The 57,671-nt window shown below is 63.5% G+C and carries 54 protein-coding genes (2 of these 54 cut by a window edge); 37 read left to right on the top strand and 17 right to left on the bottom strand.

Annotation, left to right across the window (positions count from 1 at the left end):
- Positions 1–284 carry the 3' end of a rhomboid family intramembrane serine protease gene (locus tag BLS13_RS12240; protein WP_093452464.1) on the top strand. Its footprint begins 343 nt before the window's first position, so 284 of the gene's 627 nt are visible here — the last part of the coding sequence; its start codon lies off the left edge, out of view; it ends in the stop codon at positions 282–284.
- A gap of 14 nt (positions 285–298) precedes the next feature.
- On the opposite strand, the gene BLS13_RS12235 is transcribed toward BLS13_RS12240, so the two are convergent.
- The 5 genes from BLS13_RS12235 to BLS13_RS12215 form a co-directional block, all read right to left on the bottom strand.
- A complete protein-coding gene (locus BLS13_RS12235; protein WP_093452462.1) occupies positions 299–511 on the bottom strand; it encodes a DUF4170 domain-containing protein in 213 nt (70 codons plus the stop codon).
- Between the two features lie 82 nt (positions 512–593).
- Positions 594–1,193, bottom strand: a complete 600-nt coding sequence (locus BLS13_RS12230; RefSeq protein WP_037525944.1) for an MlaC/ttg2D family ABC transporter substrate-binding protein — start codon at positions 1,191–1,193, stop codon at positions 594–596.
- A gap of 101 nt (positions 1,194–1,294) precedes the next feature.
- Positions 1,295–1,714 (bottom strand): hypothetical protein, encoded by a 420-nt coding sequence (locus BLS13_RS12225; protein ID WP_093452460.1) that lies wholly within the window; start codon positions 1,712–1,714, stop codon positions 1,295–1,297.
- A complete protein-coding gene (locus BLS13_RS12220) occupies positions 1,711–2,439 on the bottom strand; it encodes a phage holin family protein (RefSeq protein WP_093452459.1) in 729 nt (242 codons plus the stop codon). Before BLS13_RS12220 ends, BLS13_RS12225 begins: the two co-directional genes overlap by 4 nt.
- 3 nt (positions 2,440–2,442) lie before the next feature.
- Positions 2,443–2,970, bottom strand: a complete 528-nt coding sequence (locus tag BLS13_RS12215; protein WP_176943568.1) for an antitoxin — start codon at positions 2,968–2,970, stop codon at positions 2,443–2,445.
- A 127-nt stretch (positions 2,971–3,097) separates the two neighbouring features.
- Here BLS13_RS12215 and eno point away from each other — a divergent pair, with 127 nt between their 5' ends.
- The 7 genes from eno to BLS13_RS12180 all read left to right on the top strand — a co-directional run bounded on the left by eno (position 3,098) and on the right by BLS13_RS12180 (position 9,301).
- Positions 3,098–4,381: a phosphopyruvate hydratase gene (eno, locus tag BLS13_RS12210; protein WP_093452457.1), complete on the top strand. Its 1,284-nt coding sequence runs from the start codon at positions 3,098–3,100 to the stop codon at positions 4,379–4,381.
- A 213-nt stretch (positions 4,382–4,594) separates the two neighbouring features.
- Positions 4,595–4,903: an FtsB family cell division protein gene (locus BLS13_RS12205; protein WP_093452456.1), complete on the top strand. Its 309-nt coding sequence runs from the start codon at positions 4,595–4,597 to the stop codon at positions 4,901–4,903.
- A 115-nt stretch (positions 4,904–5,018) separates the two neighbouring features.
- Complete coding sequence (gene pdhA / locus BLS13_RS12200) at positions 5,019–6,110, top strand: pyruvate dehydrogenase (acetyl-transferring) E1 component subunit alpha (RefSeq protein WP_093452455.1); 1,092 nt, start codon at positions 5,019–5,021, stop codon at positions 6,108–6,110.
- A gap of 1 nt (position 6,111) precedes the next feature.
- Complete coding sequence (locus tag BLS13_RS12195; protein ID WP_093452453.1) at positions 6,112–7,509, top strand: pyruvate dehydrogenase complex E1 component subunit beta; 1,398 nt, start codon at positions 6,112–6,114, stop codon at positions 7,507–7,509.
- Positions 7,510–7,564: 55 nt separating this feature from the next.
- Positions 7,565–8,092, top strand: a complete 528-nt coding sequence (locus tag BLS13_RS12190) for a response regulator (RefSeq protein ID WP_256325842.1) — start codon at positions 7,565–7,567, stop codon at positions 8,090–8,092.
- Between the two features lie 5 nt (positions 8,093–8,097).
- Entirely contained in the window at positions 8,098–8,781 is a 684-nt protein-coding gene (locus BLS13_RS12185) for a squalene/phytoene synthase family protein (RefSeq protein WP_093452450.1), read from the top strand.
- Between the two features lie 64 nt (positions 8,782–8,845).
- Complete coding sequence (locus BLS13_RS12180; RefSeq protein WP_093452449.1) at positions 8,846–9,301, top strand: EF-hand domain-containing protein; 456 nt, start codon at positions 8,846–8,848, stop codon at positions 9,299–9,301.
- On the opposite strand, the gene BLS13_RS12175 is transcribed toward BLS13_RS12180, so the two are convergent.
- The 7 genes from BLS13_RS12175 to hemN all read right to left on the bottom strand — a co-directional run bounded on the left by BLS13_RS12175 (position 9,298) and on the right by hemN (position 18,848).
- Positions 9,298–10,629, bottom strand: coding sequence for a glycosyltransferase family 4 protein (locus tag BLS13_RS12175; RefSeq protein WP_256325841.1), 1,332 nt, complete (start codon positions 10,627–10,629; stop codon positions 9,298–9,300). The genes BLS13_RS12180 and BLS13_RS12175 overlap by 4 nt on opposite strands.
- Positions 10,630–10,677: 48 nt before the next feature.
- Positions 10,678–11,733 carry a 2-oxoacid:ferredoxin oxidoreductase subunit beta gene (locus BLS13_RS12170; protein ID WP_093452447.1) on the bottom strand — a complete coding sequence of 352 codons (1,056 nt, stop codon included), beginning with the start codon at positions 11,731–11,733 and terminating at the stop codon, positions 10,678–10,680.
- A complete protein-coding gene (locus BLS13_RS12165; RefSeq protein ID WP_093452446.1) occupies positions 11,730–13,568 on the bottom strand; it encodes a 2-oxoacid:acceptor oxidoreductase subunit alpha in 1,839 nt (612 codons plus the stop codon). Before BLS13_RS12165 ends, BLS13_RS12170 begins: the two co-directional genes overlap by 4 nt.
- On the bottom strand, positions 13,565–15,346 hold the full coding sequence (locus BLS13_RS12160) for an FAD-dependent oxidoreductase (RefSeq protein ID WP_093452444.1): 1,782 nt from the start codon (positions 15,344–15,346) through the stop codon (positions 13,565–13,567). The genes BLS13_RS12165 and BLS13_RS12160 overlap by 4 nt, the downstream gene beginning before the upstream one ends.
- Positions 15,347–15,499: 153 nt before the next feature.
- The gene (locus tag BLS13_RS12155) at positions 15,500–17,119 is read right to left on the bottom strand and encodes an MBL fold metallo-hydrolase RNA specificity domain-containing protein (protein WP_093452442.1); all 1,620 of its coding nucleotides are present in this window, start codon (positions 17,117–17,119) and stop codon (positions 15,500–15,502) included.
- Between the two features lie 156 nt (positions 17,120–17,275).
- On the bottom strand, positions 17,276–17,539 hold the full coding sequence (locus tag BLS13_RS12150; RefSeq protein WP_093452440.1) for a hypothetical protein: 264 nt from the start codon (positions 17,537–17,539) through the stop codon (positions 17,276–17,278).
- Entirely contained in the window at positions 17,529–18,848 is a 1,320-nt protein-coding gene (gene hemN, locus BLS13_RS12145) for an oxygen-independent coproporphyrinogen III oxidase (protein ID WP_093452439.1), read from the bottom strand. The genes BLS13_RS12150 and hemN overlap by 11 nt, the downstream gene beginning before the upstream one ends.
- A gap of 132 nt (positions 18,849–18,980) precedes the next feature.
- Between hemN and BLS13_RS12140 the strand changes: the two genes are divergently transcribed.
- Entirely contained in the window at positions 18,981–19,637 is a 657-nt protein-coding gene (locus BLS13_RS12140) for an OmpW/AlkL family protein (RefSeq protein WP_093452437.1), read from the top strand.
- Positions 19,638–19,930: 293 nt separating this feature from the next.
- Here the strand turns inward: BLS13_RS12140 and clpB are convergent, their stop codons facing one another.
- Positions 19,931–22,510: an ATP-dependent chaperone ClpB gene (gene clpB / locus BLS13_RS12135; protein WP_093452436.1), complete on the bottom strand. Its 2,580-nt coding sequence runs from the start codon at positions 22,508–22,510 to the stop codon at positions 19,931–19,933.
- Between the two features lie 220 nt (positions 22,511–22,730).
- Between clpB and BLS13_RS12130 the strand changes: the two genes are divergently transcribed.
- The 26 genes from BLS13_RS12130 (at position 22,731) to BLS13_RS12010 (ending at position 49,202) form a co-directional block, all read left to right on the top strand.
- Entirely contained in the window at positions 22,731–25,571 is a 2,841-nt protein-coding gene (locus BLS13_RS12130) for a M16 family metallopeptidase (RefSeq protein WP_256325840.1), read from the top strand.
- Positions 25,568–25,867 carry a hypothetical protein gene (locus BLS13_RS12125; RefSeq protein WP_093452433.1) on the top strand — a complete coding sequence of 100 codons (300 nt, stop codon included), beginning with the start codon at positions 25,568–25,570 and terminating at the stop codon, positions 25,865–25,867. Before BLS13_RS12130 ends, BLS13_RS12125 begins: the two co-directional genes overlap by 4 nt.
- A 37-nt stretch (positions 25,868–25,904) precedes the next feature.
- Positions 25,905–27,890, top strand: a complete 1,986-nt coding sequence (locus tag BLS13_RS12120) for an OPT family oligopeptide transporter (RefSeq protein ID WP_093452431.1) — start codon at positions 25,905–25,907, stop codon at positions 27,888–27,890.
- A 76-nt stretch (positions 27,891–27,966) separates the two neighbouring features.
- Positions 27,967–28,530 (top strand): elongation factor P, encoded by a 564-nt coding sequence (gene efp / locus BLS13_RS12115; RefSeq protein ID WP_037525788.1) that lies wholly within the window; start codon positions 27,967–27,969, stop codon positions 28,528–28,530.
- Positions 28,531–28,669: 139 nt separating this feature from the next.
- Positions 28,670–29,491, top strand: coding sequence for an inositol monophosphatase family protein (locus BLS13_RS12110; RefSeq protein ID WP_093452430.1), 822 nt, complete (start codon positions 28,670–28,672; stop codon positions 29,489–29,491).
- Positions 29,492–29,616: 125 nt separating this feature from the next.
- Positions 29,617–29,994 (top strand): NADH-quinone oxidoreductase subunit A, encoded by a 378-nt coding sequence (gene ndhC / locus BLS13_RS12105; RefSeq protein WP_037525785.1) that lies wholly within the window; start codon positions 29,617–29,619, stop codon positions 29,992–29,994.
- Complete coding sequence (locus BLS13_RS12100; protein WP_037525784.1) at positions 29,985–30,542, top strand: NuoB/complex I 20 kDa subunit family protein; 558 nt, start codon at positions 29,985–29,987, stop codon at positions 30,540–30,542. Before ndhC ends, BLS13_RS12100 begins: the two co-directional genes overlap by 10 nt.
- A gap of 5 nt (positions 30,543–30,547) precedes the next feature.
- Entirely contained in the window at positions 30,548–31,171 is a 624-nt protein-coding gene (locus BLS13_RS12095; protein ID WP_176943567.1) for an NADH-quinone oxidoreductase subunit C, read from the top strand.
- Between the two features lie 124 nt (positions 31,172–31,295).
- The gene (locus BLS13_RS12090) at positions 31,296–32,516 is read left to right on the top strand and encodes an NADH-quinone oxidoreductase subunit D (protein ID WP_093452427.1); all 1,221 of its coding nucleotides are present in this window, start codon (positions 31,296–31,298) and stop codon (positions 32,514–32,516) included.
- A complete protein-coding gene (locus tag BLS13_RS12085) occupies positions 32,513–32,698 on the top strand; it encodes a hypothetical protein (protein WP_143011944.1) in 186 nt (61 codons plus the stop codon). The genes BLS13_RS12090 and BLS13_RS12085 overlap by 4 nt, the downstream gene beginning before the upstream one ends.
- A complete protein-coding gene (locus tag BLS13_RS12080; protein ID WP_093452424.1) occupies positions 32,691–33,365 on the top strand; it encodes a complex I 24 kDa subunit family protein in 675 nt (224 codons plus the stop codon). Before BLS13_RS12085 ends, BLS13_RS12080 begins: the two co-directional genes overlap by 8 nt.
- On the top strand, positions 33,362–33,511 hold the full coding sequence (locus tag BLS13_RS20705; protein ID WP_176943566.1) for a hypothetical protein: 150 nt from the start codon (positions 33,362–33,364) through the stop codon (positions 33,509–33,511). Before BLS13_RS12080 ends, BLS13_RS20705 begins: the two co-directional genes overlap by 4 nt.
- A gap of 39 nt (positions 33,512–33,550) precedes the next feature.
- Positions 33,551–34,849 carry an NADH-quinone oxidoreductase subunit NuoF gene (gene nuoF / locus BLS13_RS12075; RefSeq protein WP_093452422.1) on the top strand — a complete coding sequence of 433 codons (1,299 nt, stop codon included), beginning with the start codon at positions 33,551–33,553 and terminating at the stop codon, positions 34,847–34,849.
- Positions 34,846–35,493: a hypothetical protein gene (locus BLS13_RS12070; protein WP_143011943.1), complete on the top strand. Its 648-nt coding sequence runs from the start codon at positions 34,846–34,848 to the stop codon at positions 35,491–35,493. The genes nuoF and BLS13_RS12070 overlap by 4 nt, the downstream gene beginning before the upstream one ends.
- Before the next feature lie 3 nt (positions 35,494–35,496).
- Positions 35,497–37,506: an NADH-quinone oxidoreductase subunit NuoG gene (gene nuoG, locus BLS13_RS12065; RefSeq protein ID WP_093452419.1), complete on the top strand. Its 2,010-nt coding sequence runs from the start codon at positions 35,497–35,499 to the stop codon at positions 37,504–37,506.
- 157 nt (positions 37,507–37,663) lie between these two features.
- The gene (gene nuoH, locus BLS13_RS12060; protein WP_093452418.1) at positions 37,664–38,713 is read left to right on the top strand and encodes an NADH-quinone oxidoreductase subunit NuoH; all 1,050 of its coding nucleotides are present in this window, start codon (positions 37,664–37,666) and stop codon (positions 38,711–38,713) included.
- Positions 38,710–39,195: an NADH-quinone oxidoreductase subunit NuoI gene (nuoI, locus tag BLS13_RS12055; RefSeq protein ID WP_093452416.1), complete on the top strand. Its 486-nt coding sequence runs from the start codon at positions 38,710–38,712 to the stop codon at positions 39,193–39,195. The genes nuoH and nuoI overlap by 4 nt, the downstream gene beginning before the upstream one ends.
- A gap of 36 nt (positions 39,196–39,231) precedes the next feature.
- Positions 39,232–39,843 (top strand): NADH-quinone oxidoreductase subunit J, encoded by a 612-nt coding sequence (locus tag BLS13_RS12050; RefSeq protein ID WP_093452415.1) that lies wholly within the window; start codon positions 39,232–39,234, stop codon positions 39,841–39,843.
- A complete protein-coding gene (nuoK, locus tag BLS13_RS12045; protein WP_093452413.1) occupies positions 39,840–40,145 on the top strand; it encodes an NADH-quinone oxidoreductase subunit NuoK in 306 nt (101 codons plus the stop codon). The genes BLS13_RS12050 and nuoK overlap by 4 nt, the downstream gene beginning before the upstream one ends.
- 202 nt (positions 40,146–40,347) lie before the next feature.
- Positions 40,348–42,390, top strand: coding sequence for an NADH-quinone oxidoreductase subunit L (gene nuoL, locus BLS13_RS12040; RefSeq protein ID WP_093452412.1), 2,043 nt, complete (start codon positions 40,348–40,350; stop codon positions 42,388–42,390).
- 4 nt (positions 42,391–42,394) lie between these two features.
- Entirely contained in the window at positions 42,395–43,918 is a 1,524-nt protein-coding gene (locus BLS13_RS12035; RefSeq protein ID WP_093452410.1) for an NADH-quinone oxidoreductase subunit M, read from the top strand.
- Positions 43,918–45,357 carry an NADH-quinone oxidoreductase subunit NuoN gene (gene nuoN / locus BLS13_RS12030; RefSeq protein WP_093452409.1) on the top strand — a complete coding sequence of 480 codons (1,440 nt, stop codon included), beginning with the start codon at positions 43,918–43,920 and terminating at the stop codon, positions 45,355–45,357. The genes BLS13_RS12035 and nuoN overlap by 1 nt, the downstream gene beginning before the upstream one ends.
- Before the next feature lie 174 nt (positions 45,358–45,531).
- Positions 45,532–46,248, top strand: a complete 717-nt coding sequence (locus BLS13_RS12025; protein WP_093452407.1) for a biotin--[acetyl-CoA-carboxylase] ligase — start codon at positions 45,532–45,534, stop codon at positions 46,246–46,248.
- 31 nt (positions 46,249–46,279) lie between these two features.
- Positions 46,280–47,059, top strand: a complete 780-nt coding sequence (locus BLS13_RS12020; RefSeq protein WP_093452406.1) for a type III pantothenate kinase — start codon at positions 46,280–46,282, stop codon at positions 47,057–47,059.
- A 106-nt stretch (positions 47,060–47,165) separates the two neighbouring features.
- A complete protein-coding gene (locus BLS13_RS12015) occupies positions 47,166–48,746 on the top strand; it encodes a ribonuclease J (protein WP_093452573.1) in 1,581 nt (526 codons plus the stop codon).
- Between the two features lie 186 nt (positions 48,747–48,932).
- Entirely contained in the window at positions 48,933–49,202 is a 270-nt protein-coding gene (locus BLS13_RS12010; protein WP_093452404.1) for a DUF1467 family protein, read from the top strand.
- Positions 49,203–49,212: 10 nt separating this feature from the next.
- On the opposite strand, the gene BLS13_RS12005 is transcribed toward BLS13_RS12010, so the two are convergent.
- A complete protein-coding gene (locus BLS13_RS12005; protein WP_093452403.1) occupies positions 49,213–50,343 on the bottom strand; it encodes an aspartyl protease family protein in 1,131 nt (376 codons plus the stop codon).
- An 83-nt stretch (positions 50,344–50,426) separates the two neighbouring features.
- Positions 50,427–52,868: a coiled-coil domain-containing protein gene (locus BLS13_RS12000; protein ID WP_093452401.1), complete on the bottom strand. Its 2,442-nt coding sequence runs from the start codon at positions 52,866–52,868 to the stop codon at positions 50,427–50,429.
- A 170-nt stretch (positions 52,869–53,038) separates the two neighbouring features.
- Here BLS13_RS12000 and BLS13_RS11995 point away from each other — a divergent pair, with 170 nt between their 5' ends.
- On the top strand, positions 53,039–54,283 hold the full coding sequence (locus BLS13_RS11995; protein WP_093452399.1) for a hypothetical protein: 1,245 nt from the start codon (positions 53,039–53,041) through the stop codon (positions 54,281–54,283).
- Positions 54,284–54,318: 35 nt separating this feature from the next.
- The gene (locus BLS13_RS11990) at positions 54,319–55,119 is read left to right on the top strand and encodes a sensor histidine kinase (RefSeq protein ID WP_176943565.1); all 801 of its coding nucleotides are present in this window, start codon (positions 54,319–54,321) and stop codon (positions 55,117–55,119) included.
- A gap of 49 nt (positions 55,120–55,168) precedes the next feature.
- On the opposite strand, the gene gltA is transcribed toward BLS13_RS11990, so the two are convergent.
- A complete protein-coding gene (gene gltA / locus BLS13_RS11985; protein ID WP_093452396.1) occupies positions 55,169–56,452 on the bottom strand; it encodes a citrate synthase in 1,284 nt (427 codons plus the stop codon).
- Positions 56,453–56,499: 47 nt separating this feature from the next.
- A protein-coding gene (gene gltX / locus BLS13_RS11980) for a glutamate--tRNA ligase (protein WP_093452572.1) crosses the window boundary here: on the bottom strand, positions 56,500–57,671 show its 3' portion. It continues 256 nt past the right edge of the window; 1,172 of the gene's 1,428 nt are visible here — the last part of the coding sequence; its start codon lies off the right edge, out of view; it ends in the stop codon at positions 56,500–56,502.

Raw genomic sequence — 57,671 nt, 5'->3', positions numbered from 1 at the left:
TCGATACCTCGCCGATGATCGGGGCCAGCGGCGCGATTTCGGCGGTGTTCGGCGCCTATGCCATGCTGTTCGGGCGGCCCCGGGGCTTTACCGCCCATCCCCGCATCGCGATGCTGTTCAATATCCTCTGGCTGGCGGCCGCCTGGATCGCGCTGCAGATGCTGATGTTTTATGCGACGACGGGGGCGGGGTTGGCGATTGCCATCGCCGCGCATATCGGAGGCTTTATCGCCGGGCTGCTGCTGGCGCGGCCATTGTTGTTGTTTTGCTACCGCAAGGCGTGATTGCCGCGGCGGATCTAGACGTCGGGTTCCAGCAGTTTGTGGAGATGGACGACGACATAGCGCATCTCGGCATCATCGACCGTTTTCTGCGCCGCACCGCGCCAGGCATTTTCCGCGCTTTTGTAATCCGGGAAAAAGCCGACGACATCCATTTTCGAAAGATCTTCAAATTCCAGCGTGCGGGGATCCTTCACCCGTCCGCCGAACACCAAATGCATCTTGCTCATGCCGGGGCCTCCGTTTCACAGACGGCCTAGCGCATTTCTCCGGGCTTTTAACCCCCTCCCCGGCCCGGGAGGGGGAAAAGATTCAGCCGCGGGCCTTCATCATCGCGATCAGGCCGTCGATGCCCTTGCGCTGGATGATCGCATCGAAATCCTGGCCCTGGGTGACCGCAAGGTTGATATTGGCGACCGTCAGATTGGTCACCTTGTAGCCGCTGCCGATCTTCGCGACCGACCAGACTGCGGTGATCGGCTGGCCGCCAGGCTTTTGCACCTGGGTCGTGACGTTGACGCCGCTGCCGGCGGGCGCCGAACGGATCACCTTCAGTGACGCATGCGAATAATCCCACAGATTGTCGGCATATGTGCCGATGATGAATGTCGGGATCGCCGCCTTATATTCGGCCTTTTGCGCGGGGGTTATCTGGGCCGACCAGCGCCGGATCAGCCGCTCGCCGATCGCATCGATCGCAAAATGCTGCGAGAGCAAGGTCCGGAACTGCGCCTTGGCGGCCGCACGATCGCCCGAACGCAGCACCGAAAATGCCTGATCGCCGAGCGATGTGATGAACGCCGTCGGGTCCTGATCGTTGACGGCCGCCGCAGCGGGAGCGCTCATGATCGGTACTACAAGCGACGCGCTGCCGATCATCGCTGCCGTGATCGTCACCAGGAACTTCTTCATCATTGTCTCCGAATTCGGTCGCGTGCCACCGCACGCTCATATTGCGCTTTGGTTAGGGTTCTCGCGATGAACCCATATTGAACCGGTCAGGCGGTGCCCGTTCAGTTCGGACGGATCGCCTCGACTGCGGCAGAGCCCGCCGTTTCGGCGACCTCGGCAACGGCTTCGATCAGTTTACCGACCTGCTTGCCCGCGGCATCGGTGCTCAGCCCCAGTTCGTCGAGCTTGGCCTGGCCGGCATCGCGCGCCGCAAATGCCGCCGCGCGGGCGCGCTCGTTGATCTGACCGCCGATCGGGCCGAGATATTCGGCCTCCTTCTTCGTGCGGGGCAGCAGCGCGCCGATAACGGCGCCGACAGCCAGCCCGCCAATCAATGCCGCGACCGGAAAGGTCTCGACGCCCTCGCCAGCCTTGGTCTTGACGACGTTGAGGCCTGCGCGCGCTGCATCCGCCGTCTCGTGCAGTTTTTCGTTCGCCAGTACGACGGCGCGCTCCGCGCTCTCTTTCACGTTCGTCTTCATACGGTCGTCTCCTCAGCGGGGGGCGGCGCCGGACGTCTGGCGCGTTTGCGGTTCAAACTCGTGCCCGTCGATCTGGTTGCACCGGTCCTGCCAAGCCAGGCAAGAAGGCGTCCGATCGGTGGGCGGAATAGCAGCAGCGACAGGCCGATCGCAATTGCGGTGATCCGCAACGGGCGTTGGCGCAGGCCATCGACAGCGCGGTGGGCGACGGCCTGGCCATGGTCCAACAGCCGTTCCCAAAGCTCGATCACCAGCGCCTGCGGGCTGAGCCGGTCCTGTGCTTCGCCCACGGCCTCGGCAAGTTGTGCGCGGGCGCCCCGGGAGTTCGCGCGGGCACGATCAAAAAGCTCATCCATCGTGATGGTCGATTTGGCGTCGCTCGGCGGATCGTCGTCGACGATCAGCATGAGGCGGCGGACACCATAGCGAATCAGCAACGCCGCCGCGCTGCCGCCGATGAGCGCGGCGGCGATTGCGCTGCCGAACGTTCCCAGCCATCGGCCCAATGCGTGATCGATCGAGATCAGCACCATGACCGCCGCCGCCTGCCCCATCAGCACGCCGAGCACGCATAGCGCGATGCCCAGCCGGGCGCGGGCGATGCGATTGTAGAAATCGAGCCGGAACAGCGCGAGTTCCGCGCTGATCAACGCGCGCCCGTCGTCGATCAGGCGGGCGAACAGCGCACCGATCGTATCCTGCTCTGGTTCGCCCCGCTGATCCAATTTTTACGCCGTCGGCGACGTTTCGTTGGCTGGCGACGGGGTTGGCGTCCTCGGTTCGGCACCATCGTTGGCGGGCGTGTTGGGCGTCAGGCCGGACTTTACGACCCGCGCGATCAGAAAGCCGACGGCTGCCGCCGCCGCGATCGCAATCGCCGGGCTGTTGCGTACAGCATCGCGGGCATTGTCGACGAGTTCGTCGGCATCCTTTTCGCGCAAATTATTAGCCAGGCCGCTGACGGCATCTGCCGCCTGGCGAATATAGCCGCCATATTGATCGCCCAGCTTCTCGTCGACGGCGGCTGCGGCATCGCTGACGAGGCTCGCGACATTGTCGAGCGCGTCGACTGCGCGATCCTTGCCTTGCCCCGCATACTCACGGGCCTTGGCTTCCGCCTGCTCCTTGATACCGGAGGCCGTCGATCCGAACGCCTTGGCGGCTGCATCGAAAGGCGATTCGGTGTTCTCTCCGGCGCCGTCACTTGTGGTCTCGGATGCCATGTCGATCGTCTCCTTCACGGAAGCCAGTTTCACGTCATCAACCAAGTGGGGCGGATAGCGTTCCTTTTCCAGCCCGAAACGACATCATAATTGCCTATCTTCGCCCACCCCGATAGAGCCCGGCCATTCCATCGTCCACCCAGAAAGGTCCGCGCCCGAAATGACTGCCATCGTCGACGTCCACGCCCGCCAGATCATCGACAGCCGCGGCAATCCTACTGTCGAAGTCGATGTCACCCTCGAAGATGGCAGCCTCGGCCGTGCCGCGGTGCCCTCGGGTGCCTCGACCGGTGCTTATGAAGCGGTTGAAAAGCGCGATGGCGACAAGAGCAAGTGGCTCGGGAAGGGTGTGTCGCTCGCGGTCGAAGCCGTCAATGGTGAGATTGCCGATGCAATTCTCGGTCTCGATGCCGAGGATCAGAGCGCGATCGATGCCCGCATGATCGAACTGGACGGCACAGCGAATAAGGGCCGGCTCGGTGCGAACGCGATCCTCGGCGTCAGCCTCGGTGTCGCGCGTGCGGCAGCGGATGCGCGCGGGTTGCCGCTCTATCGCTATGTCGGTGGCGTCGCCGCGCAGGTGCTGCCGGTACCGATGATGAATATCATCAACGGTGGCGCGCATGCCGACAATCCGATCGACTTCCAGGAATTCATGATCATGCCGGTCGGGGCCGAAAGCATCTTCGATGCGGTGCGGTGCGGCTCGGAAATCTTTCACACCTTGAAGAAAGCGCTGCACGACAAGGGGCTGGCGACAGCTGTCGGCGATGAGGGCGGTTTTGCGCCAAATCTCGCCAGTGCGCCCGATGCGCTCGATTTCATCATGCAGTCGATTGAGAAAGCGGGCTACAAGCCGGGTGATGACGTGATGATCGCGCTCGATTGTGCCGCGACCGAGTTCTTCAAGGATGGCGCCTATCATTTCGAGGGCGAGGGTGTTGTCCGTTCACCAGCGGAAATGGCGGATTATCTCGCCGATCTCGCCGCGCGCTATCCGATCGTGTCGATCGAAGATGGAATGTCCGAGGACGATTTCACGGGATGGAAGATCCTGACCGACAAGATCGGTGGCAAGGTGCAGCTCGTCGGCGACGATCTGTTCGTCACCAATCCCGTGCGTCTGAGCGACGGCATCAAGCAGGGGCTCGCCAATTCGCTGCTGGTGAAGGTCAACCAGATCGGTACGCTCTCCGAAACGCTCGAGGCGGTGAGCATGGCGCAGCGCGCCGGCTACACTGCGGTGATGTCGCATCGTTCGGGCGAAACCGAGGATTCGACGATCGCCGATCTCGCCGTCGCCACAAATTGCGGGCAGATCAAGACCGGCAGTTTGGCGCGTTCGGACCGGCTTGCCAAATATAACCAGCTGATTCGAATCGAAGAGGAATTGGGGCCGGTTGCCCGTTATGCCGGGCGGCAGGCGCTTCGCGCTCTCCGCTAATGGCAAAATATGCCCCTCTCGCGATGGGAGGGGCATATTTCTCCCCCAATCAACAGCTAGTTGTTCAGTGGCCGATCTGAATCACGATGCTACAAACTGTTGCGTCTGGCCTATATCGCTATGACCGTTCGTTGCGGCACCGATCCGGTAATTCGCACAAATTCATCGGCATACGGGCTTGCGCACGGGAATCATTAGTGATTCTGTGCTTTAATGACACGCTCACCTTATTTTCAGATGGCTCGATCGGCCGCCTTGCCGGCGGTCGCGATTCTGATCATCGGGTATTTTGCGAGCTCGGCCCTGCTGGGCCAGAATGGTGTTTTCGCGCTCGGCGGCTATAAGGCCGAACTTGCGCGGAAGACCGAAATGCTGCGGCGGGCCGAGGCGTATCGCGATACGCTGCGCCATCGTGCCCAGCTGCTCGATCCGGCCCATGTCGATTCGGACTATGGTGACGAACTTGTCCGCAAGACGACCGGGCAGGTGCGCCCGGATGAAGTCATCATCCCGCGCAACTGAGGCAGCGTCAATTTGCGAATTGCGCAGCAAAAGCGCTTTGTTGACGTTGCGAACCGCCTGAGGCGGCGCCTATACAGGCATATTCCCTCCTCCCCGGGTAAAGGAGCTCTTCAGCTTGGCAAAAGCAGCAACGCCGCGAGCCGCGACCAAGGGTGCGCCGCGCAAGGCCGCCACAGCGGCAACGGCCGCGATCCCCGCCATTCCCAATCGTGAACGGCCGGCCGAACCGGTGCGGTTCAAGGCCGACAAGGCGCAGATGCTGGAATTCTATCGGCAAATGCTGCTCATCCGCCGGTTCGAGGAAAAGGCCGGCCAGCTCTACGGCCTGGGCCTGATCGGCGGCTTCTGCCATCTCTATATCGGCCAGGAGGCTGTTGCCGTCGGCCTGCAATCCGCGCTTACGGTCGGCAAGGACAGTGTCATCACCGGCTATCGCGACCATGGCCATATGCTGGCTTATGGCATTGATCCCAACCTTATCATGGCCGAACTGACCGGGCGTGCTGCGGGTATCTCGCGCGGCAAGGGCGGGTCTATGCACATGTTCTCGGTCGAGCATGGCTTTTACGGCGGGCATGGTATCGTCGGTGCGCAGGTTTCATTGGGGGCGGGACTCGCCTTCAAGCACAAATATTCTGGCGATGGCGGGGTCTGCGTCGCCTATTTCGGCGATGGCGCGTCGAACCAGGGGCAGGTCTATGAATCGTTCAACATGGCTGAACTGTGGAAGCTGCCGATCATCTTCGTGATCGAGAACAACCAATATGCGATGGGTACCAGCGTCAACCGCGCGTCGGCCGAGGACCAGCTCCATCGTCGCGGCGAGAGTTTCCGCATCCCCGGCATCCAGGTCGACGGGATGGATGTGCTCGCGGTGCGCGGCGCCGCCGAGACGGCGGTGGAATGGGTGCGCGGCGGCAAGGGGCCTGTGCTGCTCGAGCTCAAGACCTATCGTTATCGCGGGCATTCGATGTCCGATCCGGCAAAATATCGGTCGCGTGACGAGGTGCAGGCGGTGCGGGAGAAGTCCGATCCGATCGAGCATCTGAAGAAAGAACTGGAGGCCGCCGGCGTCAGCGAGGACGAACTGAAGGTGATGGAAAAGAATATCCGCAAGATTGTGGCCGAGGCCGCCGATTTCGCGGAGCAATCGCCGGAGCCGGACGCGGGCGAACTCTATACCGACGTGCTGGTAGGGCAATATTGAGATGATCGAACTGAAGATGCCCGCGCTTTCCCCGACGATGGAGGAGGGCAAGCTCTCGAAATGGCTCGTCAAGGAAGGGGATAGCGTCCGATCGGGCGATATCCTGGCGGAGATCGAAACCGACAAGGCGACGATGGAATATGAAGCGGTTGATGAAGGCACGATTTCCCAGATCGTCGTCGCCGAGGGAACGGAGAATGTGAAGGTCGGCGCGGTCATCGCGTTGATCAAGGGCGATGAGGAAGCGGAGGCGCCGGCGAAGTCTGCGCCTGCCGCTGCCCCGGCACCGAAGGCGGCTGCCCCGGTGCCGGCGCCGGAATCGCCGACCCCGCACAAGATGGAAACCGCCGCGCGCGATCTCGTGGCGGCCGTGGCCGATACCGTTGATGCGCCTGAAATGCCGGCCGGCACCGAAGTGGTGAGGACCACGGTGCGCGAGGCGCTGCGCGATGCGATGGCCGAGGAGATGCGCGCCGACAAGAACGTCTTCGTGATGGGTGAGGAAGTCGCGCAATATCAAGGCGCCTATAAGGTTACCCAGGGCCTGCTCGATGAGTTTGGCGAGGCGCGCGTGATCGATACCCCGATCACCGAATATGGCTTTGCCGGCATCGGTACTGGCGCCGCGATGGGCGGGCTCAGGCCGATCATCGAGTTCATGACATTCAACTTCGCGATGCAGGCGATCGATCACATCATCAATTCGGCGGCCAAGACCAATTATATGTCGGGCGGCCAGATGCGCTGCCCCGTCGTATTCCGTGGCCCGAATGGCGCGGCGGCACGGGTGGGGGCGCAGCATAGCCAGAATTACGGTCCCTGGTATGCGTCGGTTCCCGGCCTGATTGTGATCGCGCCTTATTCGGCGGCCGATGCCAAAGGGCTGCTCAAGGCGGCGATACGCTGCCCCGATCCGGTTGTTTTCCTCGAAAATGAACTGCTTTATGGCCAGAGCTTCGACGTGCCCAAGCTCGATGATTATGTGTTGCCGATCGGCAAGGCGCGCGTGTGCCGTGAAGGCAAGGACGTCACGATCGTTACCTATTCGATCGGCGTCGGCCTGGCGCTGGAGGCTGCCAAGCAACTGGCGGTGGAGGGTATCGACGCAGAAGTGATCGATCTGCGAACCTTGCGGCCACTCGATAAGGCTGCGGTGCTCAAGAGCCTGGCGAAGACCAACCGCATGGTCGTGGTGGAAGAAGGCTGGCCTGTCTGTTCGATCGCGTCGGAGATCATCGCAATCGCGATGGAAGAAGGGTTTGACGATCTTGATGCGCCAGTGATGCGAATCACAAATAAGGATGTTCCGATGCCCTATGCGGCCAATCTCGAGAAAGCGGCGCTGGTGAATGTTGGCGACGTCATCGAGGGGGTGAAGGCAATTACAGGCCGCGGATAGCGGGCTGTTCTCATCGGAGCGGCATTGATGAATTCCTGGGGCGATGGAGTGCATAATGTTCGATCACGCGTTCATGGATGAATTCTCGATTGGCCAGCCGGCCGAGGACGGATTGCCATCCAGCCCGCTGCCCCAGCCCCAGCATTTTTTGAGCGTCGCGCGGCGAACGCGCACCCCGTTGCCGTCGGCGGCGAGGAGAGCGACCGGGCATGAAGTGCTTCGGGGACGCTTGCTCTATGTCGAAGACAATGTTCGCATCGCCGAGATTACCGAGATGATGCTGGATGATCTGGGCCTGTTCGTGACATGGGTGCCGAGCGCCGAAGTCGCCCTCCAGCAGCTGGATAGTGTTGAAGAACCGTTCGATCTGGTCTTCACCGACGTGGTCATGCCGGGAATGAGCGGTGTCGAGCTGGCGAAACGGATCGAGGAATATTGGCCGGACCTGCCGGTGATTCTCACCAGTGGCTTCAGCCATGAACTCGCGCTGGGGCATGGCAGCGAATATGAACTGCTGCCCAAGCCTTTCACCCGTCTGGCACTGATACAGTGCCTGCTGGGATATCTGCCAACAGCTTATTGAATCGCATGGCCGAGGCGCTGCGGCTTGCCGATCCGGAACGCCAGCTCGCGCTTGCTTATGCGCGCGGCGACGTGCGGCCGGCGATTGAGTCGCTTTGGCTGCTCGATGAGCGGATGGGCGCCATTGTTGCCGCGGCCCGTGAACCGATGATCGGCCAGATGCGGCTGATATGGTGGCGCGACGCCTTGATGGCGCTTGACGATTCGGATGCGACCATTCCCGCTGAACCGCTGCTCGCGCGGCTGGCCGACCTTTGCGCATCGCATGATGTTTCAGGTGCCGATCTTGCGCGGCTGGAGGAGGGCTGGTCCGTACTGCTTGAAGGGGAATCGCCAGATGATGCCGCGATCATGACGCATGGCCGATGCCGTGGAGCGCCGCTCTTTACGATGTCGGCGGCGATATTGGGTGCAACCGGAGATGGGGTCGAAGCCGCGGGTGAAGCCTGGGCGCTGACCGATCTCGGTCATCGGCTTCGCTCGGCGCCTGGCCGGTTCCTGGCACGTGCGGATGCTGCAAAACGCCTATCCGGGCTCGGGATCGGCCGCTGGCCCCGCGCGCTTCGGCCGCTCGGAATTCTTGCCGTGCTGGCGCGCCGCGATGCTGAGCTCCCGGTGGAGCAGCAGCGCCGGCAAGGATCCCCCGCGCGCATTCTCCGCGCTATGGCCTTCGGCGTCATCGGACGCTGATCCGCACTGGCGCGCGGCGCTGCGGTTGAATAGCCTCGCTCCCCGAATCGGGGGAGAATCGGAAATGTGGCGTTTCCTGGCTGGTGTCGGATGTGCGGTTCTGCTGATGGGCGGCGGCATTCTCATCTGGCAAGGCGTGGCGCGTTCACCCGCTGCGATCGTTCCCGCGGCCGGCGCTCCGACAGCGCGGGGTGAAGCGGAGGCGCTGGCGATGCCTCCGCAGGCGACCGAGGCGAGCCGCGAGCAGAAAAGGTTCAATCGGTACGATCATGATCGCAACGGCGGCGTATCTTCCGACGAATATCTTGCCGCCCGCCGCAAGGCGTTTGCCAAACTCGATACGGACGGCGACGGGCGGCTCAGCTTCGACGAGTGGGCGATCAAGGCGCGAACCAAATTCGCGGCGGCCGATGCCGATCATTCGGGTATCCTGACTCCGGCCGAATTCGCGACGACCCGGGTCGTGCGCAAGGCGGCAAAGCTGCAACCCTGCGCGCCTGCTGCACCGGAAGCGGATTAACGCCCGGCGGTTGCAGTCCGACTGGAATCGAGTTCGCGGATCAGGTCGAGCACCACTGCGAGATGATCTTGCCAGGTCGGCAGGCGCAGCTGGTCCATCCGCGCCATTTGCTGTGCGCGCATCACGGACAGCGGATCGCAATAGGCACGGATGGCGGAAATCCAGGCCGGGCCATCGAGGGGATCGATATGGTCCGGAATGCCGCAACCGGCTTCGCGCAAAGAGGGCAGGTCGCTGCAGATCACCGGAGTTCCAATCGCCAGCGCCTCGCTGACCGGCATTCCGAAACCTTCGGCAAAGGAGGGGCATAGCAGAGCGCGGGCACCCTTGAGCAGGGACAATATCGCGGCGTCGGACAGGCCAGAATATTCAGTGACATGGTGGCGTAGCGCTTCGCAACGCTCCAGCATGTCGACGACATTTTCATTTTCCCAGCCGCGTCGGCCGACGATGACAAGGTGGGGCGTGGCGGCTGGCCCAAATTCCTCAACCATGCGGCGCCAGATGTTGAGCAGCAGGATATGGTTCTTGCGCGGTTCGATCGTGCTGATCACGACGAAATAGGGCGTCGTCGTGCGCCACGCGGTCGAGGGGGCGTCGTCATCGCTTGCCGGCGGCGGTTCGGTGCCAAGATGCGCGGCCCGAACGATCGGCTTGCGCGTGCGATAGGCGATGAACTTTTCCATCGACCGGGCCGTCGACTGGCTGTTGGCGATCAACCCATCGGCGAGATCGGCGATCGTGTCCATCCGCCGCCGATGCAGCGCGGCGCCGTTTGGGCGCGCATATTCCGGAAATTCGATCGGGATCAGATCGTGCACGAGGCACAAAAACCGCGCGCCTTCGCGGCGCAGTTTGGACGCGACTTTGCGATGATGATGCAGGTGATGGGGCGATGCCTGGACGTAGAAGCGACGGGTGCCGCACCGGCTTCGCGGTATCGGCAAGGGGAGCAGCCGGAAAAGGTCTGCAAGCGCCCGTGCGTGCAATTTCAGCCATCCCACCTTGCCGCTGTTCACCCAGCGCGCTTCGGTGTCGTTGAGGAATCGCAGCGCCGCCGCCCGATCGAGCCGTCCGTAAAATCCGAGCGGATTGACGGCCGCAAACACCAGATTGTCGGGCACGAGGGCGATCAAGGTGCGCGCATAGGCCATTTCGACCCGATCGACCCCGGTCGGCATGACGTGAAGCGAGCGCGACAGCAATCGCGAGAGATCGAGAATGATCTCCACGCCCGTCAGGTCGTTCGCTGTCCGGGGCAGGTTTTCCTGGCTGGACTGCGCGGCATCGCTGCTGTGCAGGGCCACGCGCGGCATCACGGTCGACATATGCGCCCTATCGGCGATCCGCGAACATTTCTCAAGGGATGGTGCGCATCACCGAAAGGCCGCGTTGATCTTCGCCAGCGCCGATGCCGGCGGTGTCAGCTCCCGGTTCGACAGTGCATTTAGCGGCCGCTCCACCGTGTTGTGCGCGTCGTGGAGATCTTCGGCCTCCGGATCGACATAGAGCAGACCCGTGACGATTTCGCCCACCGCCTGGCGCTGGTGCAAAAAGCTCATCGCCGCGACCCGATCGGTCGGATCATAATCGGCGTCGACCTTGCGCAGGCTCAGCATCGATCCGTCATGCTGGCGGATCTCGATCAGCGTGCCGGGCTCATAGCGCGCGACCAGCGGCGCGCGGCCCTGCATGATATCGAGCCGGTTGACCGCCTCATTATGCTCGCGCACCCAATCGAAGCTCTTGGTCGATCCCTTATGGTTGTTGAACGCGACACACGGGCTCAGCACGTCTATGAACGCCGCGCCCTTGTGCCGCAGCGCCGCCTTGATCAGCGGCACCAATTGCTCCTTGTCGCCCGAGAAGCTGCGGCCGACGAAGGTCGCGCCCAATTGCATCGCGAGGCCGGTCAGATCGATCCCGCTGTCCGAATTGACGACGCCCTTCTTGGACTTGCTGCCCTTGTCGGCGGTGGCGGAAAATTGCCCCTTGGTAAGCCCGTACACACCGTTATTTTCGACGATATAGGCCATGTTGACGCCCCGCCGGATCGCGTGCGCGAACTGGCCGAGCCCGATCGAGGCGCTGTCGCCGTCGCCCGAGACACCGAGATAGATCAGGTCGCGATTGGCGAGGTTGGCGCCGGTCAGCACCGATGGCATGCGGCCATGCACGGTATTGAAGCCGTGGCTCGCGCCCAGGAAATAATCGGGCGTCTTCGATGAACAGCCGATGCCCGACAATTTGGCGAGACGGTGCGGCTCCAGATCGATCTCGAAACAGGCCTGAACGATCGCCGCGCTGATCGAATCATGCCCGCAGCCGGCGCAAAGGGTCGAGACCTTCCCCTCATAATCGCGCCGCGTGAAACCGATGTCGTTGGTCTGCAGCGAGGGGTGATGGAATTTGGGCTTGGCGATATAAGTCATCGTACCATTTCCTCCGCGGCCTTCACCCCGACCGCGCTCATGCCCTTCGCCAGTTCGGCGAGGATGAAACGTGCGGTGATCGGCGAGCCATCATAGTTCAGCACCTTCACGAGCCGCGCCGGATCGACCCCGCCCTCGTTGATCAGCAGCGCGCGCAACTGGGCGTCGCGATTCTGCTCGACCACGAACACCAGTTCGTGGTGCGCGATGAAATCGAAAATTTCGCCCGCGAACGGGAAGGCGCGCACCCGCATCGCATCGACCGCTAGCCCGCGCGCCTCCATGCCGGCGAGCGCCTCGTCCATTGCCGGCGATGTCGAGCCATAATAGATCACGCCATAAGGCGTCTTCTTGCTGGCCTTGCGATAGACCGGCCCGGGGACCAGCGCCTTCGCGGTGTCGAACTTGCGGAGCAGCCGCTCCATATTGGCGACATAGATGGCGCCCTCCTCGCTGTAGCGGGCATAGGGATCGCGCGAGGTGCCGCGGGTAAAATAAGCCCCCTTCGAGGCGTGGGTGGCAGGCAATGTCCGATAGGGAATGCCGTCGCCGTCGACATCCTTGTAACGGCCGAAATCGGCACCGGCATCGAGCATTTCGGCGGTCATGATCTTGCCGTGATCGAGCTTGCGCTTGTCATCCCATGCGAAGGGTTCGATCAGCCACTCGTTCATGCCCATGTCGAGATCGAGCATCACGAAGATCATCGTTTGCAGCCGATCGGCAAGGTCGAACGACATGGCCGCGAACTCGAAACATTCGCCCGGCCCTTCGGGCAGCAGCATCACATGCTTGGTATCGCCATGGCTGGCATAAGCCGCCGAGAGCAGATCCGATTGCTGGGTGCGGGTCGGCATGCCGGTGGAAGGGCCGCCGCGCTGCACGTCGAAGATCACGCCGGGGATCTCGGCGAAATAGCTGAGGCCGATGAACTCCTGCATCAGCGAGATGCCGGGGCCCGAGGTGCAGGTGAAGGCCCGTGCGCCGTTCCAGCCGGCCCCGACGACGATGCCGATCGAGGCGATCTCATCCTCGGCCTGCACGATCGCATAACGTGCCTTGCCGGTATCGGGATCGTGGCGGAGCTTCTTGCAATAATCGATGAAGCCTTCGGCCAGCGAGGTCGACGGGGTGATCGGATACCATGCGCAGACGGTCGCGCCGCCATAGACCGCGCCGAGGCCGGCGGCGGTATTGCCGTCGACGAAGATGCGGTTGCCGACGGTATCGGCGCGCTCGAGTCGTAGCCCGAGCGGCGCGAGATGCGCCCTGGCATGATCGTAGCCGATCAGCATCGCCTCGTGGTTGGCACCGATCAACGCTGGCTTGGACGCATATTCCTCCGATAGCAAAGCTTCGACGACGGCTGGCTCGATGCCCAGCAGGTAGGAAAGCGCGCCCAGGCAGATGATGTTCTTCAGCACCTTGCGCTTGGACGGTTCGGTATAGCTGTTGTTGCAGAGCTGGGTCAGCGGAATCCCGATGACGTTGATGTCGTTCCGGAATTTGCCCGGTGGCATCGGCTTCGAAGAATCGTAGAACAGATAGCCGCCGGCATCGATCTCGGCGATGTCGCGATCCCATGTCTGCGGGTTCATCGCGACCATCAGGTCGACGCCGCCGCGCCGCCCGAGCCAGCCGTGGCCGCTGACCCGGATCTCATACCAGGTCGGCAGGCCCTGAATGTTGGAGGGGAAGATATTGCGGGCGGCCACCGCCACCCCCATCCGCAGGATTGCCTTGACGAACAGGCCGTTCGCCGATGCCGATCCCGATCCGTTGACGTTGGCGAACTTGACCACGAAGTCGTTCACCGCACTGATTTTCTTCGTCACCGCGAGCAGCCTCCGGCGTGGGTCATTTCGATCAGCGTCTTCTGCATGTCCCAGGCACCGGTCGGGCACCGTTCCGCGCACAGGCCGCAGTGGAGGCAGACATCCTCGTCCTTCACCAGCACCCGGCCGGTCGGGAGGGTGGACGAGACGTAGAGATCCTGCGTCAGGTTCATGGCCGGTGCCTTGAGCCGCGGGCGCAGATCTTCCTCGTCGCCGTTCACCGTGAAGGTGATGCAGTCGGTGGGGCAAATATCGACGCAGGCATCGCATTCGATGCACAGGGGCTTTTCGAACACCGTCTGCACGTCGCAGTTCAGGCAGCGTTGCGTCTCGGCCCAGGAGCGTGGATCGTCGAAGCCGAGCTCGACCTCGGCCTTCACATCGGCGAGCGCCTCGGCGACCGGCAGCAGCGGCACCTTCTGGCGCAGCATGTCCGAAATGTCGTTGTCATAGCTCCACTCGTGGATGCCCATCTTTTGCGAGGCGACATGCACGCCGGGCGGCGGCCGCAGCCTGAGATCGGTGCCGCGGCAGAAATGGTCGATCGAGATCGCGGCTTCATGGCCGTGCGCGACCGCCCAGATGATGTTCTTCGGGCCGAACGCCGCGTCGCCGCCGAAGAATATCTTCGGCAAGGTCGACTGGAAGGTCTGCTTGTCGACGATGGGCATTCCCCATTCGTCGAAGGTCAGGCCGATATCGCGTTCGATCCACGGGAAGCTGTTCTCCTGGCCGATCGCCAGCAGAACGTCATCGCATTCGAAATGCTGATCGGGCTCGCCGGTCGGTTGCAGCGTGCGGCGGCCATTTCCGTCGACGACAGGACCAACCTTTTCGAAGACGACGCCGGTCAGCCTGCCGCCGTCATGGGTGAAAGCCTTGGGCACCAGATGATTGTGGATCGGAATGCCTTCGTGCCGCGCATCCTCCTTCTCCCAGGGCGATGCCTTCATCTCGTCATAGCCCGATCGGACGATTACCTTGACGTCATCGCCCCCGAGCCGGCGCGAGGTGCGGCAGCAATCCATCGCGGTATTGCCGCCGCCGAGCACGATCACGCGCTTCCCGATCGCGTCGACATGGCCGAAAGAGACCTTTGCCAGCCAGTCGATGCCGATATGGATATTGGCGGCGGCCTCCGTGCGGCCTTCTATGTCGAGATCGCGTCCCCGCGGCGCGCCGGTGCCGACGAAGATCGCGTCATAATCCTGCCGGAGCAGCGCGGCGAGGCTGTCCACGCGCTCGCCGAGCCGCATTTCGAGGCCGAGATCGGTGATGAAGCCCATTTCTTCGTCGATCACGCTTTCGGGCAGGCGGAAGCGGGGGATCTGGCTGCGGATCATGCCGCCGGCCTTGGCGTCGGCGTCATAAACGACGACATGGTAGCCGAGCGGCGCGAGATCGCGCGCCACCGTCATCGCCGCCGGGCCGGCGCCGATGCAGGCGATCTTCTTGCCGATCTTCCGGCCGGGCGCCTTGGGCATCCGCGCGGCGACATCACCCTTATTGTCGGCGGCGACGCGTTTCAGCCGGCAAATGGCTACGGGCTCTTCGTCGATGCGGCCGCGCCGGCAGGCGGGTTCGCAGGGGCGATCGCAGGTCCGCCCGAGGATTCCGGGGAAGACGTTCGACTTCCAGTTGACCATATACGCGTCGGCGTGACGGCCTTGGGCGATCAGGCGGATATATTCCGGTACGGGCGTATGGGCCGGGCAGGCCCATTGGCAATCGACGACCTTGTGGAAATATTCCGGTGCCCCGATGTTGGTGGGCTCCAACGCGTGCAACTCCTCTCAGTCCGCTCCTATGTGCGGGGAAAGGATGGCGCCCGGGTGACCCGGGTCGCGATGCCGCCCAAAACCCCGTACATCGTCCCGGCATGCGACCGTTGCCGCGCGAAGTCCAGCCCCTTGAAGCGAATTTTTGGTGGATTAGCGTTGATGGCGGTGCCTCGCCGGTGGCCGCGTCCGTCGGCTGGCAGAGGCGTCCCGATGCTCGGCGCGATGAACGGCGAATTCGTCGAGAATGCGCCGCATCTGTGCGATTGCCCGCTGGCGCGCGGCGTCGTCATGAATGCGCTGCAAATCGCGCTTAAGATTGACCGCAAAGTCGGCATAGGCGTTTTGCCAGTCGCCGGAGACGACCGCCTGGATCGCGGGATCGCCGGTCGACAGGCGACGCGCCGGCTTACCCGCCTCCAGCCGATAGATTTCGCCGATCGCCGGCTTGCGCAGATCGATGCCCTCGCAGGCTTCGCCCAGCGCCGCGATCGCTTCGGTTTCGCCATGATTCAGGAACAGCGTGCCATGGATCGGCTTGCGCGCGGCGATCCAGGCGAGCAGATCTTCGCGATCGGCATGGGCTGAATAGCTGTCGATCCGCCGGATGCGCGCCTTGACCGCAAGATCCTCGCCCGAAATCCGCACCCGGCGTGCGCCGTCGACGATGGTGCGGCCGAGCGATCCCTTGGCCTGATAGCCGACGAACAGGATCGTCGAATCCTCGCGCGCCAGATTGTGGATCAGGTGATGCCGCACCCGGCCGCCCTCGCACATGCCCGATCCGGCCATGATGATCGCGCCGGAGGTGCTGTTGAGCCGGACGGATTCCGCGGTGGTGGCGGTGAAATGAAAGGCAGGATGATGGAAGACGGCGCCGTCGCGGGTGCCCGGGAGGTCGGCGTGGAGGAAAACGTCGGTTGCCCGGGTTGCGAGTGGCGAGTCGATGAAGACCTGATGTTCGGCCAGCGCGCCGCTTTCGAACAGGGCCGCCATGTCGAACAGCAATTCCTGCGTGCGTTCGACCGCGAAGACCGGAATGATCAGGTTGCCGCCAGCTGCAAGGGCCGACTGAATCTCGTCGCGTAGCAGAAGCTGGCGCCGGGCGGGATCGAGATCGTTGCGATCGCGGTCGCCATAGGTCGATTCACAGATGACATGATCCATGCCCGCTGGGCCGCTCGACGCCTCCTGGAGGGCCCTGGCGACCGGCCCGATATCGCCCGAGCACAGCAACGACACGCCATCGGCCACCAGCTCGATCGATGCCGATCCCAGGATGTGACCGGCATTCCACAGCCGGGCGCGGATGCCGGGCGCAGGATCGAACCATGTATCGAGTGCGACGGTCTGTACCAAAGCGACGGCCGCCTCGGCATCGGCCACGGTATAGAGCGGTTCGCGTTCGGCCTCATCGGCACGGTCGCGGCGCTTGTTGTGATGGAGTGCGTCGCTTTCCTGGATATGGGCGGAGTCGGCGAGCATGTAGCCGATCAGATCGCGGGTGGGAGCGGTGCACCAGATCGGCCCCTTATAGCCATCGGCCGCGAGCCGGGGGAGCAGACCGCTATGATCGATATGGGCATGGGTGAGGATCACCGCATCGATGGCGGAAACGTCGAACGGGAAACCTTCATGGTTGAGCGCTTCGAGGCTGCGAGCCCCCTGGAACAGGCCGCAGTCGACCAGCAGCCTTTGTTTGCCGCACGCCAGTTCGATGCAGGATCCCGTAACCGTCTGTGCCGCCCCATGAAATGTGAGGTCTATTGCCATTGCGCATCTCCTTTCACGACGGTCGTGGGGCAGTTGCGGTGCGGGTGATATCGGTAATCCCCCCAAGGTCGGCGGCAGCGATCATTGTTGAATGTGGGGGGAGTTTACGCGTGGCGGGGCATGCCGGTGCGGCAGCATGCGGGAGTTCCACTCCCTTCAGCAAATATCGTCCGGACCCGGCATTGCCGCACGGCCGGGTGCCGTCTGCTTGCGAGATGCGCAGATTGCGTGGCAGGCCGCCGGGTTGGAGGGGCCATGCTGGCCGGGTTTATGCGATGTCCTTGCGAACAGGATATCGATTCCGGCGCCCGATCCGCAGAGGTCGCTATGCGCTGCCATGGCCGTCGCTGCCGGCTGAGCAAATGCGACCAGTGCGCCGATCGCGGGCGCGATTCCGGCGCGCAACAGTTCAGATCGCATGGCTGAACGTGCCCTTGCTCGGCCCGCGATAGGCGTCGAAACATGCGGCGATCGCGCGCGCATAAGGCAGGCCGGTGGGGGTGATCGCCATCTGGCCCGGGCTGCAGCGAACAAGTCCGTGATCGCCGAACGGCCGCAGGGCGGGGCCCGCCCGGTGCATCAGTTCGTCCTCGATCTTCGCGCTGCCCGAACACAAAAGCTGCTCGATGATGCGGCCGCGCCATTGATCCTCGGTCGAACGGCGGACGCCCCGACGGCCGGCAAGCTGGTGCGCGCCGACCAGCATTCGATAGCGGCCGGCCATCTTTTCATTCTGCACGATCAGATCGGGAAACTGGCTGATCGCGCTGGCACCCAGGCCCAGCATCACCTCGCAGGGATCGTCGGTGAAGCCCTGAAAGTTGCGATGGAGCTTATGTTCAGCGGCTGCCAGGGCAAGCGAATCGCCGGGCAGCGCGAAATGATCGAAGCCGATCGGCACATATCCGGCGGCCGTCAGCCGGCGATAGCCGCGGGCCGCCTGCTCGAAGCGCCTGTGCGAATCGGGGAGGCTTTGCTCGTCGATATGGCGCTGGCGGGAAATGACGGAAGGCAGATGCGCATATCCGAAAAGGGCGATGCGATCTGGGGCGAGCCGGATCGCATGATCCAGCGTATCGTCCAGATCGGCAAGATGCTGGTGCGGCAGGCCATACATCAGATCGAAGTTGATCGATGAGACATGCGCGGCCCGCAGCCGGGCCAGCGCGGCCTCGATCATCGCCAGCGGCTGGATCCGCCCGATCGCCTGCTGGATATGCGGTGCAAAGGTCTGGACGCCAAGGCTGGCGCGGGTAACCCGCGTCTTTGCCAATACGTCATACCAGTCATTGTCGAGCGATCGCGGATCGAGTTCGATCGCAATCTCGGCCGAGGCCGCATGGAATTCGGTGACGATCCGATCAAGCAGGCGCACGAAGGCGAGTGCGGGGATGGCGTTCGGGCTGCCGCCGCCGAAGGCTATGCGGCTGATCCGGCCCCGCCCGCCCAGATGGCGGGCGACGAGGTGGATCTCCTCCTCCAGTGCATCGAGATAAGTGGCGACACGGTCGCCGCGGTTCGCCGCCCCCGTGTTGCAGCCGCAATACCAGCAGATCTCCTGGCAATATGGGATATGGACGTAGAGCGAGATCGGAGTTTCGACGCCGATCATGTCGATCGCCGCTGTCTGGTCGGAGAGGCCGATCGAGTCGTCGAACTCCGCGGCGGTCGGATAGCTCGTGTAACGCGGCACCGGCCGGTCGAGCAGATCTGGATAATAAGGCCACATGGGCATTGGAATGCCTTATCTGGCGCGAGGGCGCCTTGATGCAGGTCAAGCAGGAGATTGGCGTGGGTCAAAGTCGCCGCGACTCAATCAGCCTAATTCAGCGTCACTGAAACAGTGGCAAAGGGAAAGACAATGTACCGCAAGATCATGATCGCGCTGATGGCAAGCGCGGGACTCGCGGCTCCGGCATGTGCCGAAAAGGGAGATGTCCTCGTGCGGTTGCGCGGCATATTGGTTGCGCCCAACGAATCTTCGAGCGGAATCACGCCGACCTTCCCGGCCGAGAAGGTCAAGGTCAGCAACAGCTTCATGCCCGAACTCGATTTCACCTATATGGCGACGTCGCATATCGGTGCGGAACTGATCCTGGCGACGACGAAACATCATGCCAGCGGCAAGGCGGGCACGACCGGAACGATCGGCCGGCTTGCCTCCACCTGGGTGCTACCGCCGACGTTGACGCTGCAATATCATTTCATGCCGGACGGCGCGATCCGCCCCTATGTCGGCGCCGGGATCAATTACACGATCTTCTATTCGGAGAAGGCGTCGGCGGGCCTCAAAGCGGCTGTCGGACCGACTACCGTCGGCATGAAAGACAGTGTGGGCTATGCGTTGCAGGCCGGTGTCGATGTGCCGTTGACGAAGCGGACCTTCGTGAATTTCGACATCAAATATCTGGATATCAACACCACCGCTCTGCTCGCGACCACGGCGATCGGTACGCAGCGGGTGCGCGTCCACCTCGATCCGATCGTGGTCGGCGTGGGCATCGGCATGAAATTCTGAAGGGGCATCCCTTTCGTCAACGGCTCCTCCGCCTAAAGGGGAAGGCTACCAGCCTTCCCCTTCTTTTTGCGTTTGGCTTATGGGGCGGAGAAACATCCAACCGGCTTCGCGTCGGCACACCCAATTCGTCATTCCCGCGAAGGCGGGAACCTATAATCTCCGAACCACAAGAGGTTCGAGCTTCAGAGGATATGGGTTCCCGCCTTCGCGGGAATGACGGCTGGGTTGTGGCATTTCATCTCATTGAAAAACAACGTAATTCCTTGTCGCGACTCGTATGGCGCCCCCCGCGATCACTGTGCCGTCAACTCCAGCTTTCCGTCGCCTTCGTCGACCCGCAGGGTAGATCCATCGGGCACTTCGCCTTTCAGGATCTTGTCGGCGAGCGGATCCTGCAGATATTTCTGCACCGCGCGGCGCAGCGGCCGCGCGCCATAGACCGGATCATAGCCGACCCGCCCGAGCCACGCGCGTGCGCCGTCGGTCAGCTCGAGCTTGATCTTGCGATCCTTTAGCAGCTTGCCGACATTGCCGACCTGGATGTCGACGATCGGGCCCATGTGGTCGGCGGCAAGCCGGTGGAACAGGATGATCTCGTCGAGCCGGTTCAGGAATTCCGGGCGGAAATGCGCGCGGACGACCTCCATCACCTGCGGCTCGACGCTTTCGACCGTCTCCCCCTCGCCGAGCGTCGACAGATATTGGCTGCCGAGGTTCGAGGTCAGGATGATCAACGTGTTCGAAAAATCGACCGTCCGGCCCTGGCCGTCCGTCAGGCGTCCGTCGTCGAGTACCTGCAGCAGCACGTTGAACACATCGCTGTGCGCTTTCTCGACTTCGTCGAACAGAACGACCTGATAGGGCCGGCGCCGCACAGCCTCGGTGAGCGCACCGCCTTCCTCATAGCCGACATAGCCCGGAGGCGCGCCGATCAGCCGGGCGACCGAATGTTTTTCCATATATTCGCTCATGTCGAGCCGGACCATCGCGGCCGGATCGTCGAACAGGAATTCGGCGAGCGACTTGGTCAATTCGGTCTTGCCGACGCCGGTTGGCCCCAGGAACAGGAAGCTGCCCAGCGGCCGGTTCGGATCCTGCAGCCCGGCGCGCGAGCGGCGGACGGCGCGCGCGACCGCGCTCACCGCATCGGCCTGCCCGATGACGCGCTTGCCCAGAGCCTCCTCCATGTGGAGCAGCTTCTCGCGCTCGCCTTCGAGCATCTTGTCGACCGGAATGCCGGTCCAGCGGCTGACGACGCCGGCAATATCCTCGCCGGTCACCTCCTCCCGCAGCATCGCGCCGGCGGCGGCGCCCTGCGCTTCCGCCAGTTCGCGTTCGAGCCCGGGGATGACGCCGTAGGAAATTTCGCCCGCCCGACCCAGATCGCCGCGCCGCTGCGCCTGCTCGAGTTCGAGCCGTGCGGCATCGAGCTGTTCCTTGAGCTTGGCCTCGGCGTTGATCTTCTCCTTCTCGGCCTGCCAGCGCGTGGTCAACGCGGCCGATTGCTCCTCGAGATCGGCCAGCTCATGTTCGAGATTGGTCAGCCGGTCCTTCGATGCGGCATCGGTTTCCTTTTTCAGAGCCTCGCGTTCGATCTTGAGCTGGATGATCCGGCGATCGAGATTCTCGATTTCCTCCGGCTTGGATTCGACCTCCATGCGCAGCCGCGACGCGGCTTCGTCCATAAGATCGATCGCCTTGTCGGGAAGGAACCGGTCGGTGATGTAGCGATGGCTGAGCGTCGCTGCCGCGACGATCGCGCCGTCGGTGATCCGCACGCCATGGTGCAGCTCATATTTCTCCTTGAGCCCGCGCAGGATCGAAATCGTATCCTCGACCGTCGGCTCGCCGACGAACACCGGCTGGAACCGCCGCTGAAGCGCGGGATCCTTTTCGACATGCTTGCGATATTCGTCGAGCGTGGTCGCGCCGATGCAGTGCAGTTCGCCGCGCGCGAGCGCGGGCTTCAGCAGGTTGCTGGCATCCATCGCACCATCGGACTTGCCGGCACCGACCAGCGTGTGCATCTCGTCGATGAACAGGATGATCTGGCCCTCGGCGCCCTTGACCTCGTCGAGCACGCCCTTCAACCGCTCTTCGAAATCGCCGCGATATTTGGCACCGGCGATCAGGCTCCCCATGTCGAGCGCCATCACCTTGCGGTCTTTCAGGCCGTCGGGCACGTCGCCATTGGCGATGCGCAAGGCGAGGCCTTCGGCGATCGCGGTCTTGCCGACGCCGGGTTCGCCGATCAGCACGGGATTGTTCTTGGTTCGGCGCGCGAGCACCTGGATCGTGCGGCGAATTTCCTCGTCGCGGCCGATCACCGGATCGAGCTTGCCGTCGCGCGCGGCCTGGGTCAGATCGCGCGCAAACTTCTTGAGCGCGTCATAGCGATCTTCGGCGCTCGCCGTATCGGCGGAACGGCCGCCGCGCAGTTCGTTGATCGCGGCATTCAGCGCCTCGGCACGCATCCCGGCTTCGGCCAAGGCCTTCCCCGCCGCCGTATTGGTCGCGAGCACCAGCGCCAGCAACAGCCGCTCGACCGTGACATAGGAGTCGCCGGCCTTCTGGGCGATCTGCTCGGCGCTATCGAGGACGCGGACCGCGTCATTGTCGATGCCTGGCGCCTGCTGCGCGCCGCTGCCCGATACAGCCGGTACTTTGGCGAGCGCGGCGTCGGTGGCGCGCAAGGCCACGCTTGCATCGCCGCCGGCGGCCTTGATCAGCCCCGACGCCATGCCCTGTTCGTCTTCCAGCAAAGCCTTCAGCAGATGTTCAGATGAAATCCGCTGATGGTTCATGCGGATGGCAACGGTTTGAGCCGACTGGAGAAAGCCTTTGGCGCGATCGGTGAATTTTTCGAGGTTCATGAGGGATCCCTGTCTCTTTCCGCTCCGATATGGTGTTGCTAATATGCAACACAAGTGCTTTCCGCGCGAAGTTTTTGCACGATCTGACCTTGCTATGCGCCCATGGACTTGTCGCTACGTAGCTTCCCCGAGGGCGAGACGTCGTCAAAACGGGCCGGCGATTGCGCCCGCCCGCCCAGCCGCTATTCTGTCGCCATAACCTCGATACTGGAGAGTTTTCTTGAATCACAGAAGGCCGGGACGGATCGCCCTCATCGCGGCGATGCTGGCGTCCGCATTTGCGATGCCGCTCGCTGCAGCACCGGTGGCGGTCAGCTCGGTCGTGCCGGCGGCTCCCATATTCGAACTGGTCAAGCGCGTGTCGATTCCGTGGGACAGCTTTACGCTGAAGAACGGGCTGCGCGTCGTCGTCCATACCGATCGCAAGGCACCGGTCGTGGCGGTGCAGGTCTGGTATCATGTCGGATCGAAGGATGAGGTTGCGGGCAAGACCGGCTTTGCGCATCTGTTCGAGCATCTGATGTTCAACGGATCGGAAAATGCGCCGGGCGATTTCTTCCAGCCGTTGCAGGTGATCGGTGCCTCGGACATGAACGGCACGACCAGCTTCGATCGCACCAACTATTTCGAAACGGTCCCTACGTCCGGCCTGGCCCGCACCCTGTGGCTGGAAAGCGATCGCATGGGCCATCTGCTGGGCGGGATCAGCCAGGCGGTGCTCGATAATCAGCGGTCGGTTGTCCAGAACGAGAAGCGGGAGAATGACAATGAACCCTACGGGATGGTGCAATATGCCCAGCTCGAGGGGCTGTTTCCGGCAGGCCATCCCTATCATCACACCACGATCGGCTCGATGGCCGATCTCGATGCGGCGAGCCTCGACGATGTGAAGGGCTGGTTCCGCGCCAAATATGGCCCGAACAATGCCGTACTGGTGCTCGCGGGCGATCTCGACGTCGCGACGGCGAAGACGATGGTCGAGCAATATTTCGGCGACATTCCGCGCGGGCCCGAGGTTGTGCCGGCCGCTGCCGACGTGCCGACCCTGACCGCACCGAAGACGATCACGCTCACCGATCAGGTCGCCACGACCCGCATCATGCGGCTTTGGGTGGTGCCGGGCTTCACCGATCCCGATCTGGTGCCGCTCGATATCGCCACCACCGTGCTCGGCGGGCTGAATTCGTCGCGGCTCGACAACGAACTGGTGCGCAAGCAGAAGATCGCCGTCGGCGTCTCGGCGGGCATCCAGCCGATGGAGCGGGTGAGCTTATTGAGCGTGACCGCCGACGTCCGCCCGGGCGTCGATCCCGAGCTGGTGAGCAAGCAGCTCGACATGGTCATTGCCGATCTGCTCGCGCACGGGCCGACCGCGGATGAGGTGCAGAGGGTGACCACCGGCGAAGTCACCACCCGGATTGCCGGGCTGGAAAGCGTCGGCGGTTTCAATGGCAAGGCCGGGACGCTCGCCGAAGGCGCGGTCTATGCCAATGATCCGGGCTATTATGCGAAGCAGCTCGCGGCCTATGCCGATGCCAGGGCCGATCAGGCGACGGCGATCATGCGCAAGTGGATGTCGCGACCGGCGCTGACGCTCATCATCAAGCCCGGCGCGCGCGGCGCCTATGAGGAGGCGAAGGCGGCCCCGGTCGCACCGCCGATCGCTGCCGCGAAGCCCGCGCAGAAGCTGGAAAATGTCGCGCGTGCGCCGATGCCGCCGATCGGGACGGATGCCAGCCTGCATTTTCCCAAGGTCGAACATGGCCGGCTGCGCAACGGGATCGAGTTGATCTACGCGCACCGCGATGCCGTCCCGATGACCCGGGTGATCATGGCATTCGATGCCGGCAATGCCGCCGATCCGAAGGCCAAGCTCGGCACCCAGTCGCTGATGCTGTCCTTGCTCGAGGAAGGCACAACGAGCCGCAGTTCGAAGGACATCGCGATCGAGCAGGAACGGCTCGGGGCTTCGATCGGCGAGGGGGCCGCGATGGACCGGACCACCATCCAGTTGTCGGCGCTGACCCCCAATCTTGTGCCGTCGCTAGCGCTGTTTGCCGATATCGTGCGCAACCCGGCGTTCGATCCGGCCGAGGTGGAGCGATTGAAGGGGCAGCAACTCGCGCGGATATCCGGCGAGATGAAGCAGCCGCAGGGGCTGGCGCTGCGCATATTGCCGCCTCTGCTTTATGGTCCCGCGCATGGCTATGGCGTGCCCTTCACCGGGACCGGCGATCCCGCGATCGTGGCCAGTTTGATGCCGGCCGACATGCATGCCTTCCACCATGCCTGGATCAGGCCGGACAAGGCGACGATCTTTACCGTCAGCGATCTGCCGATGGACAAGGTGATTGCCGCGCTCAACGCCAGCTTCGGGGATTGGAAGGCCGATGGGCCGGGCGGCGCCAAGGCCGATACGGCGGCGGTGCCGGCGCCGAGCCCGAAGATCGTCGTGATCGATCGCCCCGGTTCGCCGCAATCACTGATCCTCGGCGGCGAAGTGCTCAAGACGACGGGGCTCGACGAACTCTCCACGCTGATCGCGGCGAATGACGTGCTGGGCGGTGATTTTCTGTCGCGGCTCAACAGCGATCTGCGCGAGACCAGGGGTTGGGCCTATGGCGTCTCGGCCTTCCTGAGCCGGGTTGACGAGCGCATGCCCTATTTTGTCTATGCGCCGGTCCAGTCCGATCGTACCGGTGATTCGATCGCGGCGATGCAGGCCGACATGAAAGCTTTCCTGACAAACAAGGGGGTGACGGCTGAGGAACGCGACCGTACGATCAGCGGCAAGATCCGCGAATTGCCGGGCAGCTTCGAATCCGCGAACGAGGTGCTCGGGGGCATGCAGCGTAATTTCTATGCGAAACGGCCGGACAATTATTATGACAGCCTGGCCGATCGCTATCGCGCGATGACGACCGCGGATCTGGATGCCGCGGCCAGGGCCGTGATCCGGCCCGACGATCTGCTGTGGGTGGTCGTGGGGGATGCCGCGAAGATCACGCCGCAACTGCAAAAGCTCGGTCTGCCGATCGAAAAGAAGGCGGTCGGACAATGAGCATCGATGGCGTGTGGGATTGCGTGACGCGGGCGATGTTCCGCGAACAGGCTTCCGTGCTGACCCTGGTCAGCAATGGCGACAGCTTTTCGGGATCGAATGTCGCCGATATCGGATCGCTCGACGTGATCGACGGGCGGATCGAGGGCAACCGGATCAGCTGGAAGATGCCGACCGAAAAGCCGATGCCGATGACCCTGGTCGCCAAGGCGGTGGTTGATGGCGACACGATGGAGGGCACCGTCGTGATGGGGGCGTTCGGCAGCGCGAAGATGACGGCGAGACGGCGGAGCTAGATTCGGTTTCGCAACGTTGTACGGTGCGGCAAACCGAATGGAGATCGACATAGTGACGAGCCCGGCAAACGTACTCCGTTCGCAGCCCGAACTGACAATCCGTGGCCTCGTCCTCGGCGCGGTCATCACGCTCTTCTTCACCGCGGCGAACGTCTATCTCGGGCTCAAGGTCGGTCTGACCTTCGCGACGTCGATCCCCGCGGCCGTGATCTCGATGGCACTGCTGCGCTTCTTCAAAAATGCCGGGATTCTCGAGAATAATATCGTCCAGACGGTAGCGTCGGCGGCGGGCGCGCTGGCGTCGGTAATCTTCGTCGTGCCGGGCCTCGTCATGGTCGGCTGGTGGCACGGCTTTCCCTTCTGGCAGACCTTCGCCCTGTGCGCGAGCGGCGGCGTGCTCGGCGTGATCCTCAGCATTCCGCTGCGCCGTGCGCTGGTGACGGGATCGGATCTTCCTTATCCCGAGGGGGTCGCCGCCGCCGAAGTGCTGCGTGTCGGAAGTGAATCGCTGGAGGGCGCGGCCGAAAATGCCGCCGGCCTGCGGGTGATCGTGATGGGCAGCATCGCCTCGATGGGCTTCGCGATCCTCGCCGCGACCCGGCTGGCGGCCAGCGAGGCGTCGATCTGGTTCCGGCTCGGCGGCACGGCAGCGACCACCGGCCTGTGGGGCTCCTTGTCCTTTGCCCTGCTCGGCGCGGGCCATCTCGTTGGCCTGTCGGTCGGCATGGCGATGTTCGCCGGGCTGATCATCGCCTTCGGGATCGCCACGCCGTTGCTGACCTTTCTCGAAAGCACGCCGGGTACCGCGACCGACGCCGCGCTCGGCGTATGGAGCCATGAGGTGCGCTTCATCGGCGCCGGCGTGATCGGGGCGGCGGCGCTCTGGACCCTCGGCAAGCTCGCGTTGCCGATCTGGCAGGGCCTGAAGAGCGCGGCGGCTTCGTCGCGTGCGCGCAAACTCAGCGACGAATTGCTGCCGATCGAGGAGCGCGACATGCCGCTCCTTTATGTCGGCCTGATTCTGGTGGCCGTGTGCATTCCGATCCTGTTCCTGTTGTGGCAATTTGCCGGCGACGGTCCGCTGGCGGCCTATCGCCTGCCGCTGATGGCGATCGGGCTGGTCTATGTGCTCGTCGTGGGCGCGTTCGTGTCGGCGGTGTGCGGCTATATGGCGGGGCTGATCGGTTCGTCGAACAGCCCGGTCTCCGGCGTCGCGATCCTCGCGATCATCGGGGCGGCGTTGCTGCTCGCGATCGGCATCAAGCCGCTCGTCGGACCCGAGGCCACCGGGCATCTTGTGGCCTTCGCCTTGTTCGTGACGTCGATCGTGATCGCATCGGCGGTCATCGCCAACGACAATCTCCAGGACCTGAAGACCGGCCAGCTCGTCGGCGCGACGCCGTGGCGGCAGCAGGTGGCGCTGATCGTCGGCGTGGTCGCCGGCGCGGTGATGGTGCCGCCGATCCTGTACCTGCTCAACAAGGCCTATGGATTTGCGCCGCTTCCCGGCATGCCGGGGCCGACACCCGCGGCGCCTTTGCCTGCGCCGCAGGCGACCCTGATCTCCACACTTGCGAAGGGCGTGATGGGGGAGGGGCTCGACTGGAATCTGATCGGCACCGGGGCAGTGATCGGCCTGGTGCTGGTCGCGTTCGACGGCTGGCTGGGCAAACGCGGCTGGCTGCGGCTGCCGCCGCTCGCGGTCGGTATCGGCATCTATCTGCCCATGAGCGCGACGCTGCCGGTCGTGATCGGGGCGATCATCGGCTATTTCTACGATCGGCGCATGCCGACCGAGGTGGCGCAGCGGTTCGGCGTGCTGCTCGCCTCGGGGTTCATCGTCGGCGAAAGCCTGTTCGGGGTGCTGTTGGCGGGTGTCATCGTGGCTACCGATAATGCCAATCCGTTCGCTGTGATTGGCGAGGGGCATGAAGGCGCCGGAATGATCGTGGGGACATTGGCCGTGATCGGCCTGTTGTGGGGACTCTATCGATGGACGGCCCGGCTCGCCGCCCGGATATAGTGCCGCCCTTGCCCTTTGAGCGTCCTGCGGTTATGGCGCGCGCCGGCTCTTTCACATCCTCACATCCAGGTGAACCATGAAGATCAGCGGCGTGGACATCCGTCCCGGCAACATTATCGAATATGAAAAGGGGCTTTGGCGCGCGGTCAAGATCCAGCATACGCAGCCCGGCAAGGGTGGCGCCTATATGCAGGTCGAGCTCAAAAATCTGATCGATGGCCGGAAGAACAACGTTCGTTTCCGCTCGGCAGAGACCGTCGAGCGCGTTCGCCTGGACACCAAGGATTTCCAGTTCCTGTTCGCCGATGGCGATCAGCTGACCTTCATGGACAAGCTGAACTACGATCAGGTCGCGCTCGACAAGGACATCCTGGGCGATGCCGCGGCCTTCCTGCAGGACGGCATGGACGTGGTGATGGAGCTGTATGACGAACGCCCGATCTCGGTGCAGCTGCCCGATACGGTCGAGGCGCTGATCGTCGAGGCCGATGCGGTGGTGAAGGGCCAGACGGCCTCTTCCTCGTATAAGCCGGCCGTGCTCGAAAATGGCGTCCGCGTGATGGTGCCGCCGCATATCGGCGCCGGCACCCGCATCGTCGTCGATGTCTATAGCCGCGAATATGTGAAGCGGGCGGAGTAAAGTCGCCCATCCTTTCTCCCCTCCCGCTTGCGGGAGGGGTTTGGGGGTGGGCGCGAGCGACGCAGTCGCGAGCCTCTCCCGTCCATTCCCCCCCCCCCCCCCAGCCCCCTCCCGCAAGCGGGAGGGGGGGAGTCTTAAAATGGTAGCACATTCGGGCCTCATCACCGTCATGGATCGCGCGGCGCGCAAGGCGGCGCCGCGGTTGCGGCGTGACTTCAACGAAGTCCAGCAGCTGCAGGTCAGCCGCAAGGGCCCGGCCGATTTCGTGTCGATGGCCGATCGCCGCGCCGAAGAGACGATCTACGAGGAGCTCAAGAAGGCGCGTCCCGACTGGGGCTTCCTGATGGAGGAGGCCGGCGAGATCGAGGGCGATCCGAACAAGCCGCGCTGGATCGTCGATCCGCTCGATGGCACGTCCAACTTCCTGCATGGCCTGCCCCATTTTGCGATCTCGATCGCCGTCGAGGAACCGCGTCCGGGCGGCGGGCGCGGCGAGATTACCCAGGGCCTGATCTATCAGCCGCTGACCGATGAAAGCTTCTGGGCCGAAAAGGGCCGGGGCGCCTGGCTGCAGGACCGCCGGCTGCGTGTGTCGGCGCGGCGTGAGCTGCCCGATGCGCTGATCGCGACCGGCATTCCGTTCCTCGGCCATGGCAATTTCAAGCAGTGGAGTGCCATTTTCGCCGCGATCGCGCCCGAGGTGGCGGGAATCAGGCGTTTCGGCGCTGCGTCGCTCGATCTGGCGTGGGTTGCGGCGGGGCGGTTCGATGCCTTTTGGGAATCGGACCTGAAGCCGTGGGACGTGGCGGCGGGCATGCTGCTGGTGCGCGAAGCCGGTGGCTTCGTCAGCGATTTCCGGGGCGGTGACAAAGCGATGGAACGCAACGAGTTTTTTGCGTCCAACGACGGTTTGCACACCAAATTGCACAAGCTGATGGCGAACGGACTGCGTGGCATTTGAGGCTGCGCACGCCGCCGCCTTATTGCGATTCATTCTCACCCTTGGGGAGCCTTGCTTCGCAGGTGCAGCGGGCCTAAACGTCGGCCCGAACGCCGGTTTTCGGCATGTAATTTCGGAGTCATCGCATGGCGTCCGTCGCCGCTGGTTACCTGCCGATCCTGTTGTTTCTGGGGGTGGCGCTTGCGCTGTCCAGCGCCTTCGTCTTCCTGCCGATGGCCGCCGGCCGCCTCACCGGATCCTATAAGCCGAACCCTGAAAAGCTCGCCGAATATGAGTGCGGCTTTCCGGCGTTCGAGGATAGCCGCGCGCAATTCGACGTGCGCTTCTATCTGGTGGCCATTCTGTTCATCGTCTTCGATCTGGAGGCGGCGTTTCTCTATCCCTGGGCGGTGTCGCTCGGGGCGATCGGCTTTGTCGGTTGGCTGTCGATGATGATTTTCCTCGTCGAACTGCTGATCGGCTATATCTATGCCTGGAAGAAAGGCGCGCTTGAATGGGAGTGACCCTCGACGCGGCCCGCGATCCGTTTCCGAACGAAAACGAAATCGTCGCGCCCGATCCCGATTTTTTCAAGGGCCTCCAGTCCGAGGTCAATGACAAGGGCTTCCTCGTCACCTCGACCGAGGATCTGTTCCAGTGGGCGCGTACCGGCTCCTTGTGGTGGATGACGTTCGGCCTCGCCTGCTGCGCGGTCGAGATGATCCATGTGAACATGCCGCGTTACGACCTCGAGCGGTTCGGCGCCGCGCCGCGCGCATCCCCGCGCCAGTCCGACGTGATGATCGTCGCGGGCACGCTCTGCAACAAGATGGCCCCGGCGCTGCGCCGCGTCTATGATCAGATGTCCGAGCCGAAATATGTGATTTCGATGGGCAGCTGCGCCAATGGCGGCGGCTATTATCATTACAGTTATTCGGTGGTGCGCGGCTGTGATCGGATCGTGCCGGTCGACATCTACGTGCCCGGTTGCCCGCCGACCGCTGAGGCTTTGTTGTACGGCATCATGCAGCTCCAGCGAAAGATCCGCCGCGTGGGAACGATCGAACGGTGAGCGGCGTGACCAGTCCCCATCCGAAATTCGCCAGCAATGACGGCGTGATCGATGCCGCCACGGCCGCGCTGGGCGATCGGCTGATCCACGCCGTCGATCATGTCGGCGAGATCGCCCTGTTCGTGCGCCGGGAGGCCATAGTCGAGGCGCTGAAGATCCTGCGCGACGATCTGGCCTATCAGCAGCTGATGGAGATTGCCGGCGTCGACTATCCCGATCGTCCCGAGCGGTTCGAGGTCGTCTATTGCCTGCTCAGCCTGACCAAGAACCATCGCATCCGCGTGCATGTCAGCACCGATGAGGTGAAGCCGGTGCCATCGGCGACGGCGGTGTGGCCGGTAGCCGGCTGGCTCGAACGCGAAGTCTATGACATGTACGGCGTGCTGTTCGAGGGCAATCCCGATCTGCGGCGTATCCTGACCGATTATGGCTTCCGCGGGCATCCGCAGCGCAAGGATTTCCCGCTGACCGGCTATGTCGAGCTGCGCTATTCCGAAGAGCATAAGCGCGTCGTCTATGAGCCGGTGAAGCTGGCCCAGGACTTCCGCAGCTTCGATTTCATGAGCCCGTGGGAAGGGGCGGAATATATTCTGCCCGGCGATGAGAAAGCGGCCGAGGTGAAGAAGTGATGCGCGCACTCTCCGCCATCGTCATTCCCGCGCAAGCGGGAACCCACGGTGAAGGGACCTCGAACATCCGGGCGGTCCGCCGTCCATGGGTCCCCGCTTTCGCGGGGATGACAAGGGGGTTGTGATGGCCAGCACTTACGAAACCCTGACCCCCCAGGCGCAGGCCGGCGACACCGAGATCGCCAATTATACGATCAACTTCGGCCCTCAGCATCCCGCGGCGCACGGCGTGCTGCGCATGGTGATGGAGCTGGACGGCGAGATCGTCGAGCGGGTCGATCCGCATGTCGGGCTGCTCCATCGCGGCACCGAGAAGCTGATCGAGTACAAGACCTATTTGCAGGCTCTGCCCTATTTCGACCGGCTCGATTATTGCTCGCCGCTCGCGATGGAATATAGCTATGTGCTGGCGGTCGAGAAACTGCTCGGCCTCGAAGTGCCGAAGCGCGCGCAATATCTGCGGGTGTTCTTCGCCGAGCTGACCCGCATCTGCAATCATATGCTCAACCTCGGCAGCCATGTGATGGACGTCGGCGCAATGACGCCGAACCTGTGGTTGTTCGAGATCCGCGAGGATTGCCTGAACTTCTTCGAACGCGCTTCCGGCGCGCGCATGCATGCGGCTTATTACCGGCCGGGCGGCGTGCATCAGGATGTGCCTTTGAAGCTGCTCGCTGACATCGGCGACTGGCTCGACACAAGGCTGCCGCGGCTGTTCGACGATGCGATGAGCCTCGTCATCGACAACCGCATCTTCAAGCAGCGCAATGTCGATATCGGCACGGTATCGCGCGACGATGCGATCGCCTGGGGCTTTTCCGGCCCGATGATCCGCGCCGCCGGCATCCCGTGGGATCTGCGCAAGAGCCAGCCCTATGATGTCTATGCAGAGATGGATTTCGACATCCCCGTCGGGACGCGCGGCGATTGCTATGATCGGTTCATGGTGCGCGTCGAAGAGGTCCGCCAGTCGGCGCGGATCATGAAGCAGTGCCTTGCGAACATGCCTGAGGGCCCGATCGCCAGCCTCGACCGCAAAGTCTCGCCGCCCAAGCGCGGCGAGATGAAGCGTTCGATGGAAGCGCTCATCCACCATTTCAAGCTCTACACCGAGGGCTTTCACGTGCCGGCGGGCGACGTCTATGTCGCAACCGAGAGCCCCAAGGGCGAATTCGGCGTCTATCTGGTCGCCGACGGCACCAACAAGCCTTATCGCTGCAAGATCCGCCCGACCGGCTTCTCGCATCTGCAGGCAATGGATTTCATGATGAAGGGTCATATGCTGGCCGACACCACCGCGATTCTTTCGGCGATCGATATCGTGTTTGGGGAGGTGGATCGGTGATGAAGCGCAACTGGATGTCGTGGAGGATGGCGGCTATCGTGGCGCTGTCGATAGCCGTGACGGCTTTCGCCCTCGGTCAGTTTGTCAAAGGCGCCGGCGTCATATTCGTCATCATGGCGTCGACGATGTGGACTGCCTACAGCGCTTCGCGCCAATCCCGTTTGGAGCGGAAGAATGTCTGACGACGCGCACATCCCCGACGAAGCCGAGACCCGCGCCCGCTGGGGCGCTTTCGCCTGGACGGCCGAAAATGTCGACAAAGTGAAGGAGATCATCGGTCGCTATCCGCCGGGTCGCCAGCAGTCGGCGGTGATGCCTTTGCTCGATCTCGCCCAGCGCCAGGTCGGCGCCGAGACGCAGACTCAGGGCTGGCTGCCCGTGCCGGTGATGGAGATGATCGGCGATACGCTCGGCATGGCCTATATCCGCGTCTATGAGGTCGCCAGCTTCTACACGATGTACAATCTGGCGCCGGTCGGCCGCTATCATGTCCAGGTGTGCGGCACGACGCCGTGCATGCTGCGCGGATCGGACGACGTGCTCGACGCCTGTTACAAGAAGGGCCTGAAGAAGGGCGCGACGACCGCTGACGGGTTGTTCACGCTGACCGAGGTCGAATGTCTCGGCGCCTGCGCGAATGCGCCGATGGTCCAGATCAACGACGACAATTATGAAGACCTGACCTTCGAGACCACCACGGCGATCCTCGAGACGCTCGCGGCGGGCGGACAGCCGAAGATCGGCCCGCAGATCGAGCGACAGACGAGCTGCCCCGAAGGCGGCCCGACCACTTTGGTCGAGATGACGACCGAAAATCATGATTATCGTGGGCGCTGGAATGCGGCATGAGCGCGCTGATCTCGATCATCATCACGATCGTCCTCGCGATCCTGCTGCTGAAGCTGGCGTTCAAACTGCTCGGCATCGCGATCGCGGTCGCGATCGGCGTGGCGATCTATTTCTTCATCGAGAAATTCGTGGGGGCAGGGCGATGAGCTCTCTCCGCGCGACAACTGGGGCGGAGGGCGCGGCGCGTGCTTGACGACAAGGACCGCATCTTCACCAATGTCTACGGGTTCCAGCCGTGGAACCTCGATGCCGCCCGCATGCGCGGCGACTGGGACGACACCAAGGCGCTGATGGCGCGCGGGCAGGACCAGATCATTGAGGATATCAAGGCCTCGGGGCTGCGCGGCCGCGGCGGCGCGGGCTTCCCGACCGGCATGAAGTGGAGCTTCATGCCCAAGGAGCCGAAACCCGGCAAGCCGAGCTTCCTGCTGATCAACGCCGACGAATCCGAGCCCGGTTCGTGCAAGGATCGCGAGATCATCCGCCACGATCCGCACAAATTGATCGAAGGCGCGTTGATCGCCGGCTTCGCGATGCGCGCGCGGGCGGCCTATATCTATATTCGTGGCGAGTTCATTTACGAAGCCAAGGTGCTGTTCGCGGCGGTGGCCGAGGCCTATGCCGCCGGCCTGCTCGGCAAGAATGCCGCCGGATCGGGTTACGATTTCGATGTGTTCGTCCATCGCGGGGCGGGCGCCTATATCTGCGGCGAGGAAACCGCGCAGATCGAAAGCCTCGAAGGCAAGAAGGGCCAGCCGCGCCTGAAGCCTCCCTTCCCGGCGGGGGCCGGCCTCTATGGCTGCCCGACCACCGTCAACAATGTCGAATCGATCGCGGTGGCGCCGACGATCCTGCGGCGCGGCGCCGTCTGGTTCTCGTCGTTCGGGCGCGAGGGTAACAAGGGCACCAAACTCTTCCAGATCAGCGGCCATGTGAACAAGCCCTGCGTCGTCGAAGAAGAAATGGGCGTTCCGTTCCGCGAGCTGATCGAACGTCACGCTGGCGGCATCAGGGGCGGCTGGGACAATCTGCTCGCGGTGATCCCCGGCGGTTCGTCGGTGCCTTTGGTGCCGGCCGCGCAGATCATAGACGCGCCGATGGATTTCGACGGGCTCAAGGCGCTTGGGTCAGGCCTCGGCACCGCCGCCGTGATCGTGATGGACAAGTCCACAGACATCGTCCGCGCCATCAGCCGGCTCAGCTATTTCTACAAGCATGAAAGCTGCGGCCAGTGCACGCCGTGCCGCGAAGGCACCGGCTGGATGTGGCGGGTGATGGAGCGGCTGCGCACCGGCGAAGCCGATATTTCCGAGATCGACATGCTGCAGGAAGTGACCAAGCAGGTCGAAGGCCATACGATCTGTGCCTTGGGCGATGCGGCGGCGTGGCCGATCCAGGGGCTGATCCGTCACTTCCGGCCGGAGATCGAACGTCGGATCAATGATCGCAACGGCAGCGCGCCGTTGATGGAAGCTGCCGAGTGAAGATGCGGTCGCTCGCGATCCTCCTATGGGGCGCTGCATCGGTAACAGCCGACGCAGCCGAGCATCGTTCCGCGGTGTACGGGAAGCCGTCCGAGGCGCTTGCCGTCCAGGCGGTTCATAATTTCGCCAAATGTATCGTCGACCGCACGCCGCAAGGCGCCGAAAAGGTGCTGGCGATGGATTTCCGTACGAAGGAGTATTCGGAGGCATTGCGCACCCTTGCCAGAGGACATGAAGATCATTGCCTGAACGGCGGCGATCGGATGCGGTCCAATCGGGTATTGCTGGCGGGTGGGCTGGCCGAAGCACTGTTGAATGCAAAAGGTGTGATCGCTCATCTCGCTCGTGCGACGGCATATGATCCGACCAAGCCTCCGATCGAATCGCGAGCACTATCGGAGACGATCAGTATCTGCATCGTTCGCGAAGAGCCGGGCAAGGTTGCCAACCTGTTTGGTACCGAGCCTGCTAGTGAGGCAGAGAATCGCGCCACGCAAGCGTTGGGGGGAACCCTGGTCAAATGCGTGCCCTCGGGGAAGACGATGAAGATGAACCGGCCCGCCTTACGCGCTTTGCTCGCGTTGGCCGCCTATCGCGCCGCACAGAATAACAGCCCGGCGACCACGCCGGCTTCGGGAAGCTGATCCATGCCGAAACTCACCGTAGACGGGATCGAAGTCGAAGTCCCCGCCGGCGCTACCGTGCTGCAGGCGTGCGAGGCGGCCGGCAAGGAGATACCGCGCTTCTGCTATCATGAGCGGCTGTCGATCGCCGGCAACTGCCGGATGTGTCTGGTCGAAGTGAAGCCCGGGCCGCCCAAGCCGCAGGCCTCGTGCGCGCTGCCGGCGGCCGACAAGCAGGAGGTGTTCACCAGCACGCCGATGGTCAAGAAGGCGCGCGAAGGGGTGATGGAGTTTCTGCTCATCAACCACCCGCTCGATTGCCCGATCTGCGATCAGGGCGGCGAATGCGATCTGCAGGATCAGTCGGTCGCTTATGGCAAGGGCCAGTCGCGCTTTGCCGAGAATAAGCGCGCCGTCACCGACAAATATATGGGCCCGATCGTCAAGACGACGATGACCCGCTGCATCCAGTGCACGCGCTGCGTGCGCTTCGCCGAGGAAGTTTCGGGCGTCGAGGAGATCGGTGCGATCGGCCGTGGCGAGAATATGCAGATCACCTCCTATCTCGAACATGCGGTGACGAGCGAGCTTTCGGGCAATGTCGTCGATCTGTGCCCGGTCGGTGCGCTGACGTCGAAGCCTTATGCGTTCGAAGCGCGGCCGTGGGAGCTCAAGAAGACGCCGTCGATCGACGTGATGGACGCGGTCGGCACCAACATCCGCCTCGACAGCCGCGGTCGGCAGGTGCTGCGCGCGCTGCCGCGCCTGAACGAAGACGTGAACGAGGAATGGGCGTCGGACAAGACGCGCCACGCGGTCGATGGCCTCGTTCGCCGTCGGCTCGACAAGCCTTATGTTCGCAAGGACGGCAAGCTCGTTCCGGCGACGTGGGGCGAGGCGTTCGCGGCGATCAAGGCGGTCGACGCCGGATCGTCGGTGGCGGCGATCGCCGGCGATATCGTCGATTGCGAGACGATGTATGCCGCCAAGGCGCTGCTGCGCTCGATGGGATCGGATCTGCTCGAGGGCCGTCAGACCGGCCTCGCTTATGCGGTGCCCAATCTGGCGTCGGTTAATTTTAACAGCGGGATCGCGGGCATCGAAACCGCCGACATGATCCTGATCGTCGGCAGCAATGTCCGTTGGGAAGCGCCGTTGGTGAACACCCGCATCCGCAAGGCGGTCAAGCGCGGCGCCAAGGTCTATGCGATCGGGCCGAAGGTCGATCTGAGCTACAAGGTCGAATGGCTGGGCGAGGACATTTCGGTGATCCTCCGCCTGCCCGAGGAGCTTCGCGAGGCGTTCATCAATGCCGAGCGTCCGGCGATGATCGTCGGCGGCGGTGCGCTCAAGATCGCGGGCGCGCAGGCATGGACCTTGACGGTCGCGTCGCGGCTCAAGCTGGTGCGCGACGGCTGGAACGGCTTCAACGTGCTGCATATGGCGGCGGCGCGGATGGGCGGGCTGATGCTCGGTTTCGCCCATGACGGCGGGATCTTCGCGCTGGCCGAAAAGGCACCGAAACTGGCGTTCTTCCTCGGCGCCGACGACGTCGATTTCGCGCGCTTCGCCGGCAGCTTCAAGGTCTATATCGGCCATCATGGCGAGGCGGGGGCGTCTGCGGCCGATGTCGTGTTGCCGGGCGCGGCCTATACCGAGAAAAGCGGCACCTATGTGAACCTCGAAGGGCGCGTCCAGCGTGGCGACCGGGCGGTGTTCCCGCCGGGCGATGCGCGCGAGGATTGGGCGATCCTGCGGGCGCTGTCCGATGCGCTGGGGCACACATTGCCATTCGATACGCTCGACGCGCTGCGCGTGGCGATGGCCGCGGAAGTGCCCGATCTCGGCCGCGAGGGGCTCGCCAGTTACAAATGGGCCTTCCCGAAGTTCGAGGCGCCCAAGCCGGTCGGGGCGATCGCCTATCCGATCAAGGATTTCTACCTGACCAACCCGATCGCGCGCGCCAGCGAGACGATGCAGCGTTGCTCGGCTGAACTGATCCATGGCCAGAGCTTCGCGGAGGCCGCGGAATGAGGGGCGTCGATTTTTCTTCTCCCTCGCCCCCTTCAGGGGGAGAGGGTCGGGGAGAGGGGGCAGTGCGGGAGGCGCTGTTCCAAACCTCTTCCCCACTGCCCCCTCTCCCAACCCTCTCCCCCGCAAGCGGGGGAGAGGGCTTTAAGAGCGCCGCGATATGACGTCCTTCTTCCAACATTATGTCGGTACCGGCTGGGGCTGGTTCATCGCCAACCTGATCGGTATCCTGCTGATCGCGCTGCCGCTGATGCTGGCGGTCGCGATGATCATCTATGCCGATCGCAAGATCTGGGCGGCGATGGCGCTGCGGCGGGGCCCGAACGTGGTCGGCCCGTTCGGGCTGCTGCAGTCGTTCGCGGATGGCCTGAAGGTGTTCCTCCAGGAAACGATCATCCCGTCGGCGGCGAACAAGGGGCTGTTCCTGATCGCGCCGATCCTGACCTTCACGGTTGCCTTGATCGTGTGGGCGGTGATTCCGTTCGGGCCGGGGATCGTGCTCGCCAACATCAATGTCGGCCTGCTCTATATCCTCGCGGCATCGTCGATCGGCGTCTATGGCGTGATCATCGCGGGCTGGGCTTCCAACTCCAAATATCCCTTCTATTCGGCGCTCCGCGCGGCCGCGCAGATGGTGAGCTATGAAGTCTCGATCGGCTTCGTCCTGATCTCGGTCGTTTTGTGGGCCGGCAGCTTCAACATGTCGGCGATCGTCGAGGCGCAGCGCGCCCATATCTTCGGCTTCGTCAATGGTTTCGGCTTCAATCCGTTGCTGTTCCCGATGGCGGTAGTCTTCCTGATCTCGTCGATGGCCGAGACGGCGCGCGCGCCGTTCGACCTGACCGAGGCGGAGAGCGAACTCGTCGCCGGCTACCAGACCGAATATTCGTCGATGGCGTTCGCGCTCTACTGGCTCGGCGAATATGCCAACGTCATCCTGATGTGCGGATTGAACGCGATCCTGTTCTGGGGTGGCTGGCTGCCCCCGCTCGACTGGGCGCCGCTCTACATGGTGCCGGGCATCATCTGGTTCTTCGCCAAATTGATGTTCTTCTTCTTCGTCTTCTCGTGGGTGAAGGCGACCGTCCCGCGCTACCGATACGACCAGCTGATGCGGCTGGGCTGGAAGATCTTCCTGCCCTTGTCGCTGCTCTTCGTGGTCCTGGTGTCCGGCTGGCTGGAAGTCACTCGTTACGGAGCGTTCGGATGAACCTCGCTTATCTGATCAAATCCTTCACGCTCTGGGAGTTTGTGAAGGCGCATGCGCTGACCTTGAAATATTTTTTCAAGGCCAAGGCGACGATCAACTATCCGTTCGAGAAGAACCCGCTCTCCCCGCGCTTCCGCGGTGAGCACGCTTTGCGCCGCTATCCGAACGGCGAGGAACGCTGCATCGCGTGCAAGCTCTGCGAGGCGGTGTGCCCGGCGCAGGCGATCACGATCGAGGCCGAGCCGCGCGATGACGGCAGCCGCCGCACCACCCGCTACGATATCGACATGACCAAGTGCATCTTCTGCGGCTTCTGCCAGGAAGCGTGCCCGGTCGACGCGATCGTCGAGGGCCCGAATTTCGAATATGCGACCGAGACCCGCGAGGAGCTGATCTACGACAAGTCGAAGCTGCTCGCGAACGGCGATCGCTGGGAAACGGCGATTGCCGCGAACCTTGCCGCCGATGCACCGTACCGTTAAGCCGCCAGCCGTGTCCGAAGGGGGCCAGACCGCACCGTGATCCAGATAATCGCCTTCTATTTGTTCGCCTTCATGGTGCTCGCCTCGGCGACGCTCACCATCATGGCGCGCAATCCGGTGCACAGCGTGCTGTGGCTGATCGTCGCCTTCTTCAATGCGGCGGGGCTGATGATCCTGCTCGGCGCCGAGTTCATCGCGATGCTGCTCGTCATCGTCTATGTGGGCGCAGTCGCCGTGCTGTTCCTGTTCGTGGTGATGATGCTCGACATCGATTTCGCCGAGCTGCGATCGGGTTTCGCCAAATATCTCCCGTTCGGTGTGGCGCTGGTGATCGGTCTCGCGGCCGAGATGATCTTCGCCGAGACCGCGAAGGACGCCAGCCATGTCGGGATTGCGGCGCGGTTCGCGCCGACGCCGGAAGGCGTGCCCAATATCGAAGCGCTCGGGACGTTGATCTACACCCGCTATCTCTACATCTTCGAAGGTGCCGGCCTCGTCCTGCTGGTCGCTTTGATCGGCGCGATCGTGCTCACCCACCGCAAGCGCGGCGGCGTGAAGACGCAGAATATCGCGCGCCAGAACCAGCGCCGCCCCGAGGATGCCACCCGCAACGTCAATCAGCCCGTCGGGCAGGGGATGGAGCTATGATCGGCCTTCAGCATTATCTGGTCGTCTCGGCCATTCTGTTCATGCTCGGCGTGTTCGGTATCTTCCTGAACCGCAAGAATGTGATCATCATCCTGATGGCGATCGAGCTGATCCTGCTCAGCGTCAATATCAACCTGGTCGCCTTTTCCGCCTTCCTCGGCGATCTGGTGGGGCAGGTGTTCGCGATGTTCGTGCTGACGGTGGCGGCGGGCGAGGCCGCGATCGGTCTTGCGATCCTCGTCATCTATTTCCGTGGCCGCGGCACCATCGCGGTCGACGATATCAACCGGATGAAAGGGTGATGGTGATCCCAACCCTCCTTCGTCATCCCAGCGGATGCGCGCGTGAAGAAATCAAAACCTCCTTTTGGAGCGGTTGCGGCTTTGATCGAGCGGATAAGCCCCTCCCCTTCAGGGGAGGGGAGGGGCTTAGATTTCTTCATGCGCTTGTCCGGCGGGATGACGAATATAGCGCCGGGAATATGGCAGGGTTTGTGAGAGCTGCATGATCAAGCTTATCGTCTTCCTGCCGTTGCTGGCAGCCATCGTCGCCGGGCTCGGCAATCGCATGATCGGCAATGTCGCGGCCAAGGTCGTGACGACCGGGGCGCTGTTCGCCGCCTGTGCGATGTCCTGGGCGGTGTTCGTGCCGTTCCTGGGCGGCAGCGCGAGCGCGCATGTCGTGCATGTGCTCGATTTCATCCAGTCGGGCGATCTGTCGGTGAGCTGGGCGCTGCGCGTCGACACGCTGACCGCGGTGATGCTGGTGGTGGTCACCAGTGTCTCCAGCCTCGTCCATTTGTACAGCTGGGGCTATATGGCGGAGGACGACAGCCAGCCGCGCTTCTTCGCTTATTTGTCGCTGTTCACCTTCGCGATGCTGATGCTGGTGACGGCGGACAGCCTGGTGCAGATGTTCTTCGGCTGGGAAGGCGTAGGTCTTGCTTCCTATCTGCTGATCGGCTTCTGGTACAAGAAGCCGAGCGCGAATGCCGCCGCGATCAAGGCGTTCGTCGTCAACCGCGTGGGCGATTTCGGTTTCTCGCTCGGCATCTTCGGGACGTTTCTCGTCTTCGGTACCGTCTCGATCCCCGAGATCCTGCACGCCGCGCCGGCTTATGCCCATGCGACGATCGGTTTCCTCGGCTACCGGCTCGATCTGATGACGACGCTCTGCCTGCTGCTGTTTGTCGGCGCCATGGGCAAGTCGGCGCAGCTCGGGCTGCACACCTGGCTGCCCGACGCGATGGAGGGCCCGACCCCGGTGTCGGCGCTGATCCATGCCGCGACGATGGTGACCGCAGGCGTGTTCATGGTCTGCCGGCTGTCGCCGATGTTCGAGGTGAGCCCGACTGCGATGCACGTCGTCACCTATGTGGGCGCGGCGACCGCCTTCTTCGCGGCGACGGTGGGCACCACCCAGACCGACATCAAGCGCGTGATCGCCTATTCGACCTGTTCGCAGCTCGGCTACATGTTCTTCGCGGCCGGTGTCGGCGCCTATAATGCGGCGATGTTCCACCTGTTCACCCACGCCTTCTTCAAGGCGTTGCTGTTCCTCGGCGCCGGATCGGTGATCCATGCGATGCACCATGAGCAGGACATGCGCTATTATGGCGGCTTGAGGAAACAGATCCCCTTCACCTTCTGGGCGATGATGGCGGGCACGCTCGCGATCACGGGCGTCGGCATTGCGGGGATCTTCGGTTTCGCCGGCTTCTATTCGAAGGACGCGATCATCGAAGCGACCTTCGCCAATGGCTCGACCTCGGGTGGCGTCGCCTTTGCGGTCGCGGTTTTCGCGGCATTGCTGACGAGCTTCTATTCGTGGCGACTGATCTTCCTCACCTTCTTCGGCAAACCGCGCTGGGCGGGCTCCGAGCATATCCAGCATGCGGCGCACGATGCCCATGGGCATGGCGACGATCATCATGATGCGCACGCGCATGACGATCATGGCCACGGCCATGCGTTGGAAGGCGATGCCGGCTATCATCCGCACGAAAGCCCGATCGCGATGCTGATTCCGCTGGCCTTGCTGTCGGTCGGCGCGGTGTTCGCGGGCTACGTGTTCGCGCCTTTCTTCCTCAGCCCCGAAAAGGGCGAGGCGTTCTGGCAGGGCAGCCTGGCCTTCAACGGGCACCTGATGGAGGCGATGGAAGTCATACCGTGGTGGGCGAAGATGTCGGCGACCTTCGCGATGCTGACCGGCCTGCTGATCGCGCTCTGGGCCTATGTCTGGGATAAGAGCGTACCGGCGCGCTTCACCGCGCAGTTCAGCGTCCTCTACGATTTCCTGCTCCACAAATGGTATTTCGACGAACTGTACCATGTGCTGTTCGTCGTGCCGGCCTTCTGGCTGGGCAATATCTTCTGGAAGAGGGGCGATCAGGGGCTGATCGATCGGTTCGGGCCGAACGGTGTGGCGGCCTTGGTCGTCGGCACCGGGGCTGCGGCCCGGAAGATGCAGTCGGGTTATCTTTATACCTATGCGCTGGTGATGCTGCTCGGTCTCGCCGGGGCGGCGACCTGGGCGATGGTGGGCTGAACAGATGGGCTTTCCGATCCTTACTTTGATGGTCGCCATTCCCGCGGTAGCGGGCGGCATCTGCCTGTTTTCAGGCGCGAGCGCCGCGCGCTGGATCGCGCTGGCGGCGACTTTGGCCGATCTGCTGCTGGGCGTATCTTTATGGGTGCATTTCGACATCGGCGGGCCGCAGTGGCAGTTTACCGAACATGTCGATCTGTTCGGCCGCTTCGCCTGGGCGCTCGGCATCGACGGCATCGCGCTGATGCTGATCATGCTGTCGGTGTTCCTGATGCCGATCTGCATCGGTGCATCCTGGGTTTCGATCGAAAAGCGCGTGCCCGAATATATGGCGGCGTTCCTGCTGATGGAAACGCTGATGATCGGCGTGTTCTCGGCGCAGGATCTGTTCCTGTTCTACATCTTCTTCGAAGCCGGCCTGATCCCGATGTACCTGATCATCGGCATCTGGGGCGGTGCCGAGCGGATCTACGCGAGCTATAAATTCTTCCTCTACACCCTGCTCGGATCGGTGCTGATGCTGATCGCGATGCTGTGGATGGCGCAGGCCGCCGGCAGCACCGACATCCCGACCTTGATGGCGTTCGATTTCCCGCCGCATGCGCAGACCTGGCTGTTCCTTGCCTTCTTCGCGTCCTTCGCGGTGAAGATGCCGATGTGGCCGGTCCACACCTGGCTGCCCGATGCGCACGTGCAGGCGCCGACCGCTGGCTCAGTGATCCTGGCCGGCGTGCTGCTGAAGATGGGCGGTTACGGCTTCATCCGCTTCTCGCTGCCGATGTTCCCGGAAGCCTCGGCGCAGCTGATGTGGCTGGTGATGGGGCTGTCGATGATCGCGGTGGTCGTCACCTCGCTGATCGCGCTCGTCCAGAACGACATGAAGAAGCTGATCGCGTATTCGTCGGTCGCGCATATGGCGTTCGTGACGATCGGCCTGTTCGCGTTCAACCGGCAGGGCCTCGAAGGCTCACTGATGGTGATGCTCAGCCACGGCCTCGTATCGGGCGCGCTCTTCCTGTGCGTCGGCGTGATCTACGATCGGCTGCACACGCGCGAGATTGCGCGCTACGGCGGCCTCGCCAACAACATGCCCTATTACGCCTTGTTCTTCATGCTGTTCACGATGGGCTCGGTCGGCCTGCCCGGCACCAGCGGCTTCGTCGGCGAATTCCTGTCGCTGGTCGGTGCCTATCATGCGTCGAGCTGGGTCGCGTTCGTCGCGACCACCGGCATCATCCTGGGCGCGGCGTATATGCTCTATCTGTACCGCCGCGTGGTCTATGGCCCGCTGACCAAGGATGACGTCGCGGCGATGCCCGATCTGTCGTTGCGCGAATGGGCGTTGCTGGCGCCGATCGCGGCGGCTGTATTGTGGATGGGCGTCTATCCCGAAAGCTTCCTGGCGCCGATGCGCGCCGATGTCGGCGCGCTGCTGGCCCGGGTCGCACGCGCCGCGCCGGCCGGCGATTCGCATATCGTGGTGGGCAAGCCCGCCTCCATTGTTCAGGCTCCGGGGGAGGCGCACTGATGTCCATTACCGCTTCGCTCGCGCTCACCCTGCCCGAACTGATCCTGTCGATCGGCGCGATGGTGCTGCTGATGGTCGCCGCCTTCGGGGGCGACAGCCTGACCCGTGCGATCAGCTGGGGCGCGGTCGCCTTGTTCGCCGCCGCCGGCCTGTCGCTGTTCGGCCCCGCCGGCAATGGCGGCCCGGGGTTCGACGGCCTCTATATCGCCGACAGTTTCGCGGCCTTCGCCAAGGCGCTGATCTACATCGCGGCGGCGGTCTCGGTCATCATTGCGCCGGGCTTCTTCGCGCGGCAGGGGCAGTTGCGCGCCGAATATCCGATCCTGATCCTGCTTTCCGCCACCGGCATGGGCATGATGGTATCGGCCGGCGACATGCTGACGCTCTATGTCGGCCTCGAGCTGCAGAGCCTTGCCGCTTATGTGCTGGCGAGCTTCATGCGCCGTGACAGCCGTTCGGCCGAAGCCGGCCTCAAATATTTCGTGCTGGGCGCTTTGGCCTCGGGCATCCTGCTCTACGGCATTTCTTTGCTGTACGGCTTCACCGGGACGACCCTGTTCTCGGGGATCGCCAAGGCGCTCGAAACCAAGGCGAGCATCGGCCAGATGTTCGGCATCGTCTTCGTGTTGGCGGGCCTTGCCTTCAAGATCTCGGCGGTGCCGTTCCACATGTGGACCCCCGACGTCTATGAAGGCGCGCCGACCCCGGTGACGGCCTTCTTCGCCTCGGCCCCCAAGGTTGCCGGGATGGCGTTGCTGATCCGCGTTGCCGTCGTGGCGATGGGCGGCGAAACCGATGCCTGGCGGCAGATCGTGGTGTTCGCGGCGTTGGCCTCGACCGTCTGGGGCGGTGTCGCGGCGATCGGCCAGACGAGCATCAAGCGCCTGCTGGCATATTCGTCGATCAACAATGTCGGTTTCGCTCTGTTCGGTCTCGCCGCGGGCACGCCCGACGGGGTTGCCGCGACGATGACCTATATGGCCGTCTATGTCGCGATGACGCTGGGCAGCTTCCTGTGCGTCCTGCAGATGCGCGATGCGGGCGGCGAGCCGGTCGAGACGATTGCGAGCCTCTCGGGCCTGTCGCGGACGCGGCCGGCGCTGGCGGCGGCGCTCGCGATCTTCATGTTCTCGCTGGCCGGTATCCCGCCCTTGTTCGGCTTCTGGCCGAAGTTCCTGGTGTTCGACGCGCTCGTCGCGATCGGGCTGTGGCCGCTGGCGATGATCGGTATCGCTACCTCGGTGATCGGTGCCTTTTATTACCTGAAGATCGTGAAAACGATGTATTTCGACGAGCCGGCCGCCGCCTATGCGCCGGCGGAGAGCAAGATCGAAAGCGGGCTGATCGTGCTGTCGGCCCTGTTCGTGTCGCCGCTCGGCTATCTGGCGATCCCGCTGCTCGGTGCGGCCAGCCTTACGGCGGCGCGCGCGCTGTTTTAGGGTGGTAGCGTCGGGGCGACTATCAAGGTTCGCGGTGGCGGGCAGGCCCCACCCCAACCCCTCCCCTGAAGGGGAGGGGCTCGCAGGCGGCGACCGCTTGCTCAAAAAGCCCCTCCCCTTCAGGGGAGGGGTTGGGGTAGGGCGCTCGCCACAGGGCGGGCGTTACGTGTCCTGATGTCCGCCACGTCCCTTATCCACCACGTCGCCACGACGACATCGACCAACGATGACGTCGCCGCTCTCGCCCGTTCCGGCGCGCCGGAGGGCATTTGGCTCCGCGCCGATGCGCAGGCCGGCGGTCGCGGCCGGCATGGCCGGGTCTGGGTCTCGCCCCCCGGCAATCTCTATGCGAGCACCCTGGTGCGAATCCGCGCGGGCGATCCACCGCCGCACACGCTGGCGATGGTCGCCGCGGTCGCGCTCGACCAGCTTCTGACGGCGTTTATTGCGCCCGATCGGCTGATGATAAAATGGCCGAACGACCTGCTGGCCGATGGCGCCAAGATATCGGGAATATTGCTCGACGGGCTTGGTGATGCTGTTGTCGTCGGGGTCGGAGTCAATCTTGCGCATCATCCCGACGGGCTCGATCGCGCTACCACCAGCCTTTCCCATTTCACGGTCGCACCCGATCCGGCGGCGTTTCTCATCGAACTCGCGGCGAGTTTCGCGCACTGGCTGGCCCGCTGGCGCGGGGAGGGGCTTGCGGTTGTGCTGCAACGCTGGCAGGCCCGCGCGCATCCCATCGGCGCCGCGCTGACCATCCGATCGGCGGATGCGGACGGTGTCGAGGGGCTGTTCGACGGGCTCGATGCGGATGGGGCACTCCGCCTTCGACTTGCGTCGGGCGAAGTGCGGGTACTGCACGCTGGCGACGTTTTTCTGCTATAGCGCGCCCGGATTAGAGGACACGACGCGATCCATGCTGCTAGCCATCGATGCCGGAAATACCAATATCGTATTCGCCCTGGTGGACGGGGCGGATATCCGTGCGCGCTGGCGGATCGCCACCGATCCGCGCCGCACGGCCGATGAATATGCGGTTTGGCTGCACCAGTTGCTGGCACTCGAAGGCTATGATCGCAGCGTTGTCGACGCGGTGATCATCGCCACGGTGGTGCCGCGCGCGCTCCATAATCTCGAAGTGCTGGCGTCGAAATATTTCGGAGTCAGCGCGTTGGTGGCGGGTCGGGCGCCGGTCGAATGGGGGATCACGCTCGACGTTGCGGAGCCGTCCAGCGTGGGGGCCGATCGCGTGGTCAATGTGATCGCGGCCCACACCTTGCACCCGGCCGACCTGATCATCATCGATTTCGGCACGGCGACGACGTTTGACGTGGTCGATTATTCAGGGGCCTATAAAGGCGGGATCATCGCGCCGGGCATCAACCTGTCGCTCGATGCGCTGGTGGCGGCGGCGGCCAAATTGCCGCGCGTTGCGATCGAGGCGCCCGAGAGCGACAGCGTCATCGGGCGCACGACCCAGGATCAGATGCTGATCGGCATCTATTTCGGCTATATCGCGATGATAGAAGGCCTGGTGGCGCGGATGCGGGCCGAGATCGGACGGCCGGCGAAGGTGATTTCGACGGGCGGCCTGGCCCCCTTGTTCGAGCAATATACCGACATATTCGACGTGATCGAGCCCGATCTGACCATTCAGGGGCTTGGCATCATATACAGCCGGCTGACCGGCAAATGAGCGGCGCCACACGCGTGCGCGAAACGAAGAACGGAACAGATTTTACGTGACGAAACCTGGTAACGAATTGCTCTTCCTGGCGCTTGGCGGCTCGGGAGAGATCGGCATGAACGTCAATCTCTATGGCACGCAGGGCAAATGGGTGATGGTCGATCTCGGCCTGACCTTTGCCGATTCCTCTTATCCGGGCGTGGACCTCGTCCTGCCCGATCTCGCTTTCATCGAGAAACATGCGAAGGATCTGCTCGGCGTCGTTCTGACCCATGGGCATGAAGATCATATCGGCGCGATCCCCTATCTCGCCGCCGATCTGGGTGTACCGCTCTATGCCACGCGCTTCACCGCCGGGCTGATCCGGGGGAAGCTGGAGGAAGAGGGCATTACCGACAAGGTCAAGCTCCATATCATCCCCAATGAGGGGAGCTTCCAGCTCGGGCCGTTCGGTTTTCGCTATGTGCCGCTGGCGCATTCGATCCCGGAGGGCAATGCGCTGCTGATCGAAACGCCGTACGGAAAGATTTTCCACACCGGCGACTGGAAGATCGATGAGACGCCGTTGCTCGGCGTGCCCTCGACTGCGGAAGAACTGAGCGCGATCGGCGACGAGGGCATATTGGCGCTCGTCTGCGATTCGACCAATGTGTTCAACGAACAGGCATCCGGCTCCGAAGCCGATGTGCGGATCGGGCTCGACAAAGTCATCGCCGCGGCCAAGGGGCGGGTGCTGGTCACCACCTTCGCATCGAATGCGGCCCGCGTGCAGACGCTGGGCGAGGTTGCGCGCGATACCAACCGGCAATTGTGCGTCGCCGGTCGTTCGCTCGATCGGATCATCAAGGTCGCCAAGGCCAGCGGCTATCTTCCAGATTTTCCGCCGACGATCAGCGTCGAAAATGCGATGAAGCTGCCGCCCCGCGACGTAATGATCATCGCCACCGGCGGGCAGGGCGAGGCGCGGGCGGCCTTGTCGCGGATCGCCTTCGATAGCCATCCGGTGAAGTTATCGGCCGGCGACACCGTGGTCTTCTCGTCGAAGCAGATCCCCGGCAACGAAATCCCGATTGCGCGAATTCAAAACGCGCTGGCCGCCAAGAAGATCGACATGGTGACCGAGAAGCAGGCGTTCGTGCACGTCTCCGGCCATCCCGGGCGCCCCGAACTGGCGGCGATGTACCGCTGGATCCGCCCCGAGATCATCCTGCCGGTTCATGGCGAACTGCGTCACATGGCCGAACAGGCGCGGTTCGCCACGGCGCAGGGGATCGGCAAGAGCATCGTTCAGACCAATGGAACCGTCGTCCGGCTTGCCCCGAACGGCCCCGAGGCGATCGGCAAGGAACGGGCCGGGCGGCTCGTGCTCGACGGCGATGTCATTCTGCCGGCCGATGGCGCGACGATCAACGAACGGCGGCGGACGTCACTGCACGGGATCATATCAGTGACCGTCGCGATCGATGCTGGACGGCGGCTCCGCGGGGAGCCGGCGATCACGCTTCAGGGCGTCCCTGTCGAGGAGGATCGTGCCGATTTCATCGACGATGCCCGCGATGCCGCGTCCGAGGCCGTGCGCGACGGATCGAAGGACGAGGCCAAACTGCGCGAGGCGATCCGCCTCGCCGTCCGCCGCCGCGCGTCGGCGTGGACTGGCAAGAAGCCGATCGTCGACGTATCGATCATCAATGTGTGAACTCGGTTCCATATCAGATCGTGCTGGCAAGCCCCTCCCCTTCAGGGGAGGGGTTGGGGTGGGGCATCCGCGTCTCACCGAGCCCAGCGCCGGTATGGAGGAGAGGCCCCACCCCAACCCCTCCCCTGAAGGGGAGGGGCTAAAATTTCTTCGTAGGCACTTTCGCTCGACGCTGAGGCATGGCTCATGCGTATAACCTCCGTCGTCGCCATCTACATCCTGTTCTGGTGGGCGTGCCTGTTTCTCGTGCTGCCGTTCCGGCTCCGGAAGAGCAGTGAGCCGGAAGAGATGGTGCCGGGTCAGGTTGAAAGCGCACCGTCCCGTTTCTCGGTCGGGCGAACGGTCCTCTGGACGACGATCGTCTCGATCGCCGGTTTCGTCCTGTTCTACATCAACTATGCCGAAGGTTGGATCACGGCCGACATGTTCGATCTGACGATGAACGCGCCGCGCTGATGGCGGTCGTTCAATAATAGCTCTGCAGGGTCAGCCGGCGCTTCTCGCCCGAGCATAGGTCGATCGCGAGCACGCTGCCCTCCGCGCCATAGGCCCAGCTATAGCCGTCGCTATTCTGGACATCGACCTTGCCGTCGTTGATCCGGCATATCCGCTCGCCGGCTTTCCAGCCCGCGCGGTCGGCGGGGCTGCCGGTGCTGACATGGATGATCTTCGCGGCGGGGCCATCGGGCACCAGCGCCAGCCCGGTCCGCTCCACCCGGCGTGGCATCAGCGAGGCGCGTGGCCGCAGCCAGAGATTACCGGCGCCGATATCGAGCACCAGATCGTAGCGGGCGAGCACACCGAGCCCGAGGATCGCGTCGGCGCGGCCGGCGAGGTGGGTCGGCATCGGCGCGATCCGGACATCGGCCTGCTCCTCGTCAAAGTCGCCGATCCGGAGGTGCGGCAGGCGCGCCCTGCTCTCGATCAATAGCTTGCCATTGGCGCCGCTGCTGACGGCGTCGGTTGCGCGGGCGCCGGCGGGCTTGACCCTGGCCCAGGCCTCGGGCGAAATCCGCAGATCGCCGCCCGATCCGAAATCGATCTGCGCCATCAGCTTCTCGCCACCGACCTGCAACGCCACCAGCGGGGCGAAACGCGATGCGTAAACGGGTATCCGGGTGAAATTGATCGGAGCAAAGCCTGACGGAAGCAGCCTGAACTGGCGCTCGCCGAAATTGATCGACACGGCGCGCTTGCGCAAGATATCGCCGCCGAGGATCAGATCCATCTTCTGACCCATCATTTTTGACGCTGGCCCCAGATCGGCCGCCAGCACCGGCAAGGTTGCGCTGAATCGGCCGGGGATGACCAGATTGATCCTGGGAATCACTTGCGTGGCGATGTTGCCGCTGGTGCCCGCCATCGTGCCCGGTCGCCCGCCCTTCAGTCCGGCCGCTGCCGCGAACTGCGCATCCAGCACGCTGAAATCGGCGCCGCTGTCGAGCAGCACCGTCGCATCGCGGCCCTCGATCAGCGCGCGGAACAGGATCTTGTTGTGATACAGGAAAAAATCGATCGGCCGCCCCGCGAGCGGCGCGACAATGGTACCGGCGGTTATCGGTGCTGGCGTATCCGCTCGCGCCGATATCGGCAGCAACGCGAAGGTGAACGCGGCGAGGGCGGGCCACCAGCCTGTCGATCTTATCGTGGGAGGAGAAATCGGAGCCTCGGCGCTGACGATCAGACCCGCAGGCGATCGATCGCCTGGGCCAGAGCAACATAGAGCTTGCCCATATCGGACGACAGCATCGTCACACCCAGCGGGCCGCCATCGCGGCTATCGAGGATACGGCGCAGCATCTCTTCGAAATCCTGGATATATTTGTTCACATGATCGCGGAATTCCGGGTTGCCGTCATAATAGGCACCGACATGCTGCGCCTCGCCTTCATCGAGCAACTGCACCGCGCGGCGCGTGAAGGCGCCATGGTCGCCTTGCAGATAGGCCGCCCATGCCTTGTCCGAAACGTCACGCGACAGCAGCTTGGCAACGTCGATCGCCGCAGAGTTGAGCGATTCGACGAGCAGCGAAACTCGTCGGGCAAACATATCCTGATCGTCGAGTTCGTGCTTCTTTTCGACGTGGGAGATCCGCATTTCCATATTGGCGCTGGTTTCCGCGATCGTCAGCATGTTGGTGAGCAGTTTTTCGCTCGCGCGGTTGGCGGCCCCCACAGCTGCCTCGGCGGTATCCGAGATCAGCTGGATACGCTGGGTGATCTGATCGCCGAATGCGCGCTCGATCGCTTCCGCACCGCTACGCGCAAGCTGTTCGCTCGCGTCGGGGATGATCGATTCGAGCGCCTCGCGCGCGCCGCGCGCCGCCTCGCCAGCGGTCTCGCGGACCTTGAGCAGCGCCTCGATGAGGCGCCCGCCCGACAGATCGGCGAGCGAACGCATGTTCGTTTCGCTCTCCGCGATCAGCCGCCCGAGCTCGGCGCTGTGATCGCGCAAAGCCTCCAGGCGGGCCGATGCCTCCTCGGCGAAGCTGTCGGAAAGCTCGCGCTGCCGATCGAGCAGCGCGTCGCCTTCGGCCGCGATACCGGCCATGCGGCGGGTTGCCTGATCGCCGAGCCCGGCAATCGCCTCACGCTGGCGGTCGATCAACAGGTCGGCGGATTCGAGCCGGTCGGTCGCGCGCTCGACGGTGGAGACCAGCTGTTCGGCCTGGGCGGCGATCGCGCGAATAGCGGAATCGCCGCGCGCAGCTTCGGATTCCATCCGGGTCATCGTCGCGGGCAGTTCGCGCTCGACATTCTGGATGATATTATCGAACGCGATCCGGAGCGCATTGGCGCGATCGGTGAGGTTTCGGGCGCCGCCCATGCTGTTGGTGAGCGCCACGCCGACATTTTCGACATGCTCGCTCAACGCCACGATCATCTCGGCGAGATCGGCGGTCTGTTCGGTGCCGGTGGCGCCCAAAGCCTCGAACCGGCGCTCGATCTCGCCGAGCGCGCGTTCGAGGCTGTCGACGAGCTTGCGACTGCTGGCGTCCTGTTCGGCCAGTTTGGCGGCAAAGGCATCGGCCTGCCGCTCCAGCTCCGCCATGCGGTGCGTGATCGACAAGGCGGCGGACGATCCGGCTTCATCGATCGATGCGCGGGCATGTTCGATCATCGTCGCCATCGCCGCGCGCTGATCGTCCATCGCTTGCCGGATATGATCGACCGCGGCGCCGGTCTGATCGAGCGTGTTGTCCATCGAACGGCCCAGCGCGCTGCCGACCTCGTCGATCACGCGCGTCGTGCGTTCGGCGCGCGTTTCGATCCGGCCGATCTGGGTGGCCAGCCGGCTCGATGCGGCGCCGATCAGTTCGTCGGCCTCATGACTGCGGGCAATGATCAGGGCGAGCTGGTTGGAAAGTTCCTCGGCATGATCCTTAGCCGATCCGCCGATCTGACGAACGAATCCCGCGGTTTCCTCGGTCAGCGCCTTTGCCTGCGGTAGATCCGACATCAGTGTGGTTATGTCGCTGCGTGCGGCCGCGGCTGCCTGGCCAAGCGCGTCCGAGTGGCGCGCGAGCAGATTGGTTTCGTCGCGCATGTCCATGCTGATCTGCGCCAGTCGCTCGGCTGCGCGATTGCCCTCGTCGAGCAAAGCCGACGTGTGGCTGGAGAGGTCTGCGCGCCGGCTGTCGAGCGCCGCGGTGATTTGCGCGATCGCCGCTTCGAGCCGCTGGCTTTCCAGCCGCATCGACAGGGCCGTGTCGGCGAAACGCTTCGCCTCGCGGGTGCTGTTGCGACGGATCAGAATGTAGAGGATACCGAGCAGCGCCAATGGTCCGCTCGCGAGCGCAATCCAGTTGACGATCGAGGCCGCCGACGTCGCGCCGCTCCCGCCCGCCTCGACAATGCCGAACAGCCAGATGCCAAGCCAGGCGGTTGCCGCCAGGCCCAAGATGCCGCCGAGGGCGAAATCCATCCGGGCGCGCGCCGGGACAGCTTCGATATCCGGGTAGTCGGATGGCCGCTCCTCCCCAATCGCTTCATCGAGCAGCAATTCGGCGGATTCGTCGGTGGCGACAGAAGGGCTTGCGGTGGAGGCCGCAGCGCGCGCAGCAGCTGCCTCGGCCGCATTGGCCGCGCGCCAGCTGTCCAGCGTGCTCGGAGCGTTACCCATCGCCGCCTGTCTACTAGAAATTTTGCTATCCGGATAGTGTGACGCAAGGATTTCTTAAGCTTTTGCGGGGTGCTGTGCCACGCATCGGGCCAGAAGCCGGGCAACCGGTCGCTTCGGGCTTTGCAGGAAGGCGAACAGGGCTTATCCGGTGCGTTTGCTGGACAAAAGGGGTGTTCACCTTGCCGCTCGCCGCGCTCATCGCAGCGCAATTGCCGTTGGAATCGGGGGATGGTCTGCGGGCCACGTTGCCGCTCGCCGGACGGACGCTGATCGAGTTTCAGGCGCGAACGGCGCACGGGGCCGGCGCCGGGCGGATCATCTTGCTCGTCGAGACCATACCCGCGGCGCTGGCGCAGGCTGTCGATCGGCTGCGCCGGGACGGCGTGGTGATCGAAGTCGCGCGCAGCGCGGGCGATGCGGCGGACCGTTTTCATGTCGACGATCGGATCCTGCTGATGGCCGACGGCTGCTTCATCGGGCAGCAGCTGGTCGATCGTCTCGTGGCCTGTCCGGCGCCGGCACTGCTGATCGTGCCCGACATGGCCGAATATGGCCTGTTCGAGCGGATCGACTCCGAGGCGCGATGGGCGGGCCATGCATTGATCGATGCGGGACGGCTTCAGGAAACGGTGCGGCAGCTCGGCGACTGGGATCTGACATCGACAGTTCTGCGCCGATTGGTGCAGGCGGGGGCCGTCAGGATCGCAGCGCTGGGCCCTGCGGACGGCGAGGATGCTGGACTCCCGCCGATCATTGCGGTGGATGCGAACTCGCTGCGTGCCGTCGAGCGTTGGCTGATGCGCCAGCCCGCGGACGCGGAAGGGGATTGGGCGGGGCGCTATATTCATCGGCTGATTGCGGCTCCGCTGCTGGCGCCCGTTGTCAACCGCAAGATCGAGCCTCTGGCCGTTGCGGCCGGGTCCGTGGCCACCGCGATCATCACGGCGATTTTCGCTATATTCGGCTTCCTCTGGGTGGCCGCCTTGCTGCTTCCGATTTCGGCTGCTGCCTTTTCGCTGGCGCGGCGGATGGCGCGCATCTGGTGGGCAGAGGTGCCATACGCGCGCACCGCGCTGGCCGTTCGCCGGACCGCCGCGTTGCTGGCTCTGATGGCATTGTCCCGTCAACTGGTCGAGACGGGCGGTTGGGGCTGGTGGGGCGTCGCTGCGGCAATCCCGCTTGGGTTGACGGCTCTTGCTGCGCTTCGGCCGATCGCTTCGGCGGTCGGCGCGAACGCGTGGCCTTCGTGGTTGCCCCGGGATGACGGCCTTATCTGGTTGATGCCTTGCCTGGCGATCCTGCTCGGATGGGCCGGGGCGCTGGCGGCGTTAGCCCTATATGTTTGCATGGCGTTTGCCTGGCAGTTCGAGGCGACCAGAAAGCAGGCAATTTCGGTCATCACCCGCAGCTCTTAGCCGACTGTTAACAGCCGATCGCTATGCATGCGATCATGCTGGCCTTTCATGATCTTGGGTTTGACGACGCGATTCGGGCCGATGGGTCGTCCGTGGAGAGGGCGATTACGTTGCTGCCCGCGCTCGAGGCCTCGATCCGTACCGCGATTGCCACGGCCGATCATCCACCGGGAGAGGCCTTTGCCGAGCGGCTGGGCCGCGCCTTCCGTGGGCCGCTCGATCGTGTGGTTGCGGCGGCGGACATGCTTGGCCTCGGTCATGCCGGACGGGCCGATGATGATATCGTCGCGACGATCGCCGCCTCAGCCCGGCAATTGCTGGCGTTGGTCGACGAAGTCGTCGATCTGCAGCGTATCGAACGGCCCGATTTTCGGCCCAATGCCGAACCGATCGATCTCGCTGATATCGCGCGACAGGCCTGCGGGCTGCTGACGGTACGCGCTGCGGCCAACGGGGTGCACCTTATGCGGCCTCCCGATGCGCAATCGATCATGGTGCTGGGCGATTTCGGGCGGTCTCTGCAGATCATGCTGGGCCTGCTGGGCAACGCGGTGCGCAATGCGCCGCGCGGCACGGCGATCTGGATGCGGTGTGTGCGTGCCGAACATTCGGCCGCGCTGATCGTCGTCGACGAGGGGCCGGGCATCTCTCCATTCGATCAGGAGCGAATTTTCCTGCCGTTTCAAAGGGTGGATGGCGATAGCGGCCCCGGCGCGGGCCTGGGCCTCTATGTCGGCCGGCTGCTGGCGCGGGCAATGCGCGGTGACCTGATCGTGGAGAGCCCTCCTGGCGAAGGCGCTTGCTTCATCCTGACATTGCCGCTGGTGCCGCCATAAAAAAGGCCGGGACGCGCCCGGCCTTCTTCATTTCGCATGTGCGCTGCGATCAGCGGTTGGCAAGATCGATATAATCGCGCTGGGCCGGGCCCATATAGAGCTGGCGCGGGCGGCCGATCTTCTGTTCGGGATCGGAAATCATTTCGATCCACTGCGAAACCCAGCCGACGGTGCGTGCGAGCGCGAACAGCACGGTGAACATCGTCGTCGGGAAGCCGATCGCGGACAGGATAACGCCCGAATAGAAATCTACGTTCGGATAGAGCTTCTTGTCGATGAAATATGGGTCGGTCAGCGCGATCCGTTCGAGTTCGCGGGCGGTGTCGAGCACCGGATCGCTGATGCCGAGCTTGTCGAGAACTTCGGTCGCGGCCTTGGCGAGCACGGTCGCGCGTGGATCGTAATTCTTATAGACGCGGTGGCCGAAGCCCATCAGGCGGAACGGATCGTCCTTGTTCTTGGCGCGGGCGATATATTCCGGGATGCGATCGGGCGTGCCGATTTCACGCAGCATGTTGAGCGCGGCTTCGTTCGCGCCGCCATGCGCCGGGCCCCACAGGCAGGCGATGCCGGCCGCGATGCAGGCAAACGGATTGGCGCCCGACGAACCCGCCAGGCGGACGGTCGAGGTCGATGCATTCTGCTCGTGATCGGCGTGCAGGATGAAGATCTTGTCCATCGCCGCCTCGACGACCGGATCGATCTCATATTCCTCGGCAGGCACGCCGAACGTCATGCGCAGGAAATTGCCGGTGTAGGACAGATCGTTGCGCGGATAGAGGAACGGCTGACCGATCGAATATTTGTAGGCCATCGCCGCGATCGTCGGCATCTTGGCGATCAGGCGATGCGCCGAGATCATCCGCTGCTTCGGATCGTTGATGTCGGTCGAATCGGGATAGAAGGCCGAAAGCGCGCCGACGACGCCGCACATGATCGCCATCGGGTGGGCATCGCGGCGGAAGCCTGCGTAGAAGCTGGCCAGCTGCTCATGCACCATCGTGTGGCGCGTGATCGTGCGGCTGAACGCTTCCAAATTCGCCTTGGCCGGCAGTTCGCCATTCAGCAGCAGATAGGCGACCTCCATGAAGCTCGACCTTTCGGCAAGCTGGTCGATCGGATAGCCGCGATGGAGCAGTACGCCGGCATCACCATCGATATAGGTCAGCGCCGACTGGCAACTGGCCGTCGACGTGAAGCCCGGATCATAGGTGAACGCGCCTGTGGCGCCATAAAGCTTTCGGATGTCGATCACATCCGGACCGACCGTTCCCGACAGCACCGGATATTCGGACGGCTTGCCACCGAATTCCAGCTTCACCTTTTCCCCCATGCTTCAATCCTCCTGTCCAAATCCAAGTGGAAGGCCGATCGCGCCTATTACGACAGGATCTGGTCGTCCAGACGCCCCAGGCTCTCCTCGCGGCCGAGGAGCGCCAGAACGTCGAAAATTCCCGGCGAAGTGGTTCGACCCGTCAGCGCCGCGCGCAGCGGTTGCGCGACCTTGCCCAGACCAATCCCCGCCTTTTCCGCCACCGTGCGAACCGCGGCCTCGAGCATCGGAGCCGACCACTCGCCAGTAGCGGCAAGAGCGTCGCGGGACTCAGCCAGCAGCGCCTTGCCACGTCCGTCTAGCAGCGAAGCGGCCTGTTCGTCCATGGGCAGCGGGCGGGTGCGAAAAAGGAATGTCGCGCTATCGCTCAACTCTTTCAAATTCTTCGCTCTTACCTTCAAAAAAGGCATGCTGCGAAGCAAAAGAGCCTTCTCGGAATCGGGCAAATCCTGGCCCAGGCTAGCCGCGACTCCGGAAGTTATCAGATCGGTCAGCCGCTGATCGTCGGCTTCGCGCAGATAATGGCCGTTCAGATTTTCGAGCTTCTTGAAATCGAAACGCGACGGTGATCGCCCGACGCCGGCCAGATCGAACCATTCGATCGCCTGCTCGCGCGAAATGATCTCGGCATCGCCATGGCCCCAGCCGAGGCGCAGCAGATAATTGCAGACGGCTTCGGGCAGGAATCCCATTTCGTCGCGATAGGCATCGACGCCGAGCGCGCCATGCCGCTTCGACAATTTGGCGCCATCCGCGCCATGGATCAGCGGTACGTGCGCATAGATCGGTTCCGGCCACTCCATCGCGCGAATCAGCGCGAGTTGGCGAAACGCATTGTTGAGATGATCATCCCCGCGAATGACATGGGTGACGCCCATATCCTGATCGTCGACGACCACCGCCAGCATGTAAGTGGGGCTACCATCCGATCGCAGCAGGATCATGTCGTCCAGCTCGGCATTCCGGACCGTGACCGAACCCTGGACGCGATCCTCGATCGTCGTCTCGCCCTCGCGCGGGGCCTTCAGCCGGATCACGAAGGGAGCGCCGGCCGGCGCCTCGGACGGATCGCGGTCACGCCAGCGACCATCGTAGCGCAACGGCTGTTTGGCGGCGCGCTGGGCGGCGCGCATCTCCTCCAGTTCCTCGGCGGTGGCGAAGCAGCGATAGGCGTGGCCCCTGGCCAGCAGTTCGTTGGCGACCTCGGCATGCCGCGCGG

It is taken from the genome of Sphingomonas sp. YR710 (assembly GCF_900101455.1).
GTDB lineage: Bacteria > Pseudomonadota > Alphaproteobacteria > Sphingomonadales > Sphingomonadaceae > Rhizorhabdus.
Note: the sequence above shows the minus strand (reverse complement) of the source record. Positions and strands in the feature narration are given on the sequence as shown.

Bases quoted from the DNA above. Each gene is read 5' to 3' on its own strand.
- eno (WP_093452457.1), top strand. From the start codon at position 3,098: ATGACTGCCATCGTCGACGTCCACGCCCGCCAGATCATCGACAGCCGC.
- nuoN (WP_093452409.1), top strand. From the start codon at position 43,918: ATGTCCATTACCGCTTCGCTCGCGCTCACCCTGCCCGAACTGATCCTG.
- BLS13_RS12100 (WP_037525784.1), top strand. From the start codon at position 29,985: ATGGGAGTGACCCTCGACGCGGCCCGCGATCCGTTTCCGAACGAAAAC.
- BLS13_RS12140 (WP_093452437.1), top strand. From the start codon at position 18,981: ATGTACCGCAAGATCATGATCGCGCTGATGGCAAGCGCGGGACTCGCG.
- nuoI (WP_093452416.1), top strand. From the start codon at position 38,710: ATGAACCTCGCTTATCTGATCAAATCCTTCACGCTCTGGGAGTTTGTG.
- clpB (WP_093452436.1), bottom strand. From the start codon at position 22,510: ATGAACCTCGAAAAATTCACCGATCGCGCCAAAGGCTTTCTCCAGTCG.
- BLS13_RS12195 (WP_093452453.1), top strand. From the start codon at position 6,112: ATGATCGAACTGAAGATGCCCGCGCTTTCCCCGACGATGGAGGAGGGC.
- BLS13_RS12020 (WP_093452406.1), top strand. From the start codon at position 46,280: ATGCTGCTAGCCATCGATGCCGGAAATACCAATATCGTATTCGCCCTG.
- BLS13_RS12185 (WP_093452450.1), top strand. From the start codon at position 8,098: ATGGCCGAGGCGCTGCGGCTTGCCGATCCGGAACGCCAGCTCGCGCTT.
- BLS13_RS12170 (WP_093452447.1), bottom strand. From the start codon at position 11,733: ATGACTTATATCGCCAAGCCCAAATTCCATCACCCCTCGCTGCAGACC.
- BLS13_RS12190 (WP_256325842.1), top strand. From the start codon at position 7,565: ATGTTCGATCACGCGTTCATGGATGAATTCTCGATTGGCCAGCCGGCC.
- nuoL (WP_093452412.1), top strand. From the start codon at position 40,348: ATGATCAAGCTTATCGTCTTCCTGCCGTTGCTGGCAGCCATCGTCGCC.
- BLS13_RS12150 (WP_093452440.1), bottom strand. From the start codon at position 17,539: ATGCGATCTGAACTGTTGCGCGCCGGAATCGCGCCCGCGATCGGCGCA.
- BLS13_RS11990 (WP_176943565.1), top strand. From the start codon at position 54,319: ATGCTGGCCTTTCATGATCTTGGGTTTGACGACGCGATTCGGGCCGAT.
- BLS13_RS12155 (WP_093452442.1), bottom strand. From the start codon at position 17,119: ATGGCAATAGACCTCACATTTCATGGGGCGGCACAGACGGTTACGGGA.
- BLS13_RS12035 (WP_093452410.1), top strand. From the start codon at position 42,395: ATGGGCTTTCCGATCCTTACTTTGATGGTCGCCATTCCCGCGGTAGCG.
- efp (WP_037525788.1), top strand. From the start codon at position 27,967: ATGAAGATCAGCGGCGTGGACATCCGTCCCGGCAACATTATCGAATAT.
- BLS13_RS12080 (WP_093452424.1), top strand. From the start codon at position 32,691: ATGTCTGACGACGCGCACATCCCCGACGAAGCCGAGACCCGCGCCCGC.
- nuoK (WP_093452413.1), top strand. From the start codon at position 39,840: ATGATCGGCCTTCAGCATTATCTGGTCGTCTCGGCCATTCTGTTCATG.
- BLS13_RS12225 (WP_093452460.1), bottom strand. From the start codon at position 1,714: ATGAAGACGAACGTGAAAGAGAGCGCGGAGCGCGCCGTCGTACTGGCG.
- BLS13_RS12175 (WP_256325841.1), bottom strand. From the start codon at position 10,629: ATGTCGACCGTGATGCCGCGCGTGGCCCTGCACAGCAGCGATGCCGCG.
- BLS13_RS12235 (WP_093452462.1), bottom strand. From the start codon at position 511: ATGAGCAAGATGCATTTGGTGTTCGGCGGACGGGTGAAGGATCCCCGC.
- hemN (WP_093452439.1), bottom strand. From the start codon at position 18,848: ATGTGGCCTTATTATCCAGATCTGCTCGACCGGCCGGTGCCGCGTTAC.
- BLS13_RS12010 (WP_093452404.1), top strand. From the start codon at position 48,933: ATGCGTATAACCTCCGTCGTCGCCATCTACATCCTGTTCTGGTGGGCG.
- BLS13_RS12230 (WP_037525944.1), bottom strand. From the start codon at position 1,193: ATGAAGAAGTTCCTGGTGACGATCACGGCAGCGATGATCGGCAGCGCG.
- nuoG (WP_093452419.1), top strand. From the start codon at position 35,497: ATGCCGAAACTCACCGTAGACGGGATCGAAGTCGAAGTCCCCGCCGGC.
- BLS13_RS12015 (WP_093452573.1), top strand. From the start codon at position 47,166: ATGAACGTCAATCTCTATGGCACGCAGGGCAAATGGGTGATGGTCGAT.
- BLS13_RS12090 (WP_093452427.1), top strand. From the start codon at position 31,296: ATGGCCAGCACTTACGAAACCCTGACCCCCCAGGCGCAGGCCGGCGAC.
- ndhC (WP_037525785.1), top strand. From the start codon at position 29,617: ATGGCGTCCGTCGCCGCTGGTTACCTGCCGATCCTGTTGTTTCTGGGG.
- BLS13_RS12120 (WP_093452431.1), top strand. From the start codon at position 25,905: ATGGAGATCGACATAGTGACGAGCCCGGCAAACGTACTCCGTTCGCAG.
- BLS13_RS20705 (WP_176943566.1), top strand. From the start codon at position 33,362: ATGAGCGCGCTGATCTCGATCATCATCACGATCGTCCTCGCGATCCTG.
- BLS13_RS12000 (WP_093452401.1), bottom strand. From the start codon at position 52,868: ATGGGTAACGCTCCGAGCACGCTGGACAGCTGGCGCGCGGCCAATGCG.
- BLS13_RS12180 (WP_093452449.1), top strand. From the start codon at position 8,846: ATGTGGCGTTTCCTGGCTGGTGTCGGATGTGCGGTTCTGCTGATGGGC.
- BLS13_RS12125 (WP_093452433.1), top strand. From the start codon at position 25,568: ATGAGCATCGATGGCGTGTGGGATTGCGTGACGCGGGCGATGTTCCGC.
- BLS13_RS12110 (WP_093452430.1), top strand. From the start codon at position 28,670: ATGGTAGCACATTCGGGCCTCATCACCGTCATGGATCGCGCGGCGCGC.
- BLS13_RS12025 (WP_093452407.1), top strand. From the start codon at position 45,532: ATGTCCGCCACGTCCCTTATCCACCACGTCGCCACGACGACATCGACC.
- BLS13_RS12205 (WP_093452456.1), top strand. From the start codon at position 4,595: ATGACACGCTCACCTTATTTTCAGATGGCTCGATCGGCCGCCTTGCCG.
- nuoH (WP_093452418.1), top strand. From the start codon at position 37,664: ATGACGTCCTTCTTCCAACATTATGTCGGTACCGGCTGGGGCTGGTTC.
- gltA (WP_093452396.1), bottom strand. From the start codon at position 56,452: ATGGGGGAAAAGGTGAAGCTGGAATTCGGTGGCAAGCCGTCCGAATAT.